Source organism: Escherichia sp. 10290, assembly GCF_030295155.1.
GTDB classification, from domain to species: Bacteria; Pseudomonadota; Gammaproteobacteria; order Enterobacterales; family Enterobacteriaceae; genus Escherichia; species Escherichia coli_F.
In genome coordinates this window covers 2934350-2992020 of the sequence record NZ_AP025741.1, presented here as the reverse complement: position 1 = coordinate 2992020, position 57671 = coordinate 2934350, and the positions used below count along the sequence as shown (strand labels likewise).

The window sequence follows — 57671 nt, the reverse complement described above, 5'->3', positions numbered from 1 at the left end:
GGGGTAAAAGCGGGCGAACACATGCGTGTCTCGTGGAATGGCGAACCTCACTGTGAGATCTCACTGCCAGACCCGCTACCCGCCGACCTGTTCAACGGCCTGTTACTGCCGTGCAAGCAACAAGGCGCGGTGATGCCTGCGGCTCCGGCAGAGATTAAACCGATGATTCAGGAACAAACGCAGCAGGTCACACCTGGCGCGGAACCCATGGCTATTTCAGCAAACCAATAACGTGATTAAGGATTGATCCATGTATACATTGACTCGCTCTGCAACACGCGTTGCCCCGGCGCTGGCGCTGCTGGTGGCCGCCAGTTTTACAACCCACGCATCGGTGACGCCCGATCGCACACGCCTGATCTTCAATGAAGGCGACAAATCTATTAGCGTCACGTTGCGCAATAACGACCCGAAGCAGCCCTACCTGGCACAAAGCTGGATGGAGGACGAAAAGGGCAACAAAATCAGCTCGCCACTTACGGTACTGCCGCCGGTACAGCGTATTGATGCGATGATGAATGGTCAGGTAAAAGTCCAGGGAATGCCGGATATCAACAAGTTACCCGCCGATCGTGAGAGCATGTTCTACTTTAACGTGCGTGAAATCCCGCCAAAATCGAACAAACCTAATACGCTGCAAATTGCCCTGCAAACGCGTATCAAATTGTTCTGGCGACCCAAGGCACTGGCAAAAATTAACATGAGAGACCCGTGGCAGCACAAGGTAACGTTAACCCGCAATGGCCAGGCGTTCACCGTCAACAACCCCACGCCGTATTACGTGATTATCAGCAATGCCAGCACACAGAAAAATGGTAATCCGGCAGCCGGGTTTACGCCGCTGGTCATGCCGCCGAAATCGTCCGCACCGTTGAATGTGAAGATGGACACTGTGCCGGTGCTGACTTATGTCAACGACTACGGTGCGCGATTGTCGCTGAACTTTAAATGCACTGGCAATAATTGCCAGGTGGATGCAGAGCAAAGCCGCAAAGGCTGATGCCGGGAGAGTCTTATGAAATACACGTTTCTGGTGGGAACGGGCATTTTTCTCCTGAGCGGCTGGCTGATGGGGAACCTTGCTGTCGCAGGGCAAAGTAAAAAGGTGTCATTGTCGTTGCGCATTTTGGTGGATGGGCCACCGCCCTGTTCCGTAAAGGGGAGCAACGTGGATTTTGGCAATGTCTACATTAGCAAAATCAATGGCACAAATTACCGTACCACGACCCCGCTTTATACCCTGAACTGTGATAACAGGGCGGTGGATGCTGATGAGCTGCGGATGCAGCTTAAAGGCGCTACCACCGTGATTAACGGGGAAACTGTCATGGCCACCGAAATACCAGGCCTGGGCATTCGCATCGAAAACGGTGCCGATAACTCTTTGTTCAGAGTGGGTGAAGGTAACTGGACTCCTTTCAACTTTTACCAGTCGCCCAATCTCAAAGCAGTGCCGGTTAAACAGAGCGGAGCGCAGCTTATGCCTGCGGTTTTTAACGCCACTATGACGATGGTGGTGGATTACCAATGAAAAAACACTTGTTCCTTTTACTCTGCACCTGCGGTGGCGTTGCGCTGGCGGCTGACGATGACATCACCTTCCACGGTACGCTGGTGGCACCGCCTGTCTGTGCTATCAGCGATGGAAAGACCCTCGAAGTGGAATTTCGCGATCTCATCATCGACAGTATCAACGGGGACTATGGCCGCAAGGAAGTGGAATATGACCTGAGCTGTGACTCTGACACGCGCGATCCCGAGTGGATTATGACGCTCACCTGGACGGGGACGCCGACCGCCTACAATAACGCGGCTATCGAAACAGACGTTCCCGGCTTTGGTATTGAGCTTCAGCATGATGGTCAGCGTTTTGTGTTGAATACTCCGCTTGCCATTAACGCCACCGATTTTACCCAAAAGCCGAAGCTGGAAGCCGTGCCAGTGAAGTCAGCCGATGCGGTGCTGAGTGATACCACGTTTTCAGCCTATGCAACATTGCGGGTGGATTATCAATGAAGACAGAACGTATTTATTCGCTCGGCTATGGGCTGTTAGCGGGCCTGCTGTTGATCGGCAGCACGCGTGCCCTGGCCGTGGACAACAACCTGCATTTTTACGGCAACTTACTCAGCCGCTCTTGTACGCTGGTGGTTGAGAGCGGGAATCTGGCCGAAGTCCATTTTCCGACTATCAGTCGTCGGGATCTTATGGCTACGGGGGAGTCTGCGCACATACCGGTGGTGTTTAAGCTGAAAGATTGTAAGGGGCCCGCGAGTTATCAGGTCCAGGTGACCCTTACCGGTACGGAAGACAGTGAGCAGCCCGGTTTCCTGGCGCTGGATACCACATCAATCGCGCAAGGCGTCGGAATTGGGATGGAAACGACGGACGGTGTACGGGTGGCGATTAACAACCCCTCCGGGGCGAAATTCACGCTTAGCGATGGCAGCAATAATATTAATTTCAGGGCCTGGCTACAGGCGAAAAGCGGTCGGGAAGTAACGATGGGCGATTTTACCGCCAACCTGACGGCAACCTTCGAGTATATATAATATGAAAAAATGGATGATTTGTTTCGCAAGTCTGATATTACTTGCTCTCAGTTTAGGAACCCCAAAGAGCTATGCTGGTGATAAGCTCTACAGCTCAAGCTTTCCAGGGACTGCAGTATATTATGCAATGAATAATGCCTCTATGCAGGGTACTTTATATTACTATGTTACGGTATTAACGCCAAAAGAAGTCGCTTATGGTCAATACAATGCAACACGCGCGGGGAGAGGCGATACTCTCCCGGTAATATCCTGGACCGGCTCAGGTCCGGCACCAAAGCTAGTGCTGGCTGACTGGGGCCGCACAGATAGCTCAAACTGCCCAGGTATGAATACGACTATATATGTCTGCGGATTTATGACTTTTAATGTCACGGTCGCATCTGATGATTATGGCTGCCCATGGATTGCCTCTCTTTATTCAGTTGCCCAGGCCAGTGGATTTAGTGCATATACAAGTCCAACAGTGAGTCGTACTGTTTGTCCAACAATTCCAGTATCTTCTTATGATATATCCTGGAGTGATAGTTATGTTAGCCATTCTAAAACGTTGCAATTACAATCCAATGGTTCAACCATCACGACAACGCTTTCGACCTATTTGATGGAAAGTGGCAATCTCTGCGATGGCAGTAATTTTGATGCCAGAGGAGCATACTGTCGTGCAGTTTCAGATTTATTAACGTTTACCTCTTATGGTTGCGATAATGCAAAGGTGACAGTCACACCGACACGTAAACCGTTAACGGATAGAAAACTCCACGACATTGTGGTGAAGGTGAATACCAGTAGTCGGCAACCGATTGATTCTACGTGCCGTTTCCAATATGTCTTAAATGAATTGTAATGTTAATCTTTCACCGACCAGTTAGCTGGTCGGTGAAAGTACATGTTGATAATGATGTCAGGGCAACTCAGGCGGCAACCACTCTTCCACTTCAATCAACACTAATAAAGCTGCATCACCGCCGTACTCTTTCGGTGCCTGATGAAACGCCATCACATGGGGATGTTGCGCCAGCCACAGCGGCGTTTGCTGCTTCAAAATATGCTTACCATGACCATGCATCACGCAGGCGCAAAACACATGTTCACGACGGCAGGCGGCAATCAGAGCCCCAAGTTCCTGCTTAGCTTGCAACTGCGTCAAACCGTGTAAATCCAAAAACAACTCCGGCGAATAATCGCCGCGGCGCAGTTTCTTCGCTTCAAAGTGGCTGACATCCGGACGGACATATTTCACCGGACCTTCGGTATTCAATAACGGTTGAAACTCATCGGAGAAATAATGGCTGGCATCGGCCTGTTCCTGAATTAACCGCTTGACCGGTACTTCGCTAATTTTTTTACGTAGCGGCCGATGGACGATGGTGTCCTGCTTTATCTGGCGGGTCCCCGCCATCAACTGGCGGAACAGCGCCTGGTCCTCCTCGCTAAGTGATGATTTCTTTTTCATTTACATCTCTCATTTCTAATTTTCCTACAGTTTACCCGACTCGTCGTCTAATCGATCGTTTTAAACGTATTTTTCCTCACTCACCGCGCGTGAATGCTGATTTATCGTCATCTTCATGGCAAACTAGCCGCCGAAATTAATGCGACCATGCCCTGGAGGAATACGTGGATAAAATTTTCGTTGATGAAGCAGTAAATGAGCTGCAAACCATTCAGGACATGTTGCGCTGGTCGGTGAGCCGCTTCAGCGCGGCAAATATCTGGTACGGCCACGGCACCGATAACCCGTGGGATGAAGCCGTACAACTGGTGCTGCCATCGCTCTACCTGCCGCTGGATATTCCGGAAGATATGCGCACCGCGCGTCTGACTTCCAGCGAAAAACATCGTATTGTTGAGCGCGTGATCCGCCGCGTCAACGAACGCATTCCGGTGGCCTACCTGACCAACAAAGCCTGGTTCTGCGGTCATGAATTTTACGTCGATGAACGTGTGCTGGTGCCGCGCTCGCCGATTGGTGAACTGATCAACAATAAATTTGCCGGACTCATCAGCAAGCAACCGCAGCACATTTTAGATATGTGCACCGGAAGCGGCTGTATTGCGATTGCCTGCGCTTATGCCTTCCCGGAAGCAGAAGTCGACGCGGTAGACATCTCTCCTGACGCGCTGGCGGTTGCTGAACAGAACATCGAAGAACATGGTCTGATCCACAACGTCATTCCGATTCGTTCCGATCTGTTCCGGGACTTGCCGAAAGTGCAGTACGACCTGATCGTCACTAACCCGCCGTACGTTGATGCGGAAGATATGTCCGACCTGCCAAATGAATACCGTCACGAGCCGGAACTGGGTCTGGCATCTGGTACTGACGGCCTGAAACTGACGCGTCGTATTCTCGGTAATGCGGCAGATTACCTTGCTGATGATGGCGTGCTGATTTGTGAAGTCGGCAACAGCATGGTACATCTTATGGAACAATATCCGGATGTTCCGTTCACCTGGCTGGAGTTTGATAACGGCGGTGATGGTGTGTTTATGCTCACCAAAGAGCAGCTTATTGCTGCACAAGAACATTTCGCGATTTATAAAGATTAAGTAAACACGCAAACACAACAATAACGGAGCCGTGATGGCTGGAAACACAATTGGACAACTCTTTCGCGTAACCACCTTCGGCGAATCGCACGGGCTGGCGCTCGGCTGCATCGTCGATGGTGTTCCGCCAGGTATTCCGCTGACGGAAGCGGACCTGCAACACGATCTCGACCGTCGTCGCCCTGGGACATCGCGCTATACCACTCAGCGTCGTGAGCCGGATCAGGTCAAAATTCTCTCCGGTGTTTTTGAAGGCGTTACTACCGGCACCAGCATTGGTTTACTGATTGAAAACACTGACCAGCGTTCTCAGGATTACAGCGCAATTAAAGACGTTTTCCGTCCAGGCCATGCCGATTACACCTACGAACAAAAATACGGTCTGCGCGATTACCGCGGCGGCGGTCGTTCTTCCGCTCGCGAAACCGCCATGCGCGTTGCAGCAGGGGCGATTGCCAAAAAATATCTCGCTGAGAAATTTGGTATAGAAATTCGCGGCTGCCTGACCCAAATGGGCGACATTCCGCTGGAAATCAAAGACTGGTCTCAGGTCGAGCAAAATCCATTCTTCTGCCCGGATCCGGACAAAATCGAAGCCTTAGATGAACTGATGCGCGCGCTGAAAAAAGAGGGTGACTCTATTGGCGCGAAAGTCACCGTTGTTGCCAGTGGCGTACCCGCCGGACTTGGCGAGCCGGTCTTTGATCGCCTGGATGCCGACATCGCCCACGCGCTGATGAGCATCAACGCGGTGAAAGGTGTGGAAATTGGTGATGGTTTTGACGTGGTAGCGCTGCGTGGCAGCCAGAACCGTGACGAAATCACCAAAGACGGTTTCAAGAGCAACCATGCGGGCGGTATTCTCGGCGGCATCAGCAGCGGGCAGCAAATCATTGCCCATATGGCGCTGAAACCGACCTCCAGCATTACTGTGCCTGGACGCACCATTAACCGCTTTGGCGAAGAAGTTGAGATGATCACCAAAGGCCGTCACGATCCTTGTGTTGGGATCCGCGCGGTGCCGATCGCGGAAGCGATGCTGGCGATCGTTTTAATGGATCACCTGTTACGGCAACGGGCGCAAAATGCTGATGTGAAGACTGATATTCCACGCTGGTAAAAATGAACAAAACTGCGATTGCGCTGCTGGCCCTGCTTGCCAGCAGCGCCAGCCTGGCAGCGACGCCGTGGCAAAAAATAACCCAACCTGTGCCGGGTAGTGCACAATCGATAGGCAGTTTTTCAAATGGCTGTATCGTTGGTGCTGACACGCTGCCGATACAGTCCGAACATTATCAGGTCATGCGTACCGATCAGCGTCGCTATTTCGGGCACCCGGACCTGGTGATGTTTATCCAGCGTCTGAGTAGCCAGGTGAGCAATCTGGGTATGGGCACGGTGCTGATTGGCGATATGGGAATGCCTGCTGGTGGGCGTTTCAATGGCGGTCACGCCAGTCATCAGACCGGACTGGATGTGGACATCTTCCTGCAACTGCCGAAAAAACGCTGGACCTCCGCGCAACTCTTGCGCCCGCAAGCATTAGATTTGGTTTCCCGCGACGGTAAACACGTTGTCCCCGCGCTGTGGAAGCCCGAAATTTTCAGCTTGATTAAACTCGCCGCGCAGGACAAAGACGTCACGCGTATTTTTGTTAATCCGGCGATTAAACAACAACTTTGCCTTGATGCGGGCACCGATCGCGACTGGTTGCGCAAAGTGCGACCCTGGTTCCAGCATCGCGCCCATATGCATGTACGATTACGTTGTCCTGCCGATAGTCTGGAGTGTGAAGATCAACCTTTACCGCCACCGGGCGATGGTTGCGGGGCAGAACTGCAAAGCTGGTTTGAACCTCCAAAACCGGGAACAACAAAGCCTGAGAAGAAGACACCGCCTCCGTTGCCGCCTTCCTGCCAGGCGCTACTGGATGAGCACGTGATCTAATGGAAACGTTTAATAGCCTGTTTATGGTTTCCCCGCTATTACTGGGACTCCTCTTTTTTGTCGCCATACTGGCGGGATTTATCGACTCTATTGCCGGGGGCGGTGGGCTACTCACCATTCCGGCATTAATGGCGGCGGGGATGTCTCCGGCTAACGCGCTGGCAACCAATAAACTGCAAGCCTGCGGTGGCTCTATTTCTGCCACTATCTACTTTATTCGCCGCAAAGTGGTTAGCTTAAGCGATCAGAAACTCAATATCGCCATGACCTTTATCGGCTCAATGAGCGGCGCTTTGCTGGTGCAGTACGTTCAGGCTGATGTCTTGCGGCAGATTTTGCCCATTCTGGTGATTTGTATTGGTCTTTATTTCTTACTGATGCCCAAACTGGGAGAAGAAGATCGCCAGCGTCGGATGTATGGACTGCCATTTGCGCTGGTGGCGGGGGGCTGCGTAGGTTTTTACGATGGATTCTTTGGCCCGGCTGCCGGATCGTTTTACGCGTTAGCCTTCGTTACGCTGTGCGGCTTTAACCTCGCCAAAGCCACGGCCCACGCCAAATTACTCAACGCAACGTCTAATATCGGCGGTTTGCTGCTGTTTATTCTCGGCGGCAAAGTGATTTGGGCGACAGGATTTGTGATGCTGGTGGGGCAGTTCCTCGGCGCGCGCATGGGGTCAAGACTGGTGTTGAGCAAAGGGCAAAAGCTGATTCGCCCGATGATTGTTATCGTCTCGGCGGTGATGAGTGCCAAATTACTTTATGATAGCCACGGACAGGAGATCCTCCACTGGTTGGGGATGAACTAATGAATAGTACACACCACTATGAGCAGTTGACTGAAATTTTTAATAGCTGCTTTGCCGATGAATTTAATACCCGTCTGATTAAAGGCGACGACGAACCGATCTATCTTCCTGCTGATGCGGAAGTACCGTATAACCGAATCGTCTTTGCTCACGGCTTTTATGCCAGCGCAATTCATGAGATTTCGCACTGGTGTATTGCCGGGAAAGCGCGCCGTGAGCTGGTTGATTTCGGCTACTGGTATTGTCCCGACGGACGCGATGCCCAAACGCAAGGCCAGTTTGAAGATGTTGAAGTGAAGCCGCAGGCGCTGGACTGGTTGTTCTGTGTGGCGGCGGGATATCCGTTTAATGTCAGTTGCGACAATCTGGAAGGGGATTTCGAACCGGACCGCGTGGTATTTCAACGGCGGGTACATGCACAGGTAATGGATTATCTGGCAAACGGTATTCCCGAGCGTCCGGCACGCTTCATTAAAGCACTACAAAATTATTATCACACGCCGGAACTTACGGCGGAACAGTTCCCGTGGCCGGAAGCGCTCAACTGAAGCCTGCGCCACGTTTTACAATGAGGAAAGAAGATGATCGCGGAGTTTGAATCACGCATTCTGGCATTAATCGACGGTATGGTTGACCATGCCAGTGATGATGAGTTGTTTGCCAGTGGGTATTTGCGTGGCCACCTGACATTAGCCATCGCAGAACTGGAAAGTGGTGATGACCACTCCGCCCAGGCGGTACATAAGACCGTTAGCCAGAGTCTGGAAAAAGCCATTGGTGCCGGTGAGTTGTCGCCGCGAGACCAGGCGCTGGTGACCGATATGTGGGAAAACCTGTTTCAACAGGCTTCACAGCAGTAAGTTGTTGGCGTCTGGAGCGTCATGCCTGATGCGACGCTTATCGCGTCTTATCAGGCCTACAGGTTTTACGTAGGTCGGATAAGGCGTTCACGCCGCATCCGACATTGAGTGCATAATGCCTGATGCGACGCTTACCGCGTCTTATCAGGCCTACAGATTTCACGTAGGTCGGATAAGGCGTTCACGCCGCATCCGACAAACGCTGCCAAAGCAGATTACCCTGCCTTAACCGCTTTCCCTTTCAACAACTTCCGCACCCATAACCGATTTGGATTTAACGCCGCCAGCGTATTGCTATCCATCGGAATCGGTTCGTCGCTCATCTGCGCTGCCAGAATCTCGGCACACAGCGGGGCAGAACACAAACCGCGCGAACCTAAAGCAGCAAACATAAAGAGATCGTCATAAATCGGCGCGCTGACCGCGTTGTCTTTCTGTTCCGCCAGAGATGCATATTCTGCGAGCGTTGCATCATAATCAGGGACATTGCCTACCATTGGCAGATGATCTCGGGTGGCACAACGCACACCGCAGCGAGCGTCTTTATCACTGACATCAACCTCTTTTGCCCACTGCGCCTGCGGGAAACAATCAATCAACCGCTGGCGATTCTGCTGCTGATCTTCATCACTGTACGCCGTATCTTCGCTGCCGCGATGATAACTGGCACCAATACAATGGTGCTGATTCGCCGGATTTTGTGGCGTGAGATAACCGTCATAGCACAGCACCTGCTTCAGCTTCGCCAGTTCCGGCGTTGTTGGAATATGGCTGACCTGACCGGCAACGGAATACACCGGCAGAGACAACGTTTGACTGAAACCGCTGATTTGATGCCCGTTCGCCAGTACCACTACACTGTGTGTTGCTTGCTGATCACCTGCAAAATTCAATAACCAACAGTCATCCTGACGGGATAAATCCTTTAACTGATGTTGATAACAAATCTGCAAACCCTGCTGTTGTGCCAGCTCCAGCACATTACGGGTCAGCTCTGCCGGACACAGCCAACCACCTTGCGGATAAGTAATACCGCTGCAATTTGTCGCAACGCCCGTAATTTGTTCAACCGCCTTAGCATCAACGGCCACAGCCAGTTCTGCGGGTAAATCCATCGACAGCATTTGTGCGATTTTGTGCTGACTTTTCTCATCCCAGCCTAACTGCGTGACGCCGCACCAGTCATGATCAAATTTAACAGGCAATAAATCGTAAAGCCGACGAGCAAATGTAAACGCATTGGAGAAAAAACGGTTTAGTGCTTCATCATGTTTACTTAAGAGCGGATACAGCGCCCCCTGGCGATTGCCGGAAGCACCGAGCGCGGGGGCCTCATCCGCACAATAAAGTGTAACCTGCCAGCCGCGCCGTAATAGCGCCAGCGACAATAATGCGCTGGCGATACCACCGCCAATAATCGCCGCTTCCCGTTTGCGACTACCCGTACGGTTAAACCACGGCGTGGAGCAGGGGAGGGGTAATGTCTGTTCCATCACCCCACAAAGCATTTCCCGTTTACGCCCAAATCCTTTGCGCTTTTGCATGGTGAATCCGGCTTCCTGCAAACCCCGGCGGACAAAACCGGCAGACGTAAATGTCGCCAGAGTGCCACCCGGACGCGCCAGCCTTGCCATGGCGTTAAACAGATTTTGCGTCCACATATCCGGGTTCTTCGCTGGCGCAAAGCCGTCCAGAAACCAGGCATCTACCTTTTGATTTAGCGAATCGTCCAGTTGGCTAGTCAGTTCGTTAATGTCACCAAACCATAAATCCAGCGTCACGCGGCCTTCATCGAGCAATAAACGATGGCAACCGGGCAAGGGCAAAGGCCACTGCGCCTGAAGTTTTTCTGCCCACGGTGCCAGTTCTGGCCAGTGTTGATGCGCTAATCCTAAATCCGCACGAGTGAGGGGAAATTTCTCATAACTAATGAAATGTAAGCGTTGTAATTGCGCTTGCGGATGAGCTTCGCGAAACTGATCAAATGCCTGCCATAGCGTCAGGAAGTTTAATCCGGTGCCGAAGCCGCTCTCTGCTACCACAAACAGAGGATGCGGATGTTCAGGAAAGCGTGCCTCTAATTGGTTACCCCCAAGAAAAACATAGCGTGTCTCTTCCAGTCCGTTATCGTTGGAAAAATAGACATCGTCAAAATCTCGGGAAACAGGTGTACCCTCAGCATTAAATTCGAGGTTGGCAGGTTGTATGGCGTAGTGTTTCACGTAAGTTACTCGTCTTACAGGCGGTGGCTCGATCTTAGCGATGTGTGTCAGGCTGCGCAAATTTCTCTATTAATTGGCTGATCGGACTTGTTCGGCGTACAAGTGTACGCTATTGTGCATTCGAAACTTACTCTATGTGCGACTTACAGAGGTATTGAATGAAACGTGCAGTGATTACTGGCCTGGGCATTGTTTCCAGCATCGGTAATAACCAGCAGGAAGTCCTGGCATCTCTGCGTGAAGGACGTTCAGGGATCACTTTCTCTCAGGAGCTGAAGGATTCCGGCATGCGTAGCCACGTCTGGGGCAACGTAAAACTGGATACCACTGGCCTCATTGACCGCAAAGTTGTGCGCTTTATGAGCGACGCATCCATTTATGCATTCCTTTCTATGGAGCAGGCAATTGCAGATGCTGGCCTCTCCCCGGAAGCTTATCAGAATAACCCGCGCGTTGGCCTGATTGCAGGTTCTGGCGGCGGTTCCCCTCGTTTCCAGGTGTTCGGCGCTGACGCTATGCGTAGCCCGCGCGGCCTGAAAGCGGTTGGCCCGTATGTGGTCACCAAAGCGATGGCATCTGGCGTTTCTGCCTGCCTCGCCACGCCGTTTAAAATTCACGGCGTTAACTACTCCATCAGCTCCGCGTGTGCGACTTCCGCACACTGTATCGGTAACGCAGTAGAGCAGATCCAACTGGGCAAACAGGACATCGTGTTTGCTGGCGGCGGCGAAGAGCTGTGCTGGGAAATGGCTTGCGAATTCGACGCGATGGGCGCGCTGTCTACTAAATACAACGACACCCCAGAAAAAGCCTCCCGTACTTACGACGCTCACCGCGACGGTTTCGTTATCGCTGGCGGCGGCGGTATGGTGGTGGTTGAAGAGCTGGAACACGCGCTGGCGCGTGGGGCTCACATCTATGCTGAAATCGTTGGTTACGGCGCAACGTCTGATGGTGCAGACATGGTTGCTCCGTCTGGCGAAGGCGCAGTTCGCTGCATGCAGATGGCGATGCACGGTGTTGATACGCCAATCGACTACCTGAACTCTCACGGTACTTCAACTCCGGTTGGCGACGTGAAAGAGCTGGCGGCTATCCGTGAAGTATTCGGTGATAAGAGCCCGGCGATTTCTGCAACCAAAGCAATGACCGGTCACTCTCTGGGCGCTGCGGGTGTGCAGGAAGCTATCTACTCTCTGCTGATGCTGGAACACGGCTTTATCGCACCGAGCATCAACATTGAAGAGCTGGACGAGCAGGCTGCGGGTCTGAACATTGTGACCGAAACGACCGATCGCGAACTGACTACCGTTATGTCTAACAGCTTCGGCTTCGGTGGCACCAACGCCACGCTGGTAATGCGTAAGCTGAAAGATTAATTCGGAGTAGGTCGGATAAGACGCGCCAGCGTCGCATCCGACGATACGCGCCAATGCGGCATTCGACACTAACGCAAAAGGGAACCCGATGGTTCCCTTTTTCACATCATTGACAATCGCCGCCTGTTCCAGGCAAACTTCCCGCTTTGTCGATTTCCTTCTGAAAAGACGTACGCGTTAAATCCTGCCAACGCGTACCGTAACCCTGAAACCAGAGAGATGAGACGGGGAAATTCCTCGCCTCGCGCTGCATTCTGGAGTAATGCATGACTGCTGTAAGCCAAACCGAAACACGATCTTCTGCCAATTTTTCGCTTTTCCGCATCGCTTTTGCGGTTTTTCTCACCTACATGACCGTAGGGTTACCATTGCCGGTTATCCCGCTGTTTATTCATCATGAGCTGGGCTATGGCAACACCATGGTCGGGATTGCCGTCGGCATTCAGTTTTTGGCTACGGTGCTGACGCGTGGCTATGCCGGGCGACTGGCCGATCAATATGGTGCAAAACGTTCGGCGCTTCAGGGGATGTTAGCTTGTGGTCTGGCGGGGGGCGCACTGCTGTTGGCGGCGATTTTGCCCGTCTCCGCACCGTTCAAATTTGCTCTGTTGGTCGTCGGACGTTTGATTCTTGGCTTTGGTGAAAGCCAGTTACTGACGGGCGCTCTGACCTGGGGATTGGGCATCGTTGGGCCAAAACATTCCGGCAAAGTGATGTCATGGAACGGAATGGCTATTTACGGTGCCCTCGCTGTTGGTGCACCGCTTGGCCTGTTGATTCATAGCCATTACGGTTTTGCTGCACTGGCGCTCACCACAATGGCATTACCCATACTGGCGTGGGCCTGCAACGGCACAGTGCGCAAAGTACCGGCCCTGGCGGGAGAACGTCCATCGCTGTGGAGCGTTGTCGGGCTTATCTGGAAACCAGGGTTAGGTCTGGCGCTACAAGGCGTGGGTTTTGCGGTTATCGGAACTTTCGTTTCGCTCTACTTTGCCAGCAAAGGATGGGCGATGGCGGGCTTTACTCTTACCGCGTTTGGCGGGGCATTTGTCGTGATGCGCGTAATGTTTGGTTGGATGCCGGACCGTTTTGGCGGCGTGAAAGTGGCGATTGTTTCTCTGCTTGTAGAAACAGTGGGCTTGTTGCTGCTCTGGCAGGCGCCAGGTGCGTGGGTCGCATTAGCGGGCGCGGCCTTAACCGGAGCTGGATGTTCGCTTATCTTTCCTGCGCTGGGCGTGGAGGTGGTTAAACGTGTACCGTCACAAGTTCGTGGCACCGCGCTGGGCGGTTACGCCGCGTTTCAGGATATCGCCCTCGGCGTCTCCGGGCCGCTGGCGGGAATGCTGGCGACCACATTTGGTTACTCATCGGTATTTCTTGCCGGGGCGATCTCTGCGGTGCTGGGAATTATTGTCACGATACTGTCGTTTCGTCGGGGTTAACGAACCAGCCAGACCAGCATCAGGATAATCGCGACTAATAGTATCCACAGCGCGGGACGCGTTGCCATGTTTTGCAACGTGTCCATCATCGGTGGAAAAGGATTAAGCAGCGGTTGCATATCACGCGGATCAATCCCTTTAACCCGCCGTTGATAAAGCTGATTAAGGATATCCTCAGCCTGGGCTGAAGAAAGCGATGATTGCGCAGAAAGGCCATATTTTTGCTGGATATATGCCGATAACGCCGCCAGTTCACTGGCATCTAAAGGTTGTTTAAGCGCCATCTGTAGTGATTCCAGCGTCGGCGTATTTTGCTGGCTTAGCGTCTGACGCGCCTGCAGCCAGGTCACCAGATGGTTAAACAGTTTCGCTGGAATTAACTCACCATCTTTCACCCCGGAAAGTTCCAGCATCGATTGCCAGATCTGCTTGCTGGGTTCTCCCGTTGCCGCCGCAAGTTTGGTAACCAGCTGTTTGAGCGTATTGTGCTCCGCCGGTAATAACGGACGGTCGGTCGCCTCGCGCTGCTGCGGTTGCGGGATAACCATCTTCCCTTCCTGCAACAGGGTGAGAATGGTTTTTAATTGCTCCGGTGAGAGCTGATTCAGTGGCGTCTGACCAAAGTTATGACGAATATAATCCGTGACCGCCTGACGATTATTCCCCAGGCGTAAATACTCACCCAATTGGGCTAAAAGCTGGCGGGCAGAATGGCTTTTTTGCGCGGTCAGCAAACGTTGCGCCAGATTATGCTCAGCGGCGGGAAAGTGACGCGAAAGCAGCGGCGAATCTCCCGACAGGCCAATATCATGCCTGATACCCGCCCACAGTTCTGCTCTTTGCTGTTGCGTCAGCGAAGTCACTTTCGTCATTAAGCTTTCCAGCGAAGTACGTTGCTGACTGGATAAAGGCTGATTGCCCGCGCCAGACGGCAGGTTATCTCCCTGACCTGGTGGTTGCCCAGGAGGAGGGCCGGAAATAGGTTGTATCATTACGTATCCTTATACCTGAAATCATCGCAAGTATGCCTGGCCGCGAGATTATGGCACACTTGTCCGGTTAACTCTCGTCTCATACAGGTAACACAAACGTGAAAATCCTTGTTGATGAAAATATGCCTTATGCCCGCGACTTATTTAGCCGTTTGGGTGAGGTGACTGCGGTTCCGGGGCGTCCAATCCCAGTAGCTCAACTGGCAGATGCGGATGCGCTGATGGTGCGTTCGGTCACGAAAGTGAATGAATCTTTGCTGGCAGGAAAACCCATTAAATTTGTTGGCACAGCCACAGCGGGAACCGACCATGTCGATGAAGCATGGTTAAAGCAGGCGGGAATTGGTTTTTCCGCAGCACCTGGCTGTAATGCGATTGCGGTGGTGGAATATGTTTTCTCCTCACTGCTGATGCTTGCTGAACGCGATGGATTTTCACTGCATGAGCGTACCGTGGGGATCGTGGGCGTTGGTAACGTTGGTCGGCGTTTACAGGCGCGACTGGAAGCGCTGGGGATCAAAACCTTGCTTTGCGATCCGCCGCGTGCCGATCGTGGGGATGAGGGCGATTTCCGTTCGTTGGATGAATTAGTCCAGCATGCGGATATCCTGACATTCCATACGCCACTCTTTAAAGACGGACCTTACAAAACGCTGCATCTAGCGGACGAAAAACTGATTCGTAACCTGAAGCCGGGAGCGATCTTGATTAACGCCTGCCGTGGCGCAGTCGTTGATAATACTGCCCTGTTGACCTGTCTGAATGAAGGTCAGAAGTTAAGCGTAGTGCTGGATGTCTGGGAAGGCGAACCGGAACTCAACGTGGAATTGCTGAAAAAAGTGGATATCGGCACGCCGCATATTGCGGGTTACACCCTCGAAGGTAAAGCCCGTGGCACTACGCAAGTATTTGAAGCGTATAGCAAGTTTATTGGGCGTGAGCAACACGTTGCGCTTGATACGTTGCTACCCGCGCCAGAGTTTGGCCGTATTACACTGCATGGTCCGCTCGATCAACCGACACTGAAAAGGCTGGTGCATTTGGTGTATGATGTGCGCCGCGATGACGCACCGCTGCGTAAAGTCGCCGGGATACCGGGTGAGTTCGATAAACTGCGCAAAAACTATCTTGAGCGCCGTGAATGGTCATCTCTGTATGTGATTTGTGATGACGCCAGTGCGGCATCATTGCTGTGTAAACTGGGTTTTAACGCCGTTCATCATCCGGCACGTTAATCTCTTCTTCATGCTCTCTGCTGTAACATTGGCAGAGAGCTTTGCTATTTCTGGAGTAAACCACCATGTCTGAAGGCTGGAACATTGCCGTCCTGGGCGCAACTGGCGCTGTGGGCGAAGCCCTGCTTGAAACGCTGGCTGAACGTCAGTTCCCGGTTGGGGAAATTTATGCACTGGCACGTAACGAAAGCGCAGGCGAACAACTGCGCTTTGGTGGTAAGACAATCACCGTGCAGGATGCCGCTGAATTCGACTGGACGCAGGCGCAACTGGCGTTTTTTGTCGCAGGCAAAGAAGCTACCGCTGCCTGGGTTGAAGAAGCGACCAACTCAGGTTGCCTGGTGATCGACAGCAGCGGATTGTTTGCTCTCGAACCTGACGTACCGCTGGTGGTGCCGGAAGTTAACCCGTTTGTACTGACCGATTACCGCAACCGAAATGTCATCGCCGTACCGGACAGCCTGACCAGCCAGCTGTTGGCAGCACTGAAACCGTTAATCGATCAGGGCGGTTTGTCACGTATCAGCGTCACCAGCCTGATTTCTGCCTCCGCCCAGGGTAAAAAAGCGGTCGATGCGTTAGCAGGACAGAGCGCGAAACTGTTGAACGGTATTCCGATTGATGAAGAGGATTTCTTCGGTCGTCAGCTGGCGTTCAACATGCTGCCGTTACTGCCGGATAGCGAAGGTAGCGTGCGTGAAGAACGTCGTATCGTTGACGAAGTACGCAAAATTCTGCAAGACGAAGGGCTGATGATTTCGGCAAGTGTTGTTCAGGCACCGGTATTTTACGGTCATGCCCAGATGGTCAACTTTGAAGCTCTGCGTCCGCTGGCGGCAGAAGAAGCGCGTGATGCGTTTGCCCAGGGCGAAGATATTGTGCTCTCTGAAGAGAACGAATTCCCGACGCAGGTGGGGGATGCTTCTGGTACGCCGCATCTTTCCGTTGGCTGTGTACGCAATGACTACGGTATGCCGGAGCAAGTCCAGTTCTGGTCAGTGGCCGATAACGTTCGCTTTGGCGGCGCGCTGATGGCAGTAAAAATCGCCGAGAAACTGGTGCAGGAGTATCTGTACTAATGTCCGACCAGCAACAACCGCCAGTTTACAAAATTGCGCTGGGCATTGAGTACGACGGCAGTAAGTATTACGGCTGGCAACGGCAGAACGAAGTACGCAGTGTGCAGGAGAAACTGGAAAAGGCACTCTCTCAGGTGGCGAACGAACCGATCACCGTCTTTTGTGCCGGGCGTACCGACGCAGGCGTACACGGTACAGGGCAGGTTGTGCATTTCGAAACTACCGCACAGCGTAAAGACGCTGCGTGGACGTTGGGCGTAAATGCGAATTTACCTGGTGACATCGCCGTGCGTTGGGTTAAAGCTGTACCTGATGATTTTCATGCCCGATTTAGCGCCACGGCTCGCCGTTATCGCTACATCATCTACAATCATCGGCTGCGTCCGGCAGTGCTGAGTAAAGGGGTAACCCATTTTTACGAACCGCTGGACGCTGAACGGATGCATCGGGCCGCGCAATGCCTGCTGGGCGAGAATGATTTCACCTCGTTCCGTGCGGTGCAGTGCCAGTCCCGAACCCCGTGGCGCAACGTTATGCATATTAATGTCACGCGTCACGGTCCTTATGTGGTGGTAGATATCAAAGCAAATGCCTTTGTACATCATATGGTCAGGAATATTGTAGGCAGCCTGATGGAAGTCGGTGCCCACAACCAGCCGGAGAGCTGGATAGCAGAACTGCTGGCGGCAAAGGACAGAACGCTGGCGGCAGCAACGGCAAAAGCGGAAGGACTGTATCTGGTCGCGGTGGATTACCCTGACCGGTTTGATCTTCCAAAACCGCCAATGGGCCCGCTATTTCTGGCGGACTAACGAGAATAATGCTCGGAACATTTCAGGCTGTAGCCAACGTAGTTACAGCCTGAAAGATGACGAGTACAAGGCATAGGCTAATATGGACCTGATTTATTTCCTCATCGATTTTATCCTGCACATTGACGTGCATCTGGCAGAACTGGTCGCAGAGTATGGCGTCTGGGTTTATGCCATCCTGTTTTTGATTTTGTTCTGTGAAACCGGTCTGGTGGTAACGCCGTTCTTACCGGGAGATTCGCTGCTGTTTGTTGCAGGGGCACTGGCCTCGCTTGAAACCAACGATCTCAATGTTCATATGATGGTGGTACTGATGTTAATTGCCGCGATTGTTGGTGATGCGGTCAACTACACCATAGGACGGTTGTTCGGTGAGAAATTATTCAGTAATCCGAACTCGAAAATTTTTCGTCGTAGCTATCTCGACAAAACTCATCAGTTTTATGAAAAACACGGCGGCAAAACCATTATTCTCGCCCGTTTTGTGCCAATCGTCAGAACGTTTGCCCCCTTTGTCGCAGGGATGGGCCACATGTCGTACCGTCATTTCGCTGCCTATAACGTGATCGGCGCACTGTTGTGGGTACTGCTTTTTACCTACGCAGGCTATTTCTTCGGTACAATTCCGATGGTTCAGGATAACCTTAAGCTGCTGATCGTCGGGATTATTGTGGTTTCCATTTTGCCGGGCGTCATCGAAATTATCCGTCACAAACGCGCTGCGGCACGCGCCGCAAAATAAAAAGTAACTCCGCGGTTCGACCACTTTTTTATCCAAAGTTTCGGGCTGTTATGTTTTAATGTGCAACATTCATGGTCTGTTGGGGACAAAAATGGCATTATGCGTCCCCAAAGATAAAACTGGCATCGAACCAGGTTCAGACAGAAAGGTCCCTAATGAGCTGGATTGAACGAATTAAAAGCAACATTACTCCCACCCGCAAGGCGAGCATTCCTGAAGGGGTGTGGACTAAGTGTGATAGCTGCGGTCAGGTTTTATACCGCGCTGAGCTGGAACGTAATCTTGAGGTCTGTCCGAAGTGTGACCATCACATGCGTATGACAGCGCGTAATCGCCTGCATAGCCTGTTAGATGAAGGAAGCCTTGTGGAGCTGGGTAGCGAGCTTGAGCCGAAAGATGTGCTGAAGTTTCGTGACTCCAAGAAGTATAAAGACCGTCTGGCATCTGCGCAGAAAGAAACCGGCGAAAAAGATGCGCTGGTGGTGATGAAAGGCACCCTGTATGGAATGCCGGTTGTCGCTGCGGCATTCGAGTTCGCCTTTATGGGCGGTTCCATGGGGTCTGTGGTAGGTGCACGTTTCGTACGTGCCGTTGAGCAGGCGCTGGAAGATAACTGCCCGCTGATCTGCTTCTCCGCGTCTGGTGGCGCACGTATGCAGGAAGCACTGATGTCGCTGATGCAGATGGCGAAAACCTCTGCGGCACTGGCAAAAATGCAGGAGCGCGGCTTGCCGTACATCTCCGTGCTGACCGACCCGACCATGGGCGGTGTTTCTGCAAGTTTCGCCATGCTGGGCGATCTCAATATTGCTGAACCGAAAGCGTTAATCGGCTTTGCCGGTCCGCGTGTTATCGAACAGACCGTTCGCGAAAAACTGCCGCCAGGATTCCAGCGCAGTGAATTCCTGATCGAGAAAGGCGCCATCGACATGATCGTCCGTCGTCCGGAAATGCGCCTGAAACTGGCGAGCATTCTGGCGAAGTTGATGAATCTGCCAGCGCCGAATCCTGAAGCGCCGCGTGAAGGCGTAGTGGTGCCACCGGTACCGGATCAGGAACCTGAGGCCTGATAACTGATAAGGGCAGGGCCACTGGCTCTGCCCTTTTGCTATTCTCACCGTAACGAATCAGCGGATACCATGATTATCAAACGCACTCCTCAAGCCGCGTCGCCTCTGGCTTCGTGGCTTTCTTATCTGGAAAACCTGCACAGTAAAACTATCGATCTTGGCCTTGAGCGCGTAAGCCAGGTCGCGGCACGTCTTGGCGTTCTGAAACCAGCGCCATTTGTATTTACCGTTGCGGGTACGAATGGCAAAGGCACCACCTGCCGTACGCTGGAGTCGATTCTGATGGCGGCAGGGTACAAAGTGGGCGTCTACAGTTCGCCACATCTGGTGCGTTATACCGAGCGCGTTCGTGTGCAGGGCCAGGAATTGCCGGAATCGGCCCACACAGCCTCTTTTGCGGAGATTGAATCGGCACGCGGTGATATTTCCCTGACCTATTTCGAGTACGGTACGCTGTCGGCGTTGTGGCTGTTCAAACAGGCACAACTTGACGTGGTGATTCTGGAAGTAGGGCTGGGCGGACGTCTGGATGCAACCAATATTGTCGATGCTGATGTTGCGGTGGTGACCAGCATTGCGCTGGATCATACCGACTGGTTGGGGCCAGATCGCGAAAGCATTGGTCGTGAGAAAGCAGGGATTTTCCGCAATGAAAAACCGGCAATTGTCGGAGAGCCTGAAATGCCTTCTACCATTGCTGATGTGGCGCAGGAAAAAGGCGCACTGCTACAACGTCGGGGCGTTGAGTGGAACTATTCCGTCAGTGACAATGACTGGACGTTCAGCGATGCTCACGGCACGCTGGAAAATCTGCCGTTGCCGCTTGTCCCGCAACCGAATGCCGCAACGGCACTGGCGGCACTGCGTGCCAGCGGGCTGGAGGTCAGTGAAAATGCCATTCGTGACGGGATTGCCAGCGCAATTTTGCCGGGACGTTTCCAGATTGTGAGCGAGTCGCCACGCGTTATTTTTGATGTCGCGCATAATCCACATGCGGCGGAATATCTCACCGGGCGTATGAAAGCGTTACCGAAAAACGGGCGCGTTCTGGCGGTTATCGGTATGCTACATGATAAAGATATTGCCGGAACTCTGGCCTGGTTGAAAAGCGTGGTTGATGACTGGTATTGTGCGCCACTGGAAGGGCCGCGCGGTGCCACGGCAGAACAACTGCTTGAGCATTTGGGTAACGGCAAATCATTTGATAGCGTGGCGCAGGCATGGGATGCCGCAATGGCGGACGCTAAAGCGGAAGATACCGTGCTGGTGTGTGGTTCGTTCCACACGGTCGCACATGTCATGGAAGTGATTGACGCGAGGAGAATCGGTGGCAAGTAAGTTTCAGAATCGGTTAGTGGGTACGATCGTGCTGGTGGCGCTGGGGGTGATTGTACTTCCAGGGTTGCTGGACGGGCAGAAAAAGCATTATCAGGATGAGTTCGCGGCAATCCCTCTGGTGCCGAAAGCGGGCGATCGCGATGAGCCTGATATGATGCCAGCCGCCACCCAGGCGTTGCCGACACAGCCGCCAGAAGGCGCAGCGGAAGAGGTGCGGGCAGGTGATGCTGCCGCGCCGTCGCTCGATCCGGCCACTATTGCAGCCAATAACACCGAGTTTGAACCGGAACCTGCACCGGTCGCCCCACCGAAGCCGAAACCGGTGGAACCGCCTAAACCGAAGGTTGAAGCAGCACCTGCGCCGAAGCCAGAACCGAAGCCGGTCGTGGAAGAAAAAGCCGCCCCGACGGGTAAAGCGTATGTCGTCCAGCTGGGCGCGCTGAAAAATGCCGATAAAGTGAATGAGATTGTCGGTAAGCTGCGCGGTGCCGGTTATCGGGTTTATACGTCGCCATCCACGCCGGTGCAGGGTAAAATTACCCGTATTCTGGTTGGGCCAGATGCCTCGAAAGATAAGCTGAAAGGTTCGCTGGGTGAACTCAAGCAGCTTTCTGGCTTAAGTGGCGTGGTGATGGGCTATACACCGAATTAATACGGTTTTGCCTGATGCGACGCTGGCGCGTCTTATCAGGCCTGCGCAGGGGTAGAACCGTAGGTCGAATAAGGCGTTCACGCCGCATCCGACAGCCGTTGCCTGATGCGACGCTGGCGCGTCTTATCAGGCCTGTGCAGGAGTAGAACCGTAGGTCGGATAAGGCGTTCACGCCGCATCCGACAGTCGTTGCCTGATGCGACGCTGGCGCGTCTTATCAGGCCTGTGCAGGAGTAGAACCGTAGGTCGGATAAGGCGTTCACGCCGCATCCGACACGCATTGCCCGATGCTGCAAAGGCATAAAAAGTCGATGGCGTTGAATATTTTTTCAGCGCCATTTTTATTGAAGCGTGGGAAGGAAATCCCTACGCAAACGTTTTCTTTTTCTGTTAGAATGCGCCCCGAACAGGATGACAGGGCGTAAAATCGTGGGACACATATGGTCTGGATTGATTACGCCATAATCGCGGTGATTGCTTTTTCCTCTCTGGTTAGCCTGATCCGCGGCTTTGTTCGTGAAGCGTTATCGCTGGTGACATGGGGTTGTGCTTTCTTTGTTGCCAGTCATTACTACACTTACCTGTCAGTCTGGTTTACGGGCTTTGAAGACGAACTGGTTCGAAATGGGATTGCCATCGCGGTACTGTTTATCGCTACCCTGATCGTTGGTGCTATCGTGAACTTCGTGATAGGCCAGTTGGTGGAGAAAACGGGGTTGTCAGGCACCGACCGGGTGCTGGGCGTCTGTTTCGGTGCGTTGCGCGGTGTGTTGATTGTTGCTGCCATTCTCTTCTTTCTCGACTCCTTTACCGGGGTGTCGAAAAGCGAAGACTGGAGCAAATCACAGCTGATCCCGCAGTTCAGTTTTATCATCAGATGGTTTTTTGATTATCTGCAAAGCTCGTCAAGTTTCTTGCCCAGAGCGTAAGTGCTCTGAGATGTGGCTTAACGAGGAAAAAGACGTATGTGCGGTATTGTCGGTATCGCCGGTGTTATGCCGGTTAACCAGTCGATTTATGATGCCTTAACGGTGCTTCAGCATCGCGGTCAGGATGCCGCCGGCATCATCACCATTGATGCCAATAATTGCTTCCGTTTGCGTAAAGCGAACGGGCTGGTGAGCGATGTCTTCGAAGCTCGCCATATGCAGCGTTTGCAGGGCAATATGGGCATTGGTCATGTGCGTTACCCCACGGCTGGTAGCTCCAGCGCCTCTGAAGCGCAGCCGTTTTACGTTAACTCCCCGTATGGCATCACGCTTGCCCACAACGGCAATCTGACCAACGCTCATGAGTTGCGTAAAAAACTGTTTGAAGAAAAACGCCGCCACATCAACACCACTTCCGACTCGGAAATTCTGCTTAATATCTTCGCCAGCGAGCTGGACAACTTCCGCCACTACCCGCTGGAAGCCGACAACATCTTCGCCGCCATCGCCGCTACAAACCGCTTAATCCGCGGTGCGTATGCCTGTGTGGCGATGATTATCGGCCACGGTATGGTGGCTTTCCGCGATCCTAACGGTATTCGTCCGCTGGTACTGGGGAAACGTGATATCGACGACAATCGCACAGAATATATGGTCGCTTCCGAAAGCGTTGCGCTCGATACCCTGGGCTTTGAGTTCCTGCGTGATGTCGCCCCAGGCGAGGCGATTTACATCACTGAAGAAGGGCAGCTGTTTACCCGCCAGTGCGCTGACAACCCGGTCAGCAATCCGTGCCTGTTCGAGTATGTTTACTTTGCCCGACCAGACTCGTTCATCGACAAAATTTCCGTTTACAGCGCGCGTGTGAATATGGGCACCAAGCTGGGCGAGAAAATTGCTCGCGAATGGGAAGATCTGGATATCGACGTGGTGATCCCAATTCCGGAAACCTCTTGTGATATCGCGCTGGAAATTGCTCGTATTCTGGGCAAACCGTACCGCCAGGGCTTCGTTAAAAACCGCTATGTTGGCCGCACCTTCATCATGCCTGGCCAGCAGCTGCGTCGTAAGTCCGTGCGCCGTAAACTGAACGCCAACCGCGCCGAGTTCCGCGATAAAAACGTCCTGCTGGTCGACGACTCCATCGTCCGTGGCACCACTTCTGAGCAGATTATCGAGATGGCACGCGAAGCCGGAGCGAAGAAAGTGTATCTCGCCTCAGCGGCACCGGAAATTCGCTTCCCGAACGTTTACGGTATCGATATGCCGAGCGCCACGGAGCTTATCGCTCACGGTCGCGAAGTAGATGAAATTCGCCAGATCATCGGTGCTGATGGTTTGATTTTCCAGGATCTGAATGATCTGATCGAAGCCGTCCGTGCGGAAAACCCGGATATCCAGCAGTTTGAATGCTCGGTGTTCAACGGCGTTTACGTCACCAAAGATGTTGATCAGGGCTACCTCGATTTCCTTGATACTTTACGTAATGACGACGCTAAAGCCGTGCAACGTCAGAACGAAGTGGAAAATCTCGAAATGCATAACGAAGGATAATGACTTCGCTCAGGGTGCCGGTCTGGCACCCTGACTTGCAACTCCCGCTGAAATCCTGCAAAGTCTGCCTGCAAGTCTGACAGGGCAACTATTTATGAAACGACTCATTGTAGGCATCAGCGGTGCCAGCGGCGCGATTTATGGCGTACGATTATTACAGGTTCTGCGCGATGTCACAGATATCGAAACGCATCTGGTAATGAGCCAGGCGGCGCGCCAGACCTTATCCCTTGAAACGGATTTCTCCCTGCGTGATGTGCAGGCATTAGCCGATGTCACGCACGATGCGCGCGATATTGCCGCCAGCATCTCTTCTGGTTCTTTCCAGACGTTGGGGATGGTGATTTTACCCTGTTCAATCAAAACCCTGTCCGGCATTGTCCATAGCTATACGGATGGTTTACTGACCCGTGCGGCAGATGTTGTGCTGAAAGAGCGTCGCCCGCTGGTGCTCTGCGTGCGTGAAACACCATTGCACTTAGGCCATCTGCGTTTAATGACTCAGGCGGCAGAAATCGGTGCGGTAATTATGCCTCCCGTTCCGGCATTTTATCATCGCCCACAATCCCTTGATGATGTGATAAATCAGACGGTTAACCGTGTTCTTGACCAGTTTGCGATAAATCTACCCGAAGATCTCTTTGCCCGCTGGCAGGGCGCATAACTCCGCTGTTGCCCTGTTTCAGGGCAATTTTGCAACCGCGATCAAATCCTCAACATTTTGTTCCTGCCATTCAATCGAAACGCTGCGATCCAACCGCCATACCTGCTATCTTCAACTTCAGGACAATAATGCAACGTCTTATTAACATATTTAACGTTGGATGTTACTGTTGTCGTCAAGATGGCATAAGACCTGCATGAACGAGCCTGCAAACACACAACACAATACACAACATAAAAAAGCCATTTCACTTGAGGGTTATGTATGAAGAAGTCGATTCTCGCTCTGTCTTTGTTTGTCGGGATTTCCGCAGCAGCTTCCAGCTACGCGGCGCTGCCGGAGACGGTACGTATCGGAACGGATACCACCTATGCACCGTTCTCATCGAAAGATGCCAAAGGTGACTTTGTTGGCTTTGATATCGATCTCGGTAACGAGATGTGCAAACGGATGCAGGTGAAATGTACCTGGGTTGCCAGTGACTTTGACGCGCTGATCCCCTCACTGAAAGCGAAAAAGATCGACGCCATTATTTCGTCGCTCTCCATTACGGATAAACGTCAGCAGGAGATTGCCTTCTCCGACAAACTGTACGCCGCAGACTCTCGTCTGATTGCTGCCAAAGGTTCACCGATTCAGCCAACGCTGGATTCACTGAAAGGTAAACATGTTGGTGTGCTGCAGGGATCAACCCAGGAAGCGTATGCCAATGATAACTGGCGCAGTAAGGGTGTCGATGTGGTGGCCTATGCTAACCAGGATTTGGTCTATTCCGATCTGGCTGCAGGACGCCTGGATGCCGCTCTGCAAGATGAGGTTGCTGCCAGCGAAGGTTTCCTCAAGCAACCTGCCGGTAAAGATTTCGCTTTTGCAGGCCCTTCAGTGAAAGACAAAAAATACTTCGGTGACGGCACCGGTGTCGGGCTACGTAAAGATGATGCTGAACTGACGGCTGCGTTTAATAAGGCGCTTGGCGAGCTGCGTCAGGACGGCACCTACGACAAGATGGCGAAAAAGTATTTCGACTTTAATGTCTACGGTGACTGATACGTCGCAGGGAAGCTGTACCTGATGGAATGATCATGGTGCACGCCAGGTTTGTTGCACTATCGTGGTGCATTAAAATGCATACTTAAGCATTTTTAATGAAAAATAATACGTCTAACGGGGCGGGATATTTTGCCTTGATGGTCAATTTTATGGCACGATAAGTGTAACAAACCTGTAAATATTCCCTATAAAAAGACTGTCAGTTGAGGACATTATGAAAAAACTGGTGCTATCGCTCTCTCTGGTTCTGGCCTTCTCCAGCGCAACGGCGGCGTTTGCTGCGATTCCGCAAAACATCCGCGTCGGTACCGATCCGACCTATGCGCCATTTGAATCAAAAAATTCACAAGGTGAACTGGTTGGCTTCGATATCGATCTGGCAAAGGAGTTGTGCAAACGCATCAATACGCAATGTACGTTTGTCGAAAACCCACTGGATGCGTTAATCCCGTCCTTAAAAGCGAAGAAGATTGACGCCATCATGTCATCGCTTTCCATTACGGAAAAACGTCAGCAAGAAATTGCCTTCACCGACAAACTGTACGCTGCCGATTCTCGTCTGGTAGTGGCGAAAAATTCCGACATTCAGCCGACAGTCGAGTCGCTGAAAGGCAAGCGCGTAGGCGTATTGCAGGGCACCACCCAGGAGACGTTCGGTAACGAACACTGGGCACCAAAAGGCATTGAAATCGTCTCTTATCAGGGGCAGGACAACATTTATTCTGACCTGACTGCCGGACGTATTGATGCCGCATTCCAGGATGAGGTCGCCGCCAGCGAAGGTTTCCTCAAACAACCCGTTGGTAAAGATTACAAATTCGGTGGCCCGTCTGTTAAAGATGAAAAACTGTTTGGCGTAGGGACCGGCATGGGTCTGCGTAAAGAAGATAACGAATTGCGCGAGGCACTGAACAAAGCCTTTGCCGAAATGCGCGCTGACGGTACTTACGAGAAATTAGCGAAAAAGTACTTCGATTTTGATGTTTATGGTGGTTAATCGCCATCGGTGAAAGAAAGCCCGCTCCCTTCGGGTAACCGGAGGGAGACAAGAGGCGGTAATTCACCACACACGACAGGACAGGCAGCATGTTGTATGGGTTTTCAGGTGTTATTTTACAGGGTGCGCTCGTCACGCTGGAGCTGGCTATCAGCTCTGTAGTGCTCGCTGTAATCATTGGTTTAATTGGCGCTGGCGGTAAGCTCTCGCAAAATCGGTTTTCGGGGCTCATTTTTGAAGGGTATACCACGCTGATTCGTGGCGTGCCGGATTTAGTGTTGATGCTGCTGATTTTCTACGGTTTGCAGATTGCACTAAACACGGTGACGGAGGCGATGGGCGTCGGGCAGATTGATATTGATCCGATGGTCGCAGGTATTATCACTCTCGGTTTTATCTACGGTGCTTACTTCACCGAAACGTTCCGTGGCGCGTTTATGGCAGTGCCGAAAGGGCATATAGAGGCGGCGACGGCGTTCGGTTTTACTCGTGGGCAAGTGTTTCGGCGGATTATGTTTCCGGCGATGATGCGTTACGCTCTGCCAGGCATCGGCAACAACTGGCAGGTGATCCTCAAATCTACCGCTCTGGTTTCGTTACTCGGCCTGGAAGATGTGGTCAAAGCCACGCAACTGGCAGGCAAAAGTACATGGGAACCGTTCTATTTCGCCATCGTCTGTGGCGTGATTTACCTGGTTTTCACCACCGTTTCCAATGGTGTGCTGCTGTTCCTTGAGCGCCGCTACTCCGTGGGTGTGAAGAGGGCTGACCTGTGATCGAAATCTTACATGAATACTGGAAACCGCTGTTGTGGACCGACGGTTATCGCTTTACCGGTGTGGCGATTACCCTTTGGTTGCTGATTTTGTCGGTTGTGATAGGTGGAGTTCTGGCGCTGTTTCTGGCGATTGGTCGCGTCTCCAGCAATAAATACATCCAGTTTCCAATCTGGTTATTTACTTATATTTTTCGCGGTACACCGCTGTATGTTCAATTGCTGGTGTTCTATTCCGGCATGTACACGCTGGAGATTGTTAAGGGTACCGAGTTCCTTAACGCCTTTTTCCGCAGTGGCCTGAATTGTACTGTGCTGGCGCTGACGCTTAACACCTGTGCTTACACCACCGAGATTTTTGCCGGAGCAATCCGTTCGGTACCGCACGGAGAAATTGAAGCCGCCAGAGCCTATGGCTTTTCGACCTTTAAAATGTATCGCTGCATTATTTTGCCTTCAGCGCTGCGTATTGCGTTACCGGCCTACAGCAATGAAGTAATCCTGATGCTGCACTCTACTGCTCTGGCGTTTACGGCCACGGTGCCGGATCTGCTGAAAATAGCCCGTGATATTAACGCCGCCACGTATCAACCTTTTACCGCTTTCGGTATCGCCGCGGTGCTCTATTTAATCATCTCTTATGTCCTGATCAGTCTGTTCCGCAAAGCGGAAAAACGCTGGTTGCAGCATGTGAAACCTTCTTCAACGCACTGAGAATACGATGTCCGAGAATAAATTAAACGTTATCGATTTGCACAAACGCTACGGCGAACACGAAGTGCTGAAAGGGGTCTCACTGCAAGCGAATGCCGGTGATGTCATAAGTATCATCGGATCGTCGGGATCGGGGAAAAGTACCTTTCTGCGCTGCATTAACTTCCTCGAAAAACCGAGCGAAGGATCGATCGTCGTTAACGGCCAGACGATCAATCTGGTGCGCGATAAAGACGGTCAACTCAAAGTCGCCGATAAAAATCAGCTGCGCTTACTGCGCACACGCCTGACGATGGTATTCCAGCACTTCAATCTCTGGAGCCATATGACGGTGCTGGAAAACGTCATGGAAGCGCCGATTCAGGTGTTAGGCCTGAGCAAGCAGGAAGCGCGCGAGCGGGCGGTGAAGTATCTGGCGAAAGTCGGGATAGACGAACGTGCGCAGGGGAAATACCCGGTGCATCTGTCCGGTGGTCAGCAACAGCGTGTTTCCATCGCGCGGGCGCTGGCGATGGAACCGGAAGTTTTACTGTTTGATGAACCTACCTCGGCGCTCGATCCTGAACTGGTAGGCGAAGTGCTGCGGATTATGCAGCAACTGGCAGAAGAGGGAAAAACCATGGTGGTGGTGACTCACGAAATGGGCTTTGCTCGCCATGTTTCTACTCACGTCATTTTTCTCCATCAGGGGAAAATAGAGGAAGAGGGCGCGCCGGAGCAGTTATTTGGCAACCCGCAAAGCCCTCGTCTGCAACAGTTCCTTAAGGGATCGCTGAAATAATTCCCTCTCCGGTGGCTAACGCTGCCGGAGTATTTCATGGGGAATTTGCGAGTCCGCTTCCGCTGAAATGTAAAAGTTGCAGTCCGCTAAAAATACTTCTGAATTCGCTCTCCAAAGATAAAAACTGCCTGCTGCATTGGGTGTAAATCGTGGTTATTGTCGCGTCATCTTAAATTTGAGGGGTGACGGAACGCCATGACAATATCGACAACTTCCACGCCGCATGATGCGGTATTTAAATCTTTTTTACGCCATCCAGACACCGCGCGGGATTTTATTGATATTCATCTTCCCGCGCCGCTGCGCAAACTGTGTGATTTAACGACGCTCAAACTGGAACCAAACAGTTTTATTGATGAAGACCTGCGGCAATATTATTCCGACCTCTTGTGGTCTGTGAAAACGCAGGAGGGAGCGGGTTATATTTATGTGGTGATAGAGCACCAAAGTAAGCCGGAGGAATTAATGGCTTTTCGCATGATGCGCTATTCCATCGCGGCGATGCAAAACCATCTGGATGCAGGCTATAAAGAGCTTCCATTGGTGATCCCCATGCTATTTTATCATGGTTGCAGTAGCCCTTATCCTTATTCACTCTGCTGGCTTGATGAATTTGCCGAGCCTGCGATAGCCCGCAAAATATATTCATCAGCATTTCCGCTGGTGGATATTACCGTGGTGCCGGATGACGAGATTATGCAACATCGCAAAATGGCGCTGTTGGAGTTAATTCAGAAACATATTCGTCAGCGCGATCTGTTGGGATTAGTCGACCAAATTGTTTCGCTGCTAGTTACAGGGAACACTAATGACAGACAGCTAAAAGCCCTGTTTAATTACGTATTACAAACGGGAGATGCCCAGCGTTTCCGTGCATTTATTGGTGAGATAACAGAACGCGCACCACAAGAAAAGGAGAAACTGATGACCATTGCTGACAGATTACGTGAAGAAGGCGCAATGCAGGGCAAACACGAAGAAGCTCTGCGTATTGCTCAGGAGATGCTGGAAAAAGGATTTGACCACGAAGTCATCCTGACGCTGACCCGACTTTCACCAGACGACCTTATCGCGCAAAGCCACTAATCCTGTAACACCGGGAATTAACTGGCGGATGTTTGCAGTACACCACATCAGTGAACAACATCCGCCAGCGCCTCTTCTAAATCGTACCAGCGAAACGCAAAACCCGCTTCTTCCAGCCGTTTAGGCAATGCTCGTTGTCCACCTAATACCAGTACTGAAGATTCGCCCATTAACAGTCGAATAGCGGTCGCGGGGACGCGCAAAATGGCCGGGCGATGCAGCGCATGACCGAGCGCATGGGCAAATTGTTCATTGCGTACCGGGTAGGGCGAAACCATATTAAACGGCCCGCGCAGCTCGTTATCCAGCAGCCAGAGAATACCGTTGACCATATCATCGATATGAATCCAGGCCAGATACTGCCGACCGGAGCCAATCGGCCCGCCCAGGCCAAGACGAAACGGCGGCAGCATTTTACCGAGGATCCCGCCGTCCGGTGCCAGCACCACGCCGGTACGCAGCAGGCACACACGTGTTTTGTCGCTTTGCGCCCGACAGGCAATCTCTTCCCAACGAGCGCAGAGTTTATGGGTAAATTCGTTATGCGGCGGTTCCTCTTCAGTAACCACCACTTCACCTAAGTCGCCATAATAGCCCGTTGCCGAACCGGAAATGAGTACCGACGGCGGCGTGTCGCTGGCATTAATTAGATCGACCAGTTTTTGCGTGATATTCCAGCGGCTTTGGCAGAGACGATCTTTTTGCTCGTGAGTCCAGCGTTTATCGGCAATCGGTTCTCCAGCCAGGTTGATTACCGCATCAACGCCATTGAGGTTGCTTTGATCTGCAAGCCCTTGCCATAGTGTCACCCGGGGGCCGAGAACGGAACTGGCTTTCTGCGGGTTACGTGTCACTACCGTGATTTGATGGCCCAGCTCCAGCAAACGTGGAATCAAATGGCGACCAATTAATCCCGTCCCTCCGGTGATCACTATGTTCATGCAGCCTCCCGATATGGCGGTTAACGCTGCCAGCTTAAGGTCATGGATACCGAATCAGCGTAGCGCAGCGCGTGCAGTTTATCGATCTCTACTTCAGCATACGTTACCCAGTGATGTTCACGTGCGATATCGAGCACATCCTGAGTTAATTTCTCCAGCAAAGAGAAACGGTTATTCTCTACGTGCTGAATAATGTTTTTCGTTACGGTGCGATAATTCAGCGCATCGTTGATATCTTCGCTGGTGCGCGCTTTATCGGCGGGGTAGTGGATCGTCACGTTGATAACTATATCCTGACGGTTGTTAATTTCTTCTTCCTTAATTCCGATAAACGTACGTAAACGAAGGTTCTTTATACGAATAATAGCGGCAGGTTGTGCCATTGCAGGTTCTCCGTTGTTTTACTTAGGATTAAATAATACACGAGAACCTGTTTCTGTTAACTATCCGAACGCTCATCACTGAGTTGTGCTTTTAGCAGTGCCTGCCCGGTGGCAGGGCGCGAACGGATCCGCTCATGCCAGTTCTTAACTGCAGGATACATTGCGAGGTCAATGCGCTGGCGAGTCCAGGCATTAACCCACGGCCAGCAGGCAATATCCGCAATGCTGTAGTTTTCTCCGCCCAACCAGGGCGAGTTTTCCAGCCGCTTGTTCAGCACGTGATACAGACGCTGAGTTTCAACTTGATAACGTTCAATAGCGTAAGGAATGGTTTGTGGTGCAGCGTGATTAAAATGATGATTTTGCCCAAGCATCGGCCCCAGCCCGCCTACCTGCCAGAATAGCCACTGTAATGTGGTGGCGCGTTCACGCATTTCATGACTTAAAAAGAGTCCCGTTTTCTCCGCCAGATACAACAATATGGCCCCGGACTCAAAGAGGCTTAACGGTTCGCCGCCATCGGCTGGGGAATGATCAACAATTGCCGGAATTTTGTTGTTAGGCGAAATGCGCAAAAATTCCGGGCGAAACTGGCCACCTTTCCCCAGGTCTACCTTAATCAAGCGATAATCCAGTCCTGCCTCTTCGAGAAACAACGTAATTTTGTGACCATTTGGCGTCGGGGCGAAATAGAGATCGATCATTGCAGCTCCGGTTGTCTAATCATCTGAACACCACAAGTATAGAAAGCGCGGCGACTTGCGTGAGTATTCGTCACGTGACAGTGACAAAAAGGCTCTATAGTTTGATAGTTAGCCCCCCCCTTTATTGCCGAGGACATAATGAGTAAACCCGCTATCACGCTCTGGTCAGATGCCCATTTTTTCTCCCCTTATGTGTTATCCGCCTGGGTGGCGTTGCAGGAAAAAGGCCTGTCGTTTCATATCAAGACCATCGACCTCGACAGCGGTGAACATTTGCAGCCGACGTGGCAAGGTTACGGTCAGACACGCCGTGTGCCGTTATTACAAATCGATGATTTTGAGTTGAGTGAATCTTCTGCCATTGCGGAGTATCTGGAAGATCGTTTTGCGCCACCGACCTGGGAACGTATTTATCCGCTTGATATAGAAAATCGTGCGCGTGCACGACAGATTCAGGCCTGGCTGCGTAGCGATCTGATGCCCATCCGCGAAGAACGTCCGACGGATGTTGTCTTTGCGGGTGCGAAAAAAGCGCCACTGACGGCGCAGGGAAAAGCCAGTGCAGAGAAACTGTTCGCGATGGCAGAACATTTGTTAGCACTGGGTCAGCCGAATTTATTTGGTGAATGGTGCATTGCTGATACTGATCTGGCGCTAATGATTAACCGCCTGGTACTACATGGCGATGAGGTGCCGGAACGCCTGGTGGATTATGCGACATTCCAGTGGCAGCGAGCGTCTGTCCAGCGTTTTATTGCTCTTTCGGCGAAGCAATCTGGCTGATAGCAACGACAGAATCCAGTATCATAGCTTACGTTTTTTCGACGAGGAGTGAGTGATGAAACTGATGTTTGCATCGGACATTCATGGGTCGTTACCGGCGACGGAACGTGTTCTGGAGTTGTTTGCCCAAAGCGGTGCCCAGTGGCTGGTGATCCTTGGTGACGTGTTGAATCACGGCCCGCGTAATGCTTTACCGGAGGGTTACGCGCCAGCCAAAGTCGCCGAACGGCTTAATGACGTGGCACATAAAGTTATCGCTGTGCGCGGCAACTGCGACAGCGAAGTGGACCAAATGCTGCTGCATTTCCCGATAACCGCGCCGTGGCAACAGGTATTACTGGAAAAACAACGTCTGTTTTTGACGCATGGTCATCTATTTGGTCCGGAAAATCTGCCCGCTTTAAACCAGAACGATGTGCTGGTGTACGGTCATACCCATTTGCCAGTGGCAGAACAGCGGGGGGAGATATTCCACTTCAACCCCGGCTCGGTGAGTATTCCGAAAGGCGGTAATCCGGCGAGTTATGGCATGCTGGATAATGACGTACTGAGTGTAATCGCACTCAATGATCAAAGTATCATTGCGCAGGTCGCGATTAATCCGTAATTTACCCACAACTCAAAATGCGCCGTAAGAGCGCCAGAAAAAGAAGGTTTCCTGATAATGGAACAGCGTCGTTTGGCAAGTACTGAATGGGTGGATATTGTCAATGAAGAGAATGAAGTCATTGCACAAGCCAGCCGGGAACAAATGCGGGCACAGTGTCTGCGTCATCGTGCAACTTACATCGTCGTGCATGATGGCATGGGCAAAATTCTGGTCCAGCGTCGTACCGAGACAAAAGACTTTTTACCCGGCATGTTAGATGCGACCGCAGGCGGTGTGGTCCAGGCCGATGAGCAACTGCTGGAGTCAGCGCGTCGCGAAGCGGAAGAAGAGTTGGGCATTGCCGGTGTCCCCTTTGCCGAGCACGGGCAGTTCTATTTCGAAGATAAAAATTGCCGTGTCTGGGGCGCGTTGTTCAGTTGTGTCTCGCACGGTCCCTTCGCCCTACAGGAAGATGAAGTCAGTGAAGTTTGCTGGCTGACGCCGGAAGAAATCACCGCACGCTGCGATGAGTTCACTCCAGACTCGCTGAAAGCGCTGGCGTTGTGGATGAAGCGCAATGCCAAAAATGAAGCCGTAGAGACTGAAACGGCAGAATGAAAAAAGAGCCGCAATTGCGGCTCTTAACATTTTTAGTGGTAGCCCATCAACTGAGCACCGATAACCACGACGCTGGACATAATAAACAGCAGTCCAAGCAGTGTCGCGCCCACCTTCAGCCAGTTACGGAAGTCCACCCGGCACACACCGAGCGTCGCCATTAACGAAGCTGAGGTCGGGTAAATGATGTGACTGAAGCCATCACCAAACTGGAACGCCAGCACGGTAACCTGACGGTTAACACCGACCAGATCGCCAAGCGGTGCCAGTAACGGCATGGTTAACGCCGCCTGACCAGAACCGGATGTCACGAAGAAATTAAATACCGCCTGGAATAGCAACATAAACCAGGCTGCAACTGCGTTATCCAGACCGCTAATGGCATTGGCAATGCTGTTTAGAATGGTATTTAACACACTGGCATCACCCGCTTCACCGTTACCGACCAGCAACAAAATCCCTTTGGCGAAACCCACCAGTAGGGCAGGGGCGATCATCATTCGCGCCCCTTCGGTGAAGGATGAAGCCATGGTATTAACCGTCATACCGTTTAGGCGGAAAACAACGCCGATGATGCCAATTACTAGCCCCATCGTGAAGAACTGGCTGGCTATTTCTGGAATAAACCAGGCATTGACGATAACGCCCCAAATTACCCAGATCATGACGGCGGTTAAAACAATCAATACCAGCCAGTCACCAAAGGTAAATGGACGCTGTTCTACATCCGCCTGTTTTTCGCGGAAGAAACGATCAGACTCATGAACGCGTGACAACAGCGGATTCTTTTTCACCCGCGAGGCGTACACCATAGTGAAGACCAGACCAATCAGAGTAGAGATTACCCATACCACGATGCGCAAACCGGAGCCAGAAAGCACCGGAACACCAGCGATCCCCTGAGCAACAACCACACAAAACGGGTTCATCCACGAACTGGCAAAACCGATTTGCGTGGCGATATAAGTCACCAGGACGGTGGTAATACTGTCATAGCCCAGCCGGACCATTAGCGGTGCGATGATAATGGCAAAGGCGACGGCCTCTTCCCCCATACCAAATACCGCGCCGCCAAGTGAAAAGAGAATAAACAAGGCAGGGATAAAGAGAATTTCATTCCCGCGTGTATGCCGAATAAGTGCCAGGATGCCGTTATCAATGGTTCCTGTACGCATCACGATGCCAAACGCGCCGCCAATCACCAGCATAAACATGATGATGCCAACGGCTGTCCCGTATTTCGATCCTGAGGTTAATCCTTCAAACGGGAAATTCATCAGGCCCGGGCGTTCATCGCCCGTCGAGAACAGTTGCACGCGGTGATACTCAGGTTCGCCCGCCTCGTTAGTCAGAATGCGAAATGAGTGCGGATCTACGACTTTGCGTGTTTTTGTTTGACCATCAACCTGATACTGCACTTCCTGACTGTCAAACATCCCCACCGGAACTACCCAGGTGGCAAGGCTGGTTAAAATAGCAACAAAAAAGATAATCACCAGCGTATCGGGCATTGCCCATCTTCTGGTTGGTTTGGATTCAGTGATTGCGGACATAGCGCAGATATTCCCTTGCACAAAACAAAGTGGTAAGTATGCAAAGTGAGATGGCGCAATTCATTGATGCAGCGCAGTTAAGCAAGATAATCAGAAAGGATTAATGCAAATTAAGAGAATAAAAAACCGGAAATAGTGACTATTTCCGGTTCAGGTATCCGCAGCGCAAAGCTGCGGATGATGACGAGATTACTGCTGCTGTGCAGACTGAATCGCAGTCAGCGCGATGGTGTAGACGATATCGTCAACCAGTGCGCCACGGGACAGATCGTTAACCGGCTTGCGCATACCCTGCAGCATCGGCCCGATGGAGATCAGATCGGCAGAACGTTGTACCGCTTTGTAAGTCGTGTTACCGGTGTTCAGATCCGGGAAGATGAACACGGTAGCGCGACCAGCAACCGGAGAATTCGGCGCTTTGGATTTCGCAACGTCAGCCATTACCGCAGCGTCGTACTGCAGCGGACCGTCGATCATCAGGTCAGGACGTTTTTCCTGCGCCAGACGAGTTGCTTCGCGAACTTTCTCTACGTCGCTACCTGCACCAGAAGTACCGGTGGAGTAGGAGAGCATTGCAACGCGCGGTTCGATACCGAAGGCAGCGGCGGAATCAGCGGACTGAATCGCGATTTCTGCCAGCTGTTCTGCGGTCGGATCCGGGTTGATCGCACAGTCACCGTAAACGTAAACCTGTTCCGGCAGCAGCATGAAGAACACGGAAGATACCAGGGAGCTACCCGGTGCAGTTTTGATCAGCTGCAGCGGCGGACGAATGGTGTTTGCGGTGGTGTGAACAGCACCGGAAACCAGACCGTCAACTTCATCCTGTTCCAGCATCAGCGTACCGAGAACCACGTTGTCTTCCAGCTGTTCGCGGGCAACGGTTTCGGTCATGCCTTTGTTCTTACGCAGTTCAACCAGGCGGCCAACATAGCTTTCGCGAACCACTTCTGGATCGACAATTTCAATGCCAGCACCCAGTTCTACGCCCTGAGATGCTGCAACGCGGTTGATCTCAGCCGGGTTACCCAGCAGTACGCAAGTTGCGATACCACGTTCAGCACAGATAGCGGCTGCTTTAACGGTACGCGGTTCGTCGCCTTCCGGCAGCACGATACGTTTGCCCGCTTTGCGCGCCAGTTCGGTCAGCTGATAACGGAAGGCTGGCGGAGACAGACGACGGCTGCGCTCAGAGGTGGCAGTCAGAGAGTCAATCCAGTCAGCGTTGATGTAGTTAGCAACGTATTCCTGAACTTTCTCGATACGCTCGTGATCGTCAACCGGAACTTCGAGGTTGAAGCTCTGCAGGCTCAGAGAAGTCTGCCAGGTGTTAGTGTTCACCATAAATACCGGCAGGCCGGTAGCGAAAGCGCGCTCGCACAGTTTGGAAATGCGCGCGTCCATTTCGTAGCCGCCAGTCAGCAGCAGGGCACCGATTTCTACGCCGTTCATGGCAGCCAGGCAAGCTGCAACCAGTACGTCAGGACGGTCTGCGGAAGTTACCAGCAGAGAACCGGCACGGAAGTGCTCCAGCATGTGCGGAATGCTGCGTGCGCAGAAAGTGACAGATTTCACGCGACGAGTGTTGATATCGCCTTCGTTGATGATGGTGGCGTTCAGGTGGCGAGCCATATCGATCGCACGGGTCGCGATCAGATCAAAGCTCCACGGCACCGCGCCGAGAACCGGCAGCGGGCTGGATTCTTGCAGCTTCGCCGGATCAACATTGTTTACTTTTGCTTTGGAAGAGTCGTCGAAAATCTCGGACAGATCCGGGCGAGTACGACCCTGTTCATCAACCGGTGCGTTCAGTTTGTTAACGATAACGCCAGTGATGTTGGTGTTTTTTGCACCACCGAAGCTGTTGCGAGTCAGTTCGATACGCTCTTTCAGCTGTTCCGGGGTGTCAGTGCCCTGAGACATAACGAAGACGATTTCCGCGTTCAGCGTTTTAGCAATTTCGTAGTTCAGAGACTGGGCAAACTGATGCTTACGTGTCGGGACCAGACCTTCAACCAGAACGACTTCAGCGTCTTTGGTGTTAGCGTGGTAGTTCGCGACGATCTCTTCCATCAGCACATCTTTCTGATTGCTGGAAAGCAGACCTTCAACGTAGCTCATTTTCAGCGGTTCAGCGGCTGTCGTGGTGGAAGAGTTCGCACGCACGATAGTCGTGGTCTGATCGGGCGCATCGCCACCGGTACGCGGCTGAGCGATAGGTTTGAAAACGCTCAGACGAACGCCTTTGCGTTCCATTGCACGGATCACGCCAAGGCTGACGCTGGTCAGACCGACGCTGGTTCCGGTAGGGATCAGCATAATAATACGGGACACGGTTTATCCTCTTTCGTTACCGCCGGTTTGGCGGGTTACAAAACAGCACCGCCAGCTGAGCTGGCGGTGTGGAATCAGGCGGTCAAGCGGCAGGCGTCTTGCGCGATAACCAGCTCTTCGTTGGTCGGGATCACAACAGCAGGGCGGGTGCCTTCTTTGTTGATGAAACCAGATTTGCCGAAACGTGCAGCCAGGTTGCGCTCATGATCAACTTCAAAGCCCAGCACGCCCAGTTTGCCCAGAGACAGTTCACGAACCATCGCGGCATTTTCACCGATACCACCGGTGAATACAACAGCGTCCAGACGACCATCCATCAGCGCGGTGTAGGCACCGATGTATTTCGCCAGACGGTGGCAGTAAACGTCCATTGCGCGCTTCGCGTCTTCTTTTGTCGCGTAGTTGTCTTCAACATAACGGCAGTCGCTGGTGACTTCGGTCAGACCCAGCAGGCCAGACTCTTTGGTCAGCATTTTGTTGATTGCGTCAACGCTCATGCCCAGAGTGTCGTGCAGGTGGAAGATGATCGCAGGATCGATATCGCCAGAGCGAGTACCCATTACCAGACCTTCCAGCGGGGTCAGACCCATAGAGGTGTCAACGCATTTACCGTTGCGGATAGCAGAAACGGAACCACCGTTACCCAGGTGGCAGGTGATGATGTTCAGCTCTTCTACCGGTTTGTTCAGCATTTTTGCCGCTTCCTGGGTTACATAGAAGTGGCTGGTGCCGTGCGCGCCGTAACGACGGATGCCATGCTCTTTGTACAGGTTGTACGGCAGGGCGTAGAGGTAAGACTCTTCCGGCATAGTCTGGTGGAACGCGGTGTCAAATACAGCAACGTTTTTGTCTTTCAGCTGAGGGAAAGATTTCAGTGCTTCTTCGATACCGATCAGGTGAGCCGGGTTGTGCAGCGGTGCAAAAGAAGCTGCATCTTTGATACCCTGAATAACAGACTCATCGATCACTACGGAGCTGGTATACTTTTCGCCGCCGTGTACGATACGGTGACCGATAGCGGTCAGCTGCGCAGACAGTTCTGGTTTTTGTGCCAGAATAGTATTAACGATAAAGTTGAGCGCTTCGCTGTGAGCGGCGCCTGCACCTAAAGCCGCTTCCTGTTTATTGCCGTCCATTTTCCATTTGATACGTGCTTCGGGCAGGTGGAAACATTCGGCTAAACCAGAAAGGTACTCTTCACCATTCACTGCATCGATGATTGCAAATTTCAGTGAAGAACTACCGCAGTTCAGAACCAGTACTAACTTACTCGACATGGAAGTACCTATAATTGATACGTGGCTAAAAAAACGTCAGGGAGCCATAGAGCGTAGCGCATGATGACACTGACATTTATGATTAACATCATGCACTGCAAATTTTTTTTGCATGATGGAAGAAATATCTTGAGTCTATGCCATTTTGCGTAATTTTCAGCCAATGGCATAATGTATATGAATTTGACGACTCAATGAATATGTACTACTTAGGCCTTCAGGCTGCTAAAGGATACCTGATAGTGGGTATGGAAGACAAAATGTTTTGAACGTTGTCCCGCTGAGTTGTGAATTTGCACAAATTTTTGAATCTTTATATGTGAAGTTGAGGTGAAGCATGTCAACGCCGGATAATCGTTCTGTTAATTTTTTTAGCTTGTTTCGCCGGGGACAGCATTACTCAAAGACGTGGCCGCTGGAAAAACGCCTTGCCCCGGTCTTTGTCGAAAATCGCGTTATCAAGATGACGCGCTATGCGATCCGTTTTATGCCGCCAATCGCCGTATTTACTCTCTGCTGGCAGATTGCCCTGGGCGGTCAGCTGGGCCCGGCAGTTGCCACTGCGCTGTTCGCCTTAAGTTTACCCATGCAAGGACTATGGTGGCTGGGCAAGCGTTCTGTAACGCCATTACCTCCTGCAATCCTTAACTGGTTTTATGAAGTTCGCGGTAAATTGCAAGAGTCTGGACAGGTGTTGGCACCCGTTGAAGGTAAGCCTGATTACCAGGCATTAGCTGACACGCTTAAGCGCGCCTTCAAACAACTGGATAAAACTTTCCTTGATGATTTGTAATTGACCCCTGATTACGCATATAAAAGAAGGCATACTCAGCCTTCTTTTTTTTCACCGTAGTAGAGTGATACAGGAGTCAACAATGGAAATGACCAACGCGCAACGTCTTATTTTGTCTAACCAGTACAAGATGATGACTATGCTCGATCCGGCAAATGCTGAACGTTACCGTCGCCTGCAAACAATCATTGAGCGTGGTTATGGATTACAGATGCGTGAGCTGGATCGCGAGTTTGGCGAGCTGAAAGAAGAAACCTGCCGCACTATCATCGACATTATGGAGATGTATCATGCGTTGCATGTTTCCTGGTCTAATTTGCAGGACCAGCAATCCATCGATGAACGTCGTGTCACCTTCCTTGGCTTTGACGCCGCCACTGAAGCACGTTACCTCGGTTATGTGCGCTTTATGGTTAACGTGGAGGGGCGCTATACCCATTTTGACGCCGGAACTCACGGTTTTAACGCCCAGACGCCAATGTGGGAAAAATATCAGCGTATGCTTAATGTGTGGCATGCCTGCCCGCGTCAGTACCATCTGAGCGCCAACGAAATTAATCAAATTATCAACGCCTGAGGAGGCCCATGTGCGGTGCAAAGGTTTTCTGTTTGATCTTGATGGAACGCTGGTGGACTCCCTGCCTGCGGTAGAACGGGCGTGGAGCAACTGGGCCAGACGTCATGGGTTAGCGCCGGAAGAGGTGCTGGCTTTCATTCACGGTAAACAGGCCATCACCTCTTTGCGCCATTTTATGGTGGGCAAATCCGAGGCAGACATTGCTGCCGAATTTACGCGTCTGGAGCAAATCGAGGCCACGGAAACCGAAGGTATTACCGCACTTCCGGGGGCAGTCGCTTTACTCAATCATCTGAATAAAGTGGGGATTCCATGGGCCATTGTGACGTCTGGCTCCATGCCCGTAGCGCGAGCGCGCCACAAAATAGCCGGACTTCCCGCGCCAGAGGTGTTTGTGACCGCTGAGCGGGTGAAGCGCGGAAAACCAGAGCCTGATGCGTATCTCTTAGGCGCGCAGTTGTTGGGGCTTGCGCCGCAAGAGTGTGTGGTGGTGGAAGATGCTCCCGCTGGCGTGCTTTCAGGCCTGGCGGCGGGTTGTCATGTAATTGCGGTTAACGCTCCGGCAGATACCCCGCGCCTGAATGAGGTCGATTTAGTCCTCCACAGTCTGGAGCAAATTACTGTGATCAAACAGCCAAATGGTGATGTTATTATTCAGTGAAACACCTGATCATGATTTAGCCCCGTCTCGTCGGGGCTTTTTTATGGCAGAATCAAGTCATCCCCCTCAATTAACAAGGATAAGTTGTGAACGGTGAATTGATTTGGGTTCTTTCATTACTGGCCGTTGCCATCGTCTTGTTTGCGACGGGCAGAGTGCGTATGGATGCGGTCGCTTTGTTTGTTATTGTCGCGTTTGCATTAAGCGGAACGCTGACGGTCCCCGAAGTATTTTCCGGCTTTTCCGATCCTAACGTTGTCCTGATTGCCGCCTTGTTCATTATTGGCGATGGTTTGGTCCGTACCGGTGTGGCCACCGTAATGGGGACATGGCTGGTCAAAGTGGCAGGCAACAGTGAAATCAAAATGTTGGTTTTGTTGATGCTGACCGTCGCGGGGCTTGGCGCGTTTATGAGTTCAACCGGCGTTGTCGCTATCTTTATTCCCGTGGTGTTAAGCGTTGCCATGCGTATGCAAACGTCGCCGTCGCGCCTGATGATGCCGTTAAGTTTTGCCGGGCTGATAAGCGGCATGATGACGCTGGTGGCGACGCCGCCGAACCTGGTAGTCAACAGTGAATTGCTGCGTGAAGGCTATCATGGTTTTAGTTTCTTTAGCGTAACACCTATTGGCCTGGTCGTGCTGGTGCTGGGTATTTTGTATATGTTAGTGATGCGTTTCATGCTGAAAGGGGATACCCAAACTCCGCAACGCGAAGGCTGGACGCGTCGAACTTTTCGCGATCTTATCCGTGAATATCGACTTACCGGGCGTGCGCGTCGCCTGGCTATTCGCCCCGGTTCGCCAATGATTGGTCAACGGCTGGATGATCTCAAATTACGTGAGCGTTATGGTGCTAACGTCATCGGTGTTGAACGCTGGCGGCGTTTTCGTCGCGTTATCGTGAATGTTAACGGGGTTTCTGAATTTCGCGCGCGTGACGTTTTACTTATTGATATGTCTGCGGCTGATGTCGATCTCCGGCAATTCTGTAGTGAGCAATTGCTGGAGCCGATGGTACTGCGCGGCGAGTATTTTTCTGATCAAGCCCTTGATGTGGGCATGGCAGAGATTTCATTAATTCCTGAGTCAGAACTTATTGGCAAATCGGTGCGCGAAATTGGTTTTCGTACCCGTTACGGACTGAATGTGGTGGGGCTAAAGCGCAATGGCGTGGCGCTGGAAGGTTCGCTGGCGGATGAGCCTCTGCTGCTGGGCGATATCATCCTGGTTGTGGGTAACTGGAAACTGATCGGTATGCTGGCAAAACAGGGGCGTGACTTTGTGGCGCTGAACTTACCAGAAGAAGTGAGTGAAGCATCGCCAGCACACAGTCAGGCACCTCATGCCATTTTTTGCCTGGTGTTGATGGTAGCGTTAATGCTTACCGATGAAATCCCTAATCCTGTTGCCGCTATCATCGCCTGCCTGCTGATGGGGAAATTCCGTTGTATCGATGCTGAAAGCGCCTATAAATCCATTCACTGGCCGAGCATTATTTTGATCGTTGGGATGATGCCGTTTGCTGTGGCATTACAGAAAACGGGAGGTGTCGCGCTGGCAGTGAAAGGGCTGATGGACATTGGCGGCGGTTATGGGCCACATATGATGCTGGGTTGTTTGTTTGTCTTGTCGGCGGTTATTGGGCTATTTATCTCTAATACCGCAACGGCGGTGTTGATGGCTCCGATTGCGCTGGCTGCTGCCAAAACGATGGGTGTGTCGCCTTATCCATTTGCGATGGTCGTGGCGATGGCAGCATCCGCCGCCTTTATGACACCGGTTTCTTCACCTGTTAACACACTGGTTTTAGGCCCGGGAAATTACAGCTTCAGTGACTTTGTGAAGTTGGGGGTACCGTTCACCATTATCGTGATGGCGGTTTGTGTGGTGATGATCCCGATGCTGTTTCCGTTTTGACAAGAGCCTGATGTCGCATCCGGCGCTTATTGCCTGATGCGACGCAGACTCCGGCTGCTTACAGCGGTGAATCCTGGCTAATCTCATCGAGCGAAAGATGGAAGCTGGGAACAAAGACTTCCATGAAGTAGTCCATCTCCTGGCTGCGGCGCGCTTCAAGCGTCGCTTCCAGTCGCGTTTTTGCCAGCAAGAATTCATTATTTCCCGCCGCGAGTTCTTCCAGACATTTCAGATATGCACACAGTGCATCTGCCTGTTTCACCAGAGATTTCTCTTCATCGCTGTATGCATGCTCGTCAATTAACGGCGCAAAAATATCCTGCAGCTCTTCCGGAACCATATCGACCAGTTTTTGCTGAGCGATTTTTTCAATAGCCTTGTATTCCTGAGCGATTTGCGAATTGAAGTATTTCACCGGAGTAGGGAGATCGCCGGTGAGAACTTCTGAGACATCGTGGTACATCGCCAGTAAAGCGATACGTTCGGCGTTGACATTACCGCCAAATTTACGATTTTTGATAGCTGCCAGCGCATGGGCGACCATCGCTACCTGCAAACTGTGTTCGGACACATTTTCCGTCCGCACGTTGCGCATTAGTGGCCAGCGGTTAATGAGTTTCAGGCGGGAGAGATGGGCAAAAAAATGGCTCTGTTTCATAGTGACCTTACGTATGATGACATCATCAGGTCATTGTGGCGGGATAACACTGCCGGATGCAATCTCCGGCAGTGAAATTAAGATTACAGCTGATGATAACCAGAAAGGAAACGCGCGAACTTACTCAAAGACAGCTCGATATCATCAACACGTGGTAGCGTGACAATGCGGAAGTGATCCGGCCACGGCCAGTTGAATGCTGTCCCTTGAACCAGCAGGACTTTTTCCTGCAACAGGAAATCCAGCACCATTTTCTGGTCGTCGTGAATGTTAAAGCGTTTAGCGTCGATTTTCGGGAACATGTACAGCGCACCGCGCGGTTTCACGCAGGAAACGCCCGGAATATCGTTGATCAATTCCCACGCACGGTTACGCTGTTCATAAAGACGCCCGCCGGGTGTAATAAATTCACTGATGCTCTGATAACCGCCCAGCGCGGTTTGAATGGCGTGTTGCGCAGGAACGTTAGCACACAGGCGCATCGAAGCCAGCATTTCCAGACCTTCGATGTAACCTTTAGCGTGTTTTTTCGGCCCGTTCAGCACCATCCAACCCTGACGGAAGCCCGCAACGCGGTACGTTTTCGACAGTCCGTTAAAGGTTATGGTTAGCAGGTCTGGTGCCATCGCGGCAATTGAGTGATGCTCGGCGTCGTCATAGAGAATTTTGTCGTAAATTTCATCGGCGAAGATAATGAGATTATGCTGACGCGCAATCTCCACAATCTCCATTAAAAGCTCTTTGGAATAAACTGCGCCGGTTGGGTTATTTGGGTTGATAATAACGATTCCACGCGTACGAGGCGTAATTTTAGCGCGAATATCATCAAGGTCCGGGAACCAGTCAGAGGATTCATCGCAAAGATAATGCACCGCTTTACCGCTGGATAGCGAAACCGCCGCAGTCCAAAGAGGGTAATCAGGCGCAGGAACTAACATTTCGTCCCCGCTGTTCAGCAATGCCTGCATTGCCTGAACGATAAGCTCCGATACACCATTGCCGATGTAAATATCTTCCACGGTAACATCACGCATGCCACGAGCCTGGTAGTGCTGCATGATGGCTTTACGCGCGGAGTAAAGCCCTTTGGAATCGCAATACCCTTGAGCGGTAGGCAGGTTGCGAATCACGTCAACGAGGATTTCATCTGGCGCGTCAAAACCGAACGGGGCAGGATTGCCGATGTTCAGTTTCAGTACCTTGTTACCTTCTTCTTCCAGGCGTTTTGCTTCTTTCAGCACCGGACCACGGATGTCGTAACAGACATTCTCTAATTTGCTGGATTTTTCAATGGGGGACATGAATCTTGACCTTTTTTGCTGTTATCGCCACTCCCTGCCGTGGAAGTCAGCTTAGAACAATGTACTCCCCCAGGACGGCGTTTTGAAGGTCTGCAGAATAAGATTTTGCCAGAGGGGAAGGCTTGATTGTGCTGTTAATAACTTAATAATGGCAAAATAATTAGGTGTATATGCTTAATAATTAATGTTATGTAGTTAATTGTTCTGATTCTTAATTGTGGGTGTGGTTTTTTTATCTGTAAGATAATTGTTTGAAAATGCCTCGTTTAAGAATTCACTAATGAATCGTGATGATGATATTTCCGCATTACGGAGAGTTTAACAGCGTGATGATTTCCGAGGTGTCGTAATGGGGGCAAGGTGTGAAACTATTGTTAAGCGGGATTAATGAATGAGGATGATGCTAATTAATTATTATTTAATATTCAAAAAGGTTTTGTTGTGCTTATTAATAATAGAAGATTACTTTGCCTAACATAACATAACTTTGCATCAGATAATTCGCAATGACCCTTATAAATAAAAGGTTTTTGGGGTAAAATGCTCGCATAAATGACGGATCCCTGCTCTTGATGCCGCCTCACCATTGCTGTTTGTACGTGTTCGCGTATGACCAGCGATGCTGCACGAGAGTGGAACAAGGACTCACATTTACATTTATACAAACACGCGCATGTCATAAATACAAAAGAGTGAGTAACTTAATAGATATGCGATTCCTGAAGATATATTCTGTGATCTACTTCAGGCATTATAACGGAACAATGTGAGTCGCTTTTTTAGTGCAACTCATATGCATTTTTACTTTCGTCCGGGTTCCGGATGAAACTGCCAGGGAGGCACATTACAAATGGAATTGCTTGTTTGTGTGTGCACAGCATTAACCAGCTCAGTACGAGCCGCCAGTAAGTGATAATATATGATAAGTGCAAATCGTCCGATAATTAACCTCGACCTCGATCTGCTGAGAACATTTGTTGCTGTTGCCGATCTGAACACTTTTGCTGCCGCAGCTGCCGCTGTGTGTCGTACTCAGTCCGCCGTAAGTCAGCAAATGCAGCGTCTGGAACAACTCGTTGGGAAAGAACTGTTCGCTCGTCACGGTCGCAACAAACTGTTAACTGAACATGGCATTCAACTTCTTGGTTACGCCAGGAAAATCCTGCGTTTTAATGATGAGGCCTGCTCATCATTAATGTTCAGCAATCTTCAGGGCGTGTTAACTATCGGTGCTTCAGATGAATCTGCCGATACGATCTTACCTTTCCTGTTAAATCGCGTGAGTTCGGTTTATCCGAAACTAGCGCTGGATGTCCGCGTTAAACGTAATGCCTATATGGCAGAAATGCTGGAATCCCAGGAAGTGGATTTGATGGTAACCACCCATCGTCCTTCAACGTTTAAGGCATTGAACCTGCGTACCTCGCCAACACACTGGTACTGCGCAGCGGAATACGTATTGCAAAAAGGCGAGCCGATCCCTCTTGTATTGCTGGATGATCCTAGCCCGTTTCGCGATATGGTGCTGGCGACGCTTAATAAAGCAGATATTCCATGGCGACTGGCTTATGTCGCCTCGACGCTTCCGGCCGTTCGTGCGGCAGTGAAAGCCGGTCTTGGCGTGACGGCAAGGCCGGTCGAGATGATGAGTCCAGACCTGCGTGTGCTGAGTGGAGTAGATGGCTTACCGCCGCTACCCGATACCGAATATTTGCTGTGCTATGACCCGTCCAGTAATAATGAGCTGGCCCAGGTGATCTATCAGGCGATGGAGAGCTACCATAATCCGTGGCAATACAGCCCAATGTCTGCTCCGGAAGGCGATGACTCATTGTTAATTGAAAGGGATATCGAGTAATCGATGGACCATAGATAATTTCTAAGACAATAGTGTAAAAACGAGCCGCTGGGGGTGTTTTAAACCCCAGCGGCTTTTTTTTAGTAAAAAGCCTTCCTCGTATCGTGCAGAACGCACAAAACTGTTCATTTTTCAATCACCAGAGATTCACGTCCCGAACGCACAAATAATCGCCTGAAAAAAATCACCTGCTACAATGATGTTAAAAAATACGTAAATTTGTTGCTGCGTTTTTGTTATGGAATGACAAAAGCGTGTCACAGATCAAGAAAATACTCTCTTTTGGGGGGAGGAATCGACACAAATTCCTGTCAAAATAGACCCGTATTTTTTCCATTGCTTCACAACGGACACGATTCAACAACATCTAATTATCCTGGAGTCGTCAAGGATCTGGGGTGAAAGGGCATTAAATGCTAATGGTGTTGATATTATGTAAACTAATGTGAAGAAACTTTTGTTAAAGTTGACAAAAGGTTATAGAAAGGAGTAAAAGACCACATCAATTAGCTGTATAAAAGAGTTTCTACAGTGATTGTAAGGTTTTTTTTATTCCTCCCCATGAATCGATGTGGCGTCCATCTGCCGTGAAGAGCAGTGAATCTGGCGCTACTTTTGATGAGTAAGCAATGAGTATGTCAACATCCACTGAAGTCATCGCTCATCACTGGGCATTCGCTATCTTTCTTATCGTTGCCATTGGCCTGTGTTGCCTGATGCTGGTAGGCGGTTGGTTTTTAGGCGGTCGCGCACGCGCGAGGTCGAAAAACGTTCCGTTTGAATCCGGTATCGACTCGGTCGGCTCCGCCCGCTTACGCCTGTCCGCCAAGTTTTATCTGGTGGCCATGTTCTTCGTTATCTTCGACGTTGAAGCGCTGTATCTGTTCGCATGGTCAACTTCTATCCGCGAAAGCGGCTGGGTAGGCTTTGTGGAAGCTGCAATTTTTATTTTTGTGTTACTGGCAGGTCTGGTTTATCTGGTGCGTATTGGCGCGCTGGACTGGACGCCCGCGCGTTCACGCCGCGAGCGTATGAACCCGGAAACGAACAGTATCGCTAATCGTCAACGCTAACCGCGAGGCATTAAGATGGATTATACGCTCACCCGCATAGATCCCAACGGTGAGAACGACCGTTACCCCCTGCAAAAGCAGGAGATCGTAACCGACCCTCTGGAGCAAGAAGTTAACAAAAACGTGTTTATGGGCAAGCTCAATGACATGGTTAACTGGGGTCGTAAAAACTCAATTTGGCCGTATAACTTCGGTCTTTCCTGCTGTTACGTTGAGATGGTGACTTCGTTTACCGCGGTGCATGACGTGGCACGTTTTGGCGCAGAAGTATTGCGTGCTTCGCCGCGTCAGGCTGACCTGATGGTGGTTGCAGGAACCTGCTTTACCAAAATGGCACCGGTTATTCAGCGTCTGTATGACCAGATGCTGGAACCAAAATGGGTTATCTCAATGGGGGCCTGTGCCAACTCTGGCGGTATGTACGATATTTATTCCGTTGTGCAGGGCGTCGATAAATTCATTCCGGTTGATGTGTATATCCCGGGCTGCCCGCCACGTCCTGAAGCGTACATGCAGGCATTGATGCTGTTGCAGGAATCTATCGGCAAAGAACGTCGTCCGCTCTCATGGGTGGTTGGCGATCAGGGCGTTTATCGCGCCAACATGCAATCAGAGCGCGAACGCAAGCGCGGTGAACGCATTGCCGTTACCAACCTGCGTACACCTGACGAGATTTAATTTGCGCCTGTCGGCAAAGGGATTTTTCTTCGCTTATTCCTAAATCTATTTCGCGAAGCTTACTGCGCCGACAGTCACCACGGACCATTTGCAATGGTGAACAATATGACCGACTTAACCGCGCAAGAACCCGCCTGGCAGACCCGCGATCATCTTGATGATCCGGTGATTGGCGAACTGCGCAACCGTTTTGGGCCGGATGCCTTTACTGTTCAGGCGACTCGCACCGGGGTTCCCGTTGTGTGGATCAAGCGTGAACAATTACTGGAAGTGGGTGATTTCTTAAAGAAACTGCCGAAACCTTACGTCATGCTGTTTGACTTACACGGCATGGACGAACGTCTGCGCACACACCGCGAAGGGTTACCTGCCGCGGATTTTTCCGTTTTCTACCATCTGATATCTATTGATCGTAACCGCGACATCATGCTGAAGGTGGCGCTGGCAGAAAACGACCTGCACGTACCGACCTTCACCAAGCTGTTCCCGAACGCTAACTGGTATGAGCGTGAAACCTGGGATCTGTTTGGCATTACTTTCGACGGTCACCCCAATTTGCGCCGCATCATGATGCCGCAAACCTGGAAAGGTCACCCGCTGCGTAAAGATTACCCGGCGCGCGCTACCGAATTCTCGCCGTTTGAGCTGACCAAAGCCAAACAGGATCTGGAGATGGAAGCCCTGACCTTCAAACCGGAAGAGTGGGGGATGAAGCGCGGCACCGAAAATGAAGACTTCATGTTCCTCAACCTCGGTCCGAACCACCCGTCGGCGCACGGTGCTTTCCGTATCGTTTTGCAGCTCGATGGCGAAGAGATTGTCGACTGCGTACCAGACATCGGTTACCACCACCGTGGCGCGGAGAAAATGGGCGAGCGCCAGTCATGGCACAGCTACATTCCGTATACCGACCGTATCGAATATCTCGGTGGCTGTGTTAACGAGATGCCGTATGTACTGGCGGTAGAGAAACTGGCCGGGATCACCGTACCAGATCGCGTTAACGTCATTCGCGTAATGCTTTCTGAGCTGTTCCGCATCAACAGCCACCTGCTGTATATCTCGACCTTTATTCAGGATGTCGGCGCGATGACGCCAGTGTTCTTCGCCTTTACCGATCGTCAGAAAATTTACGATCTGGTGGAAGCAATCACTGGTTTCCGTATGCACCCGGCGTGGTTCCGTATTGGCGGCGTAGCGCACGACCTGCCGCGTGGCTGGGATCGCCTGCTGCGTGAGTTCCTCGACTGGATGCCGAAACGTCTGGCGTCTTATGAGAAAGCGGCGCTGCAAAACACCATTTTGAAAGGCCGTTCCCAGGGCGTAGCCGCCTACGGCGCGAAAGAGGCGCTGGAGTGGGGCACCACCGGTGCTGGTTTGCGCGCTACCGGGATCGACTTCGATGTGCGTAAGGCGCGTCCTTATTCTGGCTATGAAAACTTCGACTTTGAAATCCCGGTTGGTGGTGGTGTTTCTGACTGCTACACCCGCGTAATGCTGAAAGTGGAAGAACTGCGTCAGAGTCTGCGCATTCTTGAGCAGTGCCTCAACAACATGCCGGAAGGCCCGTTCAAAGCGGATCACCCGCTGACCACGCCGCCGCCGAAAGAGCGCACGTTGCAACATATCGAAACCCTGATCACCCACTTCCTGCAAGTGTCGTGGGGGCCGGTGATGCCTGCCAATGAATCTTTCCAGATGATTGAGGCGACCAAAGGGATCAACAGTTACTACCTGACCAGCGACGGCAGCACCATGAGTTATCGCACCCGTATCCGTACGCCGAGTTATGCGCATTTGCAGCAAATTCCGGCGGCGATCCGCGGCAGCCTGGTGTCTGACCTGATTGTTTATCTGGGCAGTATCGATTTTGTTATGTCAGATGTGGACCGCTAATTATGCACGAGAATCAACAACCACAAACCGAGGCTTTTGAGCTGAGTGCGGCTGAGCGTGAAGCGATTGAGCACGAGATGCACCACTACGAAGACCCGCGTGCGGCGTCCATTGAAGCGCTGAAAATCGTTCAGAAACAGCGTGGATGGGTGCCAGACGGCGCGATCCACGCGATCGCTGACGTTCTGGGTATTCCCGCAAGTGATGTCGAAGGCGTGGCTACTTTCTACAGCCAGATCTTCCGCCAGCCGGTTGGTCGCCATGTGATCCGTTATTGCGACAGCGTGGTCTGTCACATTAACGGTTACCAGGGCATTCAGGCGGCGCTGGAGAAAAAACTGAACATCAAACCAGGGCAAACGACGTTTGACGGTCGCTTTACGCTGCTGCCAACTTGCTGCCTGGGGAACTGCGACAAAGGGCCAAACATGATGATCGATGAGGACACTCACGCGCATCTGACTCCGGAAGCGATTCCTGAACTGCTGGAGCGGTATAAATGAAAAACATTATCCGTACTCCCGAAACGCATCCGCTGACCTGGCGTCTGCGTGATGACAAACAGCCAGTGTGGCTGGACGAATATCGCAGCAAAAACGGTTACGAAGGCGCGCGTAAGGCGCTGACCGGGCTGTCTCCGGACGAGATCGTCAATCAGGTTAAAGACGCTGGCCTGAAAGGGCGCGGCGGTGCGGGCTTCTCGACTGGCCTGAAATGGAGCCTGATGCCGAAAGACGAATCCATGAACATCCGTTACCTGCTGTGTAACGCCGATGAAATGGAGCCGGGCACTTATAAAGACCGCCTGCTGATGGAGCAACTGCCGCACCTGCTGGTGGAAGGTATGCTCATCTCCGCATTTGCGCTGAAAGCTTACCGTGGCTACATCTTCTTGCGTGGCGAATATATCGAGGCGGCAGTGAATCTGCGCCGTGCCATTGCCGAAGCCACCGAAGCAGGGCTGCTCGGCAAAAACATTATGGGAACAGGTTTCGATTTCGAACTGTTCGTCCATACCGGGGCAGGGCGCTACATCTGCGGGGAAGAAACAGCGTTAATCAACTCCCTGGAAGGGCGTCGCGCTAACCCACGCTCGAAGCCCCCCTTCCCGGCAACCTCTGGCGTTTGGGGCAAACCGACCTGTGTCAACAACGTCGAAACCCTGTGTAACGTTCCGGCGATCCTCGCTAACGGCGTGGAGTGGTATCAGAACATCTCGAAAAGCAAAGATGCTGGCACCAAGCTGATGGGCTTCTCCGGTCGGGTGAAAAATCCGGGCCTGTGGGAACTGCCGTTCGGCACTACCGCACGCGAGATCCTCGAAGATTACGCCGGTGGTATGCGTGACGGCCTAAAATTCAAAGCCTGGCAGCCAGGCGGTGCGGGCACTGACTTCCTGACCGAAGCGCACCTTGATCTGCCGATGGAATTCGAAAGTATCGGTAAAGCGGGCAGCCGTCTGGGTACGGCGCTGGCGATGGCGGTTGATCACGAGATCAACATGGTGTCGCTGGTACGAAACCTGGAAGAGTTTTTCGCCCGTGAGTCCTGCGGCTGGTGTACGCCGTGCCGTGATGGTCTGCCGTGGAGCGTGAAAATTCTGCGCGCGCTGGAGCGTGGCGAAGGTCAGCCGGGTGATATCGAAACACTTGAGCAACTGTGTCGATTCTTGGGTCCGGGTAAAACTTTCTGTGCCCACGCACCTGGTGCAGTGGAGCCGTTACAGAGCGCCATCAAATATTTCCGCGAAGAATTTGAGGCGGGAATCAAACAGCCGTTCAGCAATACCCATTTGATTAATGGGATTCAGCCGAACCTGCTGAAAGAGCGCTGGTAACCGAATTTCGATTAACGCTCAGTCTCTGACTGAGAAAACTGGAAGCATGCTAATGGCTACAATTCATGTAGACGGCAAAGAATATGAGGTTAACGGAGCGGACAACCTGCTGGAAGCTTGTCTGTCTCTGGGCCTTGATATTCCTTACTTTTGCTGGCATCCGGCGCTGGGAAGCGTCGGTGCTTGCCGCCAGTGTGCGGTGAAGCAATACCAAAACGCGGAAGACACGCGTGGTCGCCTGGTGATGTCCTGTATGACACCGGCTTCCGATGGCACCTTTATTTCCATTGACGACGAAGAAGCGAAACAGTTCCGTGAAAGCGTGGTCGAGTGGTTGATGACCAACCACCCGCACGATTGTCCGGTATGTGAAGAGGGCGGTAACTGCCATCTTCAGGATATGACCGTGATGACCGGACACAGCTTCCGTCGCTACCGTTTCACCAAACGTACCCACCGCAATCAGGATCTGGGGCCGTTCATCTCTCACGAAATGAACCGTTGCATCGCCTGCTACCGCTGCGTGCGTTACTACAAAGATTACGCTGACGGTACAGATCTGGGCGTTTACGGTGCACATGACAACGTCTACTTCGGTCGCCCGGAAGACGGCACCCTGGAAAGCGAATTCTCCGGTAACCTGGTCGAAATTTGCCCGACCGGCGTATTCACCGACAAAACGCACTCCGAGCGTTATAACCGTAAATGGGATATGCAGTTTGCGCCGAGCATCTGCCAGCAATGTTCCATCGGCTGTAACATCAGCCCCGGCGAGCGTTATGGCGAACTGCGTCGTATCGAAAACCGTTACAACGGTACGGTAAACCACTACTTCCTCTGCGACCGAGGTCGTTTCGGTTACGGCTACGTCAACCTGAAAGACCGTCCGCGTCAGCCAGTACAGCGTCGTGGCGATGATTTCATTACCCTCAACGCCGAACAGGCAATGCAGGGCGCGGCAGATATTCTGCGTCAGTCGAAGAAAGTCATCGGCATCGGTTCTCCGCGTGCCAGCGTGGAAAGCAACTTTGCGCTGCGTGAGCTGGTGGGCGAAGAAAACTTCTACACCGGTATCGCTCACGGTGAGCAGGAACGTCTGCAACTGGCGCTAAAAGTGCTGCGCGAAGGCGGCATTTATACTCCGGCCTTACGCGAAATTGAATCTTACGATGCGGTACTGGTGCTGGGCGAAGACGTTACCCAGACCGGCGCGCGCGTTGCGCTGGCAGTGCGTCAGGCGGTGAAAGGTAAAGCACGCGAAATGGCGGCAGCACAAAAAGTGGCTGACTGGCAGATTGCGGCAATCCTCAACATTGGCCAACGTGCGAAGCATCCGCTGTTTGTGACTAACGTTGATGACACCCGTTTGGATGATATCGCGGCGTGGACTTACCGCGCACCGGTTGAAGATCAGGCGCGTTTAGGTTTTGCCATTGCTCATGCGTTGGATAACTCCGCGCCAGCGGTTGAGGGTATCGAGCCTGAACTGCAAAGCAAAATCGACGTCATCGTGCAGGCACTGGCAGGTGCGAAGAAACCGTTAATTATCTCCGGGACAAACGCTGGTAGCGCTGAAGTGATTCAGGCAGCGGCTAACGTGGCGAAAGCCCTGAAAGGTCGCGGCGCTGACGTCGGTATCACCATGATTGCCCGTTCCGTCAACAGCATGGGGCTGGGCATTATGGGCGGTGGATCGCTTGAAGAAGCGTTGACCGAACTGGAAACCGGACGCGCCGACGCGGTGGTGGTGCTGGAGAACGATCTGCATCGTCACGCTTCCGCTACCCGCGTGAATGCTGCGCTGGCGAAAGCGCCGCTGGTGATGGTGGTTGACCATCAACGCACAGCGATTATGGAAAACGCCCATCTGGTACTTTCCGCCGCCAGCTTTGCTGAAAGCGACGGTACGGTGATCAACAACGAAGGCCGCGCCCAACGTTTCTTCCAGGTTTACGATCCGGCTTATTACGACAGCAAAACTGTGATGCTGGAAAGCTGGCGCTGGCTGCACTCGCTGCACAGTACCCTGCTGAGCCGTGAAGTGGACTGGACGCAGCTCGACCATGTGATTGACGCCGTTGTGGCGAAAATCCCGGAACTGGCGGGAATCAAAGATGCTGCGCCGGATGCGACATTCCGTATTCGTGGTCAGAAACTGGCCCGTGAGCCGCACCGTTACAGTGGTCGTACCGCCATGCGCGCCAACATCAGCGTTCATGAGCCGCGTCAGCCGCAGGATATTGACACCATGTTCACCTTCTCAATGGAGGGTAACAACCAGCCGACCGCGCACCGTTCGCAAGTGCCGTTTGCCTGGGCGCCGGGCTGGAACTCCCCGCAGGCGTGGAACAAATTCCAGGACGAAGTGGGCGGCAAACTGCGTTTTGGCGATCCGGGCGTGCGTCTGTTTGAAACCAGCGAAAACGGTCTGGATTACTTCACCAGCGTACCGGCACGCTTCCAGCCGCAGGAAGGGAAATGGCGTATCGCGCCGTACTACCACTTGTTTGGCAGCGATGAATTGTCACAGCGTGCTCCGGTCTTCCAGAGCCGTATGCCGCAGCCGTACATCAAACTCAACCCCGCGGATGCCGCGAAGTTGGGGGTGAACGGGGGTACACGCGTCTCCTTTAGTTACGATGGCAACACGGTCACGCTGCCGGTTGAAATCGCCGAAGGACTGACGGCAGGGCAGGTGGGCTTGCCGATGGGCATGTCCGGCATTGCTCCGGTGCTGGCTGGCGCGCATCTTGAGGATCTCAAGGAGGCACAACAATGAGTTGGATATCACCGGAACTGATTGAGATCCTGCTGACCATCCTCAAAGCGGTGGTGATCCTGCTGGTGGTTGTCACCTGCGGGGCATTCATGAGCTTTGGCGAACGTCGCCTGCTGGGTCTGTTCCAGAACCGTTACGGACCTAACCGTGTTGGCTGGGGCGGTTCGCTCCAGCTGGTCGCGGACATGATCAAAATGTTCTTTAAAGAAGACTGGATCCCGAAATTCTCGGATCGCGTCATCTTTACTCTGGCACCGATGATTGCCTTTACCTCGCTGCTGCTGGCCTTTGCGATTGTACCAGTCAGTCCGGGTTGGGTGGTTGCCGACCTGAACATCGGGATTTTGTTCTTCCTGATGATGGCAGGTCTGGCGGTTTACGCGGTGCTGTTTGCGGGCTGGTCAAGTAACAACAAATACTCGCTGCTGGGTGCGATGCGTGCTTCTGCGCAGACCCTGAGCTACGAAGTGTTCCTCGGGCTTTCCCTGATGGGCGTGGTGGCGCAGGCCGGTTCATTCAACATGACCGACATCGTTAACAGCCAGGCGCACGTGTGGAACGTCATCCCGCAATTCTTTGGTTTTATTACCTTTGCCATCGCGGGCGTGGCGGTGTGTCACCGTCACCCGTTTGACCAGCCGGAAGCCGAGCAGGAACTGGCGGATGGTTACCACATTGAGTATTCCGGCATGAAGTTCGGACTGTTCTTCGTGGGCGAATACATCGGGATTGTGACCATCTCCGCATTGATGGTGACGCTGTTCTTCGGTGGCTGGCAAGGCCCGTTCTTACCGCCATTCATCTGGTTCGCGCTGAAAACCGCGTTCTTTATGATGATGTTCATTTTGATTCGTGCGTCGTTACCGCGTCCGCGTTATGACCAGGTAATGTCCTTCGGCTGGAAAATCTGTCTGCCGCTGACGCTGATCAACTTGCTGGTAACGGCGGCTGTCATTCTCTGGCAGGCGCAATAAGGGGCACTAAGACCATGACCTTAAAAGAATTGTTAGTAGGTTTCGGCACCCAGGTTCGTAGTATCTGGATGATCGGCCTGCACGCGTTCGCCAAACGCGAAACGCGAATGTACCCGGAAGAGCCGGTCTATCTGCCGCCCCGTTATCGTGGTCGCATCGTTCTGACCCGCGACCCGGACGGCGAAGAGCGTTGCGTAGCCTGTAACCTCTGCGCGGTCGCCTGCCCGGTCGGCTGTATCTCGCTGCAAAAAGCAGAAACCAAAGACGGTCGCTGGTATCCGGAATTTTTCCGCATCAACTTCTCACGCTGCATTTTCTGTGGTCTGTGCGAAGAAGCCTGTCCGACCACGGCGATTCAGTTAACCCCGGATTTCGAAATGGGGGAATACAAGCGCCAGGATCTGGTTTATGAGAAAGAGGATCTGCTGATCTCCGGTCCGGGCAAATACCCGGAATATAACTTCTACCGGATGGCAGGTATGGCAATCGACGGCAAAGATAAGGGCGAAGCAGAGAACGAAGCCAAGCCTATCGACGTCAAGAGCCTGTTACCGTAAGGAGAGGGGCAATGGAGTTCGCTTTTTATATCTGTGGCCTGATAGCCATACTTGCGACCTTGCGAGTGATCACCCATACCAATCCGGTACACGCATTGCTGTACCTGATTATTTCGCTGCTGGCGATTTCCGGGGTGTTCTTCTCACTGGGCGCTTACTTCGCCGGTGCGCTGGAAATTATCGTCTACGCGGGTGCCATTATGGTGCTGTTCGTGTTCGTGGTGATGATGCTCAACCTGGGCGGTTCGGAAATCGAACAGGAACGCCAGTGGCTGAAACCGCAGGTGTGGATTGGTCCGGCAATTTTGTCAGCCATCATGCTGGTGGTGATTGTTTACGCCATTCTCGGTGTTAACGATCAGGGTATCGACGGTACGCCAATCAGTGCTAAAGCAGTGGGTATTACGCTGTTCGGGCCTTACGTACTGGCGGTGGAACTGGCTTCTATGCTGCTGCTGGCTGGTCTGGTTGTGGCCTTCCACGTCGGTCGTGAAGAGCGTGCGGGTGAAGTGCTGAGCAATCGTAAAGACGACAGCGCGAAAAGAAAAACGGAGGAGCACGCATGATCCCCTTACAACATGGACTGATCCTCGCGGCAATCTTATTCGTTCTTGGCTTAACCGGTCTGGTTATCCGTCGCAATCTGCTCTTTATGCTGATTGGTCTGGAAATCATGATTAACGCCTCTGCG

General features: G+C 52.1%; 59 protein-coding genes (2 of these 59 running past the window's edge). 48 read left to right on the top strand and 11 right to left on the bottom strand.

Features of this window, described 5'->3' with window-relative positions; genetic code table 11:
• The 6 genes in view from QUE74_RS15070 to QUE74_RS15045 are tightly spaced (at most 19 nt apart) and all read left to right on the top strand, a layout consistent with a single transcriptional unit that may run on beyond the window.
• Positions 1-231: the final stretch of a fimbrial biogenesis outer membrane usher protein gene (locus QUE74_RS15070; protein ID WP_001354797.1), read on the top strand. The gene continues 2406 nt to the left of window position 1, outside the view; the window shows 231 of its 2637 coding nt (coding positions 2407-2637); the start codon falls outside the window, past its left edge; it ends in the stop codon at positions 229-231.
• Positions 232-250: 19 nt separating this feature from the next.
• Positions 251-1000, top strand: a complete 750-nt coding sequence (locus QUE74_RS15065; protein WP_000288458.1) for a fimbria/pilus periplasmic chaperone — start codon at positions 251-253, stop codon at positions 998-1000.
• A gap of 15 nt (positions 1001-1015) precedes the next feature.
• Positions 1016-1531 carry a fimbrial protein gene (locus QUE74_RS15060; protein ID WP_000877916.1) on the top strand — a complete coding sequence of 172 codons (516 nt, stop codon included), beginning with the start codon at positions 1016-1018 and terminating at the stop codon, positions 1529-1531.
• Positions 1528-2016, top strand: a complete 489-nt coding sequence (locus QUE74_RS15055; RefSeq protein ID WP_000716364.1) for a fimbrial protein — start codon at positions 1528-1530, stop codon at positions 2014-2016. The genes QUE74_RS15060 and QUE74_RS15055 overlap by 4 nt, the downstream gene beginning before the upstream one ends.
• A complete protein-coding gene (locus QUE74_RS15050; protein WP_000846255.1) occupies positions 2013-2552 on the top strand; it encodes a fimbrial protein in 540 nt (179 codons plus the stop codon). Before QUE74_RS15055 ends, QUE74_RS15050 begins: the two co-directional genes overlap by 4 nt.
• Position 2553: 1 nt before the next feature.
• Positions 2554-3399 (top strand): StfH/YfcO family fimbrial adhesin, encoded by an 846-nt coding sequence (locus QUE74_RS15045; protein WP_001354796.1) that lies wholly within the window; start codon positions 2554-2556, stop codon positions 3397-3399.
• 57 nt (positions 3400-3456) lie between these two features.
• Here the strand turns inward: QUE74_RS15045 and smrB are convergent, their stop codons facing one another.
• Entirely contained in the window at positions 3457-4008 is a 552-nt protein-coding gene (gene smrB, locus QUE74_RS15040; RefSeq protein ID WP_000730533.1) for an endonuclease SmrB, read from the bottom strand.
• A 164-nt stretch (positions 4009-4172) separates the two neighbouring features.
• Between smrB and prmB the strand changes: the two genes are divergently transcribed.
• The 6 genes from prmB to QUE74_RS15010 are packed head-to-tail and all read left to right on the top strand — an operon-like array spanning position 4173 to position 8721.
• Positions 4173-5105, top strand: coding sequence for a 50S ribosomal protein L3 N(5)-glutamine methyltransferase (gene prmB / locus QUE74_RS15035; protein WP_001353063.1), 933 nt, complete (start codon positions 4173-4175; stop codon positions 5103-5105).
• Between the two features lie 34 nt (positions 5106-5139).
• A complete protein-coding gene (aroC, locus tag QUE74_RS15030) occupies positions 5140-6225 on the top strand; it encodes a chorismate synthase (RefSeq protein WP_001354795.1) in 1086 nt (361 codons plus the stop codon).
• A gap of 2 nt (positions 6226-6227) precedes the next feature.
• On the top strand, positions 6228-7052 hold the full coding sequence (gene mepA, locus QUE74_RS15025; protein ID WP_001043809.1) for a penicillin-insensitive murein endopeptidase: 825 nt from the start codon (positions 6228-6230) through the stop codon (positions 7050-7052).
• Positions 7052-7861 carry a sulfite exporter TauE/SafE family protein gene (locus tag QUE74_RS15020; protein WP_000447348.1) on the top strand — a complete coding sequence of 270 codons (810 nt, stop codon included), beginning with the start codon at positions 7052-7054 and terminating at the stop codon, positions 7859-7861. Before mepA ends, QUE74_RS15020 begins: the two co-directional genes overlap by 1 nt.
• Complete coding sequence (epmC, locus tag QUE74_RS15015; RefSeq protein ID WP_001089253.1) at positions 7861-8409, top strand: elongation factor P hydroxylase; 549 nt, start codon at positions 7861-7863, stop codon at positions 8407-8409. Before QUE74_RS15020 ends, epmC begins: the two co-directional genes overlap by 1 nt.
• A gap of 33 nt (positions 8410-8442) precedes the next feature.
• Positions 8443-8721, top strand: coding sequence for a YfcL family protein (locus QUE74_RS15010; RefSeq protein WP_000559757.1), 279 nt, complete (start codon positions 8443-8445; stop codon positions 8719-8721).
• Positions 8722-8936: 215 nt separating this feature from the next.
• Here QUE74_RS15010 and mnmC read toward each other — a convergent pair whose 3' ends face one another.
• Positions 8937-10943 carry a bifunctional tRNA (5-methylaminomethyl-2-thiouridine)(34)-methyltransferase MnmC2/FAD-dependent 5-carboxymethylaminomethyl-2-thiouridine(34) oxidoreductase MnmC1 gene (mnmC, locus tag QUE74_RS15005; protein ID WP_000683545.1) on the bottom strand — a complete coding sequence of 669 codons (2007 nt, stop codon included), beginning with the start codon at positions 10941-10943 and terminating at the stop codon, positions 8937-8939.
• Positions 10944-11101: 158 nt separating this feature from the next.
• Between mnmC and fabB the strand changes: the two genes are divergently transcribed.
• Positions 11102-12322 carry a beta-ketoacyl-ACP synthase I gene (gene fabB / locus QUE74_RS15000; RefSeq protein ID WP_000817187.1) on the top strand — a complete coding sequence of 407 codons (1221 nt, stop codon included), beginning with the start codon at positions 11102-11104 and terminating at the stop codon, positions 12320-12322.
• Between the two features lie 266 nt (positions 12323-12588).
• Entirely contained in the window at positions 12589-13767 is a 1179-nt protein-coding gene (locus QUE74_RS14995; protein WP_000127741.1) for an arabinose transporter, read from the top strand.
• Here QUE74_RS14995 and flk read toward each other — a convergent pair.
• Complete coding sequence (gene flk / locus QUE74_RS14990; RefSeq protein ID WP_000615830.1) at positions 13764-14759, bottom strand: flagella biosynthesis regulator Flk; 996 nt, start codon at positions 14757-14759, stop codon at positions 13764-13766. The two genes, QUE74_RS14995 and flk, sit on opposite strands and share 4 nt — an antisense overlap.
• 98 nt (positions 14760-14857) lie before the next feature.
• Here flk and pdxB point away from each other — a divergent pair, with 98 nt between their 5' ends.
• From pdxB to rpnB, 16 genes are all read left to right on the top strand, one after another.
• Positions 14858-15994 (top strand): 4-phosphoerythronate dehydrogenase PdxB, encoded by a 1137-nt coding sequence (pdxB, locus tag QUE74_RS14985; RefSeq protein ID WP_000699133.1) that lies wholly within the window; start codon positions 14858-14860, stop codon positions 15992-15994.
• Positions 15995-16059: 65 nt separating this feature from the next.
• The gene (locus QUE74_RS14980) at positions 16060-17073 is read left to right on the top strand and encodes an aspartate-semialdehyde dehydrogenase (RefSeq protein ID WP_001289165.1); all 1014 of its coding nucleotides are present in this window, start codon (positions 16060-16062) and stop codon (positions 17071-17073) included.
• Positions 17073-17885: a tRNA pseudouridine(38-40) synthase TruA gene (gene truA, locus QUE74_RS14975; RefSeq protein WP_001283589.1), complete on the top strand. Its 813-nt coding sequence runs from the start codon at positions 17073-17075 to the stop codon at positions 17883-17885. The genes QUE74_RS14980 and truA overlap by 1 nt, the downstream gene beginning before the upstream one ends.
• Positions 17886-17967: 82 nt before the next feature.
• Positions 17968-18627: a DedA family protein gene (locus tag QUE74_RS14970; protein ID WP_000364335.1), complete on the top strand. Its 660-nt coding sequence runs from the start codon at positions 17968-17970 to the stop codon at positions 18625-18627.
• Between the two features lie 155 nt (positions 18628-18782).
• Positions 18783-19697: an acetyl-CoA carboxylase, carboxyltransferase subunit beta gene (gene accD / locus QUE74_RS14965; protein WP_000118404.1), complete on the top strand. Its 915-nt coding sequence runs from the start codon at positions 18783-18785 to the stop codon at positions 19695-19697.
• 69 nt (positions 19698-19766) lie between these two features.
• Positions 19767-21035: a bifunctional tetrahydrofolate synthase/dihydrofolate synthase gene (gene folC, locus QUE74_RS14960; protein ID WP_000584568.1), complete on the top strand. Its 1269-nt coding sequence runs from the start codon at positions 19767-19769 to the stop codon at positions 21033-21035.
• Positions 21025-21687, top strand: a complete 663-nt coding sequence (gene dedD / locus QUE74_RS14955; protein ID WP_000146990.1) for a cell division protein DedD — start codon at positions 21025-21027, stop codon at positions 21685-21687. Before folC ends, dedD begins: the two co-directional genes overlap by 11 nt.
• A gap of 440 nt (positions 21688-22127) precedes the next feature.
• Positions 22128-22616: a colicin V production protein gene (gene cvpA, locus QUE74_RS14950; RefSeq protein WP_000262113.1), complete on the top strand. Its 489-nt coding sequence runs from the start codon at positions 22128-22130 to the stop codon at positions 22614-22616.
• A 36-nt stretch (positions 22617-22652) separates the two neighbouring features.
• Entirely contained in the window at positions 22653-24170 is a 1518-nt protein-coding gene (purF, locus tag QUE74_RS14945; protein WP_000334213.1) for an amidophosphoribosyltransferase, read from the top strand.
• Between the two features lie 94 nt (positions 24171-24264).
• The gene (gene ubiX, locus QUE74_RS14940; protein ID WP_000825697.1) at positions 24265-24834 is read left to right on the top strand and encodes a flavin prenyltransferase UbiX; all 570 of its coding nucleotides are present in this window, start codon (positions 24265-24267) and stop codon (positions 24832-24834) included.
• A gap of 264 nt (positions 24835-25098) precedes the next feature.
• Positions 25099-25881 carry a lysine/arginine/ornithine ABC transporter substrate-binding protein ArgT gene (argT, locus tag QUE74_RS14935; RefSeq protein WP_286331492.1) on the top strand — a complete coding sequence of 261 codons (783 nt, stop codon included), beginning with the start codon at positions 25099-25101 and terminating at the stop codon, positions 25879-25881.
• Between the two features lie 217 nt (positions 25882-26098).
• The gene (gene hisJ, locus QUE74_RS14930; RefSeq protein WP_096093620.1) at positions 26099-26881 is read left to right on the top strand and encodes a histidine ABC transporter substrate-binding protein HisJ; all 783 of its coding nucleotides are present in this window, start codon (positions 26099-26101) and stop codon (positions 26879-26881) included.
• An 89-nt stretch (positions 26882-26970) separates the two neighbouring features.
• Positions 26971-27657: a histidine ABC transporter permease HisQ gene (gene hisQ, locus QUE74_RS14925; protein WP_000965505.1), complete on the top strand. Its 687-nt coding sequence runs from the start codon at positions 26971-26973 to the stop codon at positions 27655-27657.
• On the top strand, positions 27654-28370 hold the full coding sequence (locus tag QUE74_RS14920) for an ABC transporter permease (protein ID WP_000569957.1): 717 nt from the start codon (positions 27654-27656) through the stop codon (positions 28368-28370). The genes hisQ and QUE74_RS14920 overlap by 4 nt, the downstream gene beginning before the upstream one ends.
• A gap of 7 nt (positions 28371-28377) precedes the next feature.
• Positions 28378-29151, top strand: coding sequence for a histidine ABC transporter ATP-binding protein HisP (gene hisP / locus QUE74_RS14915; protein ID WP_001293612.1), 774 nt, complete (start codon positions 28378-28380; stop codon positions 29149-29151).
• Between the two features lie 195 nt (positions 29152-29346).
• Positions 29347-30237, top strand: a complete 891-nt coding sequence (rpnB, locus tag QUE74_RS14910) for a recombination-promoting nuclease RpnB (RefSeq protein WP_000156136.1) — start codon at positions 29347-29349, stop codon at positions 30235-30237.
• Positions 30238-30284: 47 nt separating this feature from the next.
• On the opposite strand, the gene QUE74_RS14905 is transcribed toward rpnB, so the two are convergent.
• From QUE74_RS14905 to yfcG, 3 genes are read right to left on the bottom strand one after another with little or no spacing between them, the layout of a single operon-like run.
• Positions 30285-31178 (bottom strand): TIGR01777 family oxidoreductase, encoded by an 894-nt coding sequence (locus QUE74_RS14905; protein ID WP_001028329.1) that lies wholly within the window; start codon positions 31176-31178, stop codon positions 30285-30287.
• Between the two features lie 20 nt (positions 31179-31198).
• Positions 31199-31561, bottom strand: a complete 363-nt coding sequence (gene folX / locus QUE74_RS14900; protein ID WP_000068457.1) for a dihydroneopterin triphosphate 2'-epimerase — start codon at positions 31559-31561, stop codon at positions 31199-31201.
• A gap of 56 nt (positions 31562-31617) precedes the next feature.
• Positions 31618-32265, bottom strand: a complete 648-nt coding sequence (gene yfcG / locus QUE74_RS14895) for a GSH-dependent disulfide bond oxidoreductase (protein ID WP_000566496.1) — start codon at positions 32263-32265, stop codon at positions 31618-31620.
• Positions 32266-32403: 138 nt separating this feature from the next.
• Here yfcG and yfcF point away from each other — a divergent pair, with 138 nt between their 5' ends.
• From yfcF to yfcD, 3 genes are read left to right on the top strand one after another with little or no spacing between them, the layout of a single operon-like run.
• The gene (gene yfcF, locus QUE74_RS14890) at positions 32404-33048 is read left to right on the top strand and encodes a glutathione transferase (RefSeq protein WP_000042434.1); all 645 of its coding nucleotides are present in this window, start codon (positions 32404-32406) and stop codon (positions 33046-33048) included.
• Between the two features lie 55 nt (positions 33049-33103).
• The gene (gene yfcE / locus QUE74_RS14885; protein ID WP_001353067.1) at positions 33104-33655 is read left to right on the top strand and encodes a phosphodiesterase; all 552 of its coding nucleotides are present in this window, start codon (positions 33104-33106) and stop codon (positions 33653-33655) included.
• 57 nt (positions 33656-33712) lie between these two features.
• Positions 33713-34255: an NUDIX hydrolase YfcD gene (gene yfcD, locus QUE74_RS14880; RefSeq protein ID WP_000437935.1), complete on the top strand. Its 543-nt coding sequence runs from the start codon at positions 33713-33715 to the stop codon at positions 34253-34255.
• A 32-nt stretch (positions 34256-34287) separates the two neighbouring features.
• Here yfcD and yfcC read toward each other — a convergent pair whose 3' ends face one another.
• The 3 genes from yfcC to ackA all read right to left on the bottom strand — a co-directional run bounded on the left by yfcC (position 34288) and on the right by ackA (position 39419).
• Positions 34288-35808 carry a putative basic amino acid antiporter YfcC gene (gene yfcC / locus QUE74_RS14875; RefSeq protein WP_001274485.1) on the bottom strand — a complete coding sequence of 507 codons (1521 nt, stop codon included), beginning with the start codon at positions 35806-35808 and terminating at the stop codon, positions 34288-34290.
• Positions 35809-35997: 189 nt separating this feature from the next.
• Positions 35998-38142 carry a phosphate acetyltransferase gene (gene pta / locus QUE74_RS14870; RefSeq protein WP_000086716.1) on the bottom strand — a complete coding sequence of 715 codons (2145 nt, stop codon included), beginning with the start codon at positions 38140-38142 and terminating at the stop codon, positions 35998-36000.
• Positions 38143-38216: 74 nt separating this feature from the next.
• Entirely contained in the window at positions 38217-39419 is a 1203-nt protein-coding gene (gene ackA, locus QUE74_RS14865; protein ID WP_000095712.1) for an acetate kinase, read from the bottom strand.
• A 337-nt stretch (positions 39420-39756) separates the two neighbouring features.
• Between ackA and yfbV the strand changes: the two genes are divergently transcribed.
• From yfbV to QUE74_RS14845, 4 genes are all read left to right on the top strand, one after another.
• On the top strand, positions 39757-40212 hold the full coding sequence (gene yfbV, locus QUE74_RS14860; protein ID WP_000106627.1) for a terminus macrodomain insulation protein YfbV: 456 nt from the start codon (positions 39757-39759) through the stop codon (positions 40210-40212).
• 82 nt (positions 40213-40294) lie between these two features.
• Positions 40295-40789 (top strand): YfbU family protein, encoded by a 495-nt coding sequence (locus tag QUE74_RS14855; protein WP_000426124.1) that lies wholly within the window; start codon positions 40295-40297, stop codon positions 40787-40789.
• A 10-nt stretch (positions 40790-40799) separates the two neighbouring features.
• Positions 40800-41450 (top strand): hexitol phosphatase HxpA, encoded by a 651-nt coding sequence (gene hxpA, locus QUE74_RS14850; protein ID WP_001203411.1) that lies wholly within the window; start codon positions 40800-40802, stop codon positions 41448-41450.
• Positions 41451-41536: 86 nt separating this feature from the next.
• A complete protein-coding gene (locus tag QUE74_RS14845) occupies positions 41537-43369 on the top strand; it encodes an SLC13 family permease (RefSeq protein ID WP_001012899.1) in 1833 nt (610 codons plus the stop codon).
• Between the two features lie 58 nt (positions 43370-43427).
• On the opposite strand, the gene yfbR is transcribed toward QUE74_RS14845, so the two are convergent.
• Positions 43428-44027, bottom strand: a complete 600-nt coding sequence (gene yfbR / locus QUE74_RS14840; RefSeq protein WP_000813867.1) for a 5'-deoxynucleotidase — start codon at positions 44025-44027, stop codon at positions 43428-43430.
• An 83-nt stretch (positions 44028-44110) separates the two neighbouring features.
• Positions 44111-45328: an alanine transaminase AlaA gene (alaA, locus tag QUE74_RS14835; RefSeq protein ID WP_000074523.1), complete on the bottom strand. Its 1218-nt coding sequence runs from the start codon at positions 45326-45328 to the stop codon at positions 44111-44113.
• A 919-nt stretch (positions 45329-46247) separates the two neighbouring features.
• On the opposite strand from alaA, the gene lrhA reads away from it, so the two are divergent.
• The 11 genes from lrhA to nuoK all read left to right on the top strand — a co-directional run.
• Positions 46248-47186, top strand: a complete 939-nt coding sequence (lrhA, locus tag QUE74_RS14830; RefSeq protein WP_000622290.1) for a transcriptional regulator LrhA — start codon at positions 46248-46250, stop codon at positions 47184-47186.
• Between the two features lie 629 nt (positions 47187-47815).
• On the top strand, positions 47816-48259 hold the full coding sequence (gene nuoA / locus QUE74_RS14825) for an NADH-quinone oxidoreductase subunit NuoA (protein WP_000062997.1): 444 nt from the start codon (positions 47816-47818) through the stop codon (positions 48257-48259).
• Between the two features lie 15 nt (positions 48260-48274).
• Complete coding sequence (gene nuoB, locus QUE74_RS14820) at positions 48275-48937, top strand: NADH-quinone oxidoreductase subunit NuoB (RefSeq protein ID WP_000386733.1); 663 nt, start codon at positions 48275-48277, stop codon at positions 48935-48937.
• 93 nt (positions 48938-49030) lie between these two features.
• On the top strand, positions 49031-50833 hold the full coding sequence (gene nuoC / locus QUE74_RS14815) for an NADH-quinone oxidoreductase subunit C/D (RefSeq protein WP_000247878.1): 1803 nt from the start codon (positions 49031-49033) through the stop codon (positions 50831-50833).
• 2 nt (positions 50834-50835) lie between these two features.
• Complete coding sequence (nuoE, locus tag QUE74_RS14810) at positions 50836-51336, top strand: NADH-quinone oxidoreductase subunit NuoE (RefSeq protein WP_000545042.1); 501 nt, start codon at positions 50836-50838, stop codon at positions 51334-51336.
• Positions 51333-52670: an NADH-quinone oxidoreductase subunit NuoF gene (gene nuoF, locus QUE74_RS14805; protein WP_000789502.1), complete on the top strand. Its 1338-nt coding sequence runs from the start codon at positions 51333-51335 to the stop codon at positions 52668-52670. Before nuoE ends, nuoF begins: the two co-directional genes overlap by 4 nt.
• Before the next feature lie 52 nt (positions 52671-52722).
• Positions 52723-55449, top strand: a complete 2727-nt coding sequence (nuoG, locus tag QUE74_RS14800) for an NADH-quinone oxidoreductase subunit NuoG (RefSeq protein ID WP_001354793.1) — start codon at positions 52723-52725, stop codon at positions 55447-55449.
• Positions 55446-56423 carry an NADH-quinone oxidoreductase subunit NuoH gene (nuoH, locus tag QUE74_RS14795; protein WP_000118503.1) on the top strand — a complete coding sequence of 326 codons (978 nt, stop codon included), beginning with the start codon at positions 55446-55448 and terminating at the stop codon, positions 56421-56423. The genes nuoG and nuoH overlap by 4 nt, the downstream gene beginning before the upstream one ends.
• Positions 56424-56437: 14 nt before the next feature.
• Positions 56438-56980, top strand: a complete 543-nt coding sequence (nuoI, locus tag QUE74_RS14790; protein WP_000172749.1) for an NADH-quinone oxidoreductase subunit NuoI — start codon at positions 56438-56440, stop codon at positions 56978-56980.
• 11 nt (positions 56981-56991) lie between these two features.
• Positions 56992-57546 carry an NADH-quinone oxidoreductase subunit J gene (nuoJ, locus tag QUE74_RS14785; RefSeq protein WP_000393511.1) on the top strand — a complete coding sequence of 185 codons (555 nt, stop codon included), beginning with the start codon at positions 56992-56994 and terminating at the stop codon, positions 57544-57546.
• Positions 57543-57671, top strand: the 5' portion of a protein-coding gene (gene nuoK, locus QUE74_RS14780; RefSeq protein WP_000612644.1) for an NADH-quinone oxidoreductase subunit NuoK. 174 nt of this gene lie beyond the right edge of the window; only the first 129 of its 303 coding nucleotides appear in the window; it begins with the start codon at positions 57543-57545; its stop codon lies beyond the right edge, outside the window. Before nuoJ ends, nuoK begins: the two co-directional genes overlap by 4 nt.

Excerpts from the sequence above, each read along its gene's own strand:
- QUE74_RS15065 (WP_000288458.1), top strand. The coding sequence starts at position 251 with ATGTATACATTGACTCGCTCTGCAACACGCGTTGCCCCGGCGCTGGCG.
- QUE74_RS15060 (WP_000877916.1), top strand. The coding sequence starts at position 1,016 with ATGAAATACACGTTTCTGGTGGGAACGGGCATTTTTCTCCTGAGCGGC.
- QUE74_RS15055 (WP_000716364.1), top strand. The coding sequence starts at position 1,528 with ATGAAAAAACACTTGTTCCTTTTACTCTGCACCTGCGGTGGCGTTGCG.
- QUE74_RS15050 (WP_000846255.1), top strand. The coding sequence starts at position 2,013 with ATGAAGACAGAACGTATTTATTCGCTCGGCTATGGGCTGTTAGCGGGC.
- QUE74_RS15045 (WP_001354796.1), top strand. The coding sequence starts at position 2,554 with ATGAAAAAATGGATGATTTGTTTCGCAAGTCTGATATTACTTGCTCTC.
- smrB (WP_000730533.1), bottom strand. The coding sequence starts at position 4,008 with ATGAAAAAGAAATCATCACTTAGCGAGGAGGACCAGGCGCTGTTCCGC.
- aroC (WP_001354795.1), top strand. The coding sequence starts at position 5,140 with ATGGCTGGAAACACAATTGGACAACTCTTTCGCGTAACCACCTTCGGC.
- mepA (WP_001043809.1), top strand. The coding sequence starts at position 6,228 with ATGAACAAAACTGCGATTGCGCTGCTGGCCCTGCTTGCCAGCAGCGCC.
- QUE74_RS15020 (WP_000447348.1), top strand. The coding sequence starts at position 7,052 with ATGGAAACGTTTAATAGCCTGTTTATGGTTTCCCCGCTATTACTGGGA.
- epmC (WP_001089253.1), top strand. The coding sequence starts at position 7,861 with ATGAATAGTACACACCACTATGAGCAGTTGACTGAAATTTTTAATAGC.
- QUE74_RS15010 (WP_000559757.1), top strand. The coding sequence starts at position 8,443 with ATGATCGCGGAGTTTGAATCACGCATTCTGGCATTAATCGACGGTATG.
- fabB (WP_000817187.1), top strand. The coding sequence starts at position 11,102 with ATGAAACGTGCAGTGATTACTGGCCTGGGCATTGTTTCCAGCATCGGT.
- QUE74_RS14995 (WP_000127741.1), top strand. The coding sequence starts at position 12,589 with ATGACTGCTGTAAGCCAAACCGAAACACGATCTTCTGCCAATTTTTCG.
- flk (WP_000615830.1), bottom strand. The coding sequence starts at position 14,759 with ATGATACAACCTATTTCCGGCCCTCCTCCTGGGCAACCACCAGGTCAG.
- QUE74_RS14980 (WP_001289165.1), top strand. The coding sequence starts at position 16,060 with ATGTCTGAAGGCTGGAACATTGCCGTCCTGGGCGCAACTGGCGCTGTG.
- truA (WP_001283589.1), top strand. The coding sequence starts at position 17,073 with ATGTCCGACCAGCAACAACCGCCAGTTTACAAAATTGCGCTGGGCATT.
- QUE74_RS14970 (WP_000364335.1), top strand. The coding sequence starts at position 17,968 with ATGGACCTGATTTATTTCCTCATCGATTTTATCCTGCACATTGACGTG.
- accD (WP_000118404.1), top strand. The coding sequence starts at position 18,783 with ATGAGCTGGATTGAACGAATTAAAAGCAACATTACTCCCACCCGCAAG.
- folC (WP_000584568.1), top strand. The coding sequence starts at position 19,767 with ATGATTATCAAACGCACTCCTCAAGCCGCGTCGCCTCTGGCTTCGTGG.
- cvpA (WP_000262113.1), top strand. The coding sequence starts at position 22,128 with ATGGTCTGGATTGATTACGCCATAATCGCGGTGATTGCTTTTTCCTCT.
- purF (WP_000334213.1), top strand. The coding sequence starts at position 22,653 with ATGTGCGGTATTGTCGGTATCGCCGGTGTTATGCCGGTTAACCAGTCG.
- ubiX (WP_000825697.1), top strand. The coding sequence starts at position 24,265 with ATGAAACGACTCATTGTAGGCATCAGCGGTGCCAGCGGCGCGATTTAT.
- argT (WP_286331492.1), top strand. The coding sequence starts at position 25,099 with ATGAAGAAGTCGATTCTCGCTCTGTCTTTGTTTGTCGGGATTTCCGCA.
- hisJ (WP_096093620.1), top strand. The coding sequence starts at position 26,099 with ATGAAAAAACTGGTGCTATCGCTCTCTCTGGTTCTGGCCTTCTCCAGC.
- hisQ (WP_000965505.1), top strand. The coding sequence starts at position 26,971 with ATGTTGTATGGGTTTTCAGGTGTTATTTTACAGGGTGCGCTCGTCACG.
- hisP (WP_001293612.1), top strand. The coding sequence starts at position 28,378 with ATGTCCGAGAATAAATTAAACGTTATCGATTTGCACAAACGCTACGGC.
- rpnB (WP_000156136.1), top strand. The coding sequence starts at position 29,347 with ATGACAATATCGACAACTTCCACGCCGCATGATGCGGTATTTAAATCT.
- QUE74_RS14905 (WP_001028329.1), bottom strand. The coding sequence starts at position 31,178 with ATGAACATAGTGATCACCGGAGGGACGGGATTAATTGGTCGCCATTTG.
- folX (WP_000068457.1), bottom strand. The coding sequence starts at position 31,561 with ATGGCACAACCTGCCGCTATTATTCGTATAAAGAACCTTCGTTTACGT.
- yfcG (WP_000566496.1), bottom strand. The coding sequence starts at position 32,265 with ATGATCGATCTCTATTTCGCCCCGACGCCAAATGGTCACAAAATTACG.
- yfcF (WP_000042434.1), top strand. The coding sequence starts at position 32,404 with ATGAGTAAACCCGCTATCACGCTCTGGTCAGATGCCCATTTTTTCTCC.
- yfcE (WP_001353067.1), top strand. The coding sequence starts at position 33,104 with ATGAAACTGATGTTTGCATCGGACATTCATGGGTCGTTACCGGCGACG.
- yfcD (WP_000437935.1), top strand. The coding sequence starts at position 33,713 with ATGGAACAGCGTCGTTTGGCAAGTACTGAATGGGTGGATATTGTCAAT.
- yfcC (WP_001274485.1), bottom strand. The coding sequence starts at position 35,808 with ATGTCCGCAATCACTGAATCCAAACCAACCAGAAGATGGGCAATGCCC.
- ackA (WP_000095712.1), bottom strand. The coding sequence starts at position 39,419 with ATGTCGAGTAAGTTAGTACTGGTTCTGAACTGCGGTAGTTCTTCACTG.
- yfbV (WP_000106627.1), top strand. The coding sequence starts at position 39,757 with ATGTCAACGCCGGATAATCGTTCTGTTAATTTTTTTAGCTTGTTTCGC.
- QUE74_RS14855 (WP_000426124.1), top strand. The coding sequence starts at position 40,295 with ATGGAAATGACCAACGCGCAACGTCTTATTTTGTCTAACCAGTACAAG.
- yfbR (WP_000813867.1), bottom strand. The coding sequence starts at position 44,027 with ATGAAACAGAGCCATTTTTTTGCCCATCTCTCCCGCCTGAAACTCATT.
- alaA (WP_000074523.1), bottom strand. The coding sequence starts at position 45,328 with ATGTCCCCCATTGAAAAATCCAGCAAATTAGAGAATGTCTGTTACGAC.
- lrhA (WP_000622290.1), top strand. The coding sequence starts at position 46,248 with ATGATAAGTGCAAATCGTCCGATAATTAACCTCGACCTCGATCTGCTG.
- nuoA (WP_000062997.1), top strand. The coding sequence starts at position 47,816 with ATGAGTATGTCAACATCCACTGAAGTCATCGCTCATCACTGGGCATTC.
- nuoB (WP_000386733.1), top strand. The coding sequence starts at position 48,275 with ATGGATTATACGCTCACCCGCATAGATCCCAACGGTGAGAACGACCGT.
- nuoC (WP_000247878.1), top strand. The coding sequence starts at position 49,031 with ATGGTGAACAATATGACCGACTTAACCGCGCAAGAACCCGCCTGGCAG.
- nuoE (WP_000545042.1), top strand. The coding sequence starts at position 50,836 with ATGCACGAGAATCAACAACCACAAACCGAGGCTTTTGAGCTGAGTGCG.
- nuoF (WP_000789502.1), top strand. The coding sequence starts at position 51,333 with ATGAAAAACATTATCCGTACTCCCGAAACGCATCCGCTGACCTGGCGT.
- nuoG (WP_001354793.1), top strand. The coding sequence starts at position 52,723 with ATGGCTACAATTCATGTAGACGGCAAAGAATATGAGGTTAACGGAGCG.
- nuoH (WP_000118503.1), top strand. The coding sequence starts at position 55,446 with ATGAGTTGGATATCACCGGAACTGATTGAGATCCTGCTGACCATCCTC.
- nuoI (WP_000172749.1), top strand. The coding sequence starts at position 56,438 with ATGACCTTAAAAGAATTGTTAGTAGGTTTCGGCACCCAGGTTCGTAGT.
- nuoJ (WP_000393511.1), top strand. The coding sequence starts at position 56,992 with ATGGAGTTCGCTTTTTATATCTGTGGCCTGATAGCCATACTTGCGACC.